General features: G+C 72.8%; 54 protein-coding genes and 1 rRNA gene (1 of these 55 only partly in view). 39 read left to right on the forward strand and 16 right to left on the reverse strand.

Features of this window, described 5'->3' with window-relative positions:
• The 9 genes from rrf to pstB all read left to right on the forward strand — a co-directional run.
• Nucleotides 1-75: ribosomal RNA gene (rrf, locus tag ACFY0X_RS34435) — 5S ribosomal RNA — on the forward strand; the annotation flags it as partial.
• Between the two features lie 73 nt (nucleotides 76-148).
• Complete coding sequence (mshD, locus tag ACFY0X_RS34440) at nucleotides 149-1111, forward strand: mycothiol synthase (RefSeq protein ID WP_387760456.1); 963 nt, start codon at nucleotides 149-151, stop codon at nucleotides 1109-1111.
• 145 nt (nucleotides 1112-1256) lie between these two features.
• On the forward strand, nucleotides 1257-3608 hold the full coding sequence (locus tag ACFY0X_RS34445; protein WP_387760457.1) for an RNA degradosome polyphosphate kinase: 2352 nt from the start codon (nucleotides 1257-1259) through the stop codon (nucleotides 3606-3608).
• Between the two features lie 118 nt (nucleotides 3609-3726).
• Complete coding sequence (locus ACFY0X_RS34450) at nucleotides 3727-4815, forward strand: CHAD domain-containing protein (protein ID WP_387760458.1); 1089 nt, start codon at nucleotides 3727-3729, stop codon at nucleotides 4813-4815.
• 67 nt (nucleotides 4816-4882) lie between these two features.
• Nucleotides 4883-5344, forward strand: a complete 462-nt coding sequence (locus ACFY0X_RS34455; RefSeq protein WP_387760515.1) for an NUDIX hydrolase — start codon at nucleotides 4883-4885, stop codon at nucleotides 5342-5344.
• 226 nt (nucleotides 5345-5570) lie between these two features.
• Nucleotides 5571-6707, forward strand: coding sequence for a phosphate ABC transporter substrate-binding protein PstS (gene pstS / locus ACFY0X_RS34460; RefSeq protein ID WP_387760459.1), 1137 nt, complete (start codon nucleotides 5571-5573; stop codon nucleotides 6705-6707).
• Between the two features lie 151 nt (nucleotides 6708-6858).
• Entirely contained in the window at nucleotides 6859-7836 is a 978-nt protein-coding gene (pstC, locus tag ACFY0X_RS34465; RefSeq protein WP_387760460.1) for a phosphate ABC transporter permease subunit PstC, read from the forward strand.
• Nucleotides 7833-8903 (forward strand): phosphate ABC transporter permease PstA, encoded by a 1071-nt coding sequence (pstA, locus tag ACFY0X_RS34470; protein WP_387760461.1) that lies wholly within the window; start codon nucleotides 7833-7835, stop codon nucleotides 8901-8903. Before pstC ends, pstA begins: the two co-directional genes overlap by 4 nt.
• A gap of 43 nt (nucleotides 8904-8946) precedes the next feature.
• On the forward strand, nucleotides 8947-9723 hold the full coding sequence (pstB, locus tag ACFY0X_RS34475; RefSeq protein WP_387760462.1) for a phosphate ABC transporter ATP-binding protein PstB: 777 nt from the start codon (nucleotides 8947-8949) through the stop codon (nucleotides 9721-9723).
• A gap of 160 nt (nucleotides 9724-9883) precedes the next feature.
• Here the strand turns inward: pstB and ACFY0X_RS34480 are convergent, their stop codons facing one another.
• Entirely contained in the window at nucleotides 9884-10879 is a 996-nt protein-coding gene (locus ACFY0X_RS34480; protein ID WP_387760463.1) for an anion permease, read from the reverse strand.
• Between the two features lie 5 nt (nucleotides 10880-10884).
• Nucleotides 10885-11505, reverse strand: coding sequence for a DUF47 domain-containing protein (locus ACFY0X_RS34485; protein ID WP_030059626.1), 621 nt, complete (start codon nucleotides 11503-11505; stop codon nucleotides 10885-10887).
• Nucleotides 11506-11865: 360 nt separating this feature from the next.
• On the opposite strand from ACFY0X_RS34485, the gene ACFY0X_RS34490 reads away from it, so the two are divergent.
• Nucleotides 11866-12234: a metal-sensitive transcriptional regulator gene (locus ACFY0X_RS34490; RefSeq protein WP_387760464.1), complete on the forward strand. Its 369-nt coding sequence runs from the start codon at nucleotides 11866-11868 to the stop codon at nucleotides 12232-12234.
• 82 nt (nucleotides 12235-12316) lie between these two features.
• Here ACFY0X_RS34490 and ACFY0X_RS34495 read toward each other — a convergent pair whose 3' ends face one another.
• Entirely contained in the window at nucleotides 12317-12505 is a 189-nt protein-coding gene (locus ACFY0X_RS34495; protein WP_387760465.1) for a hypothetical protein, read from the reverse strand.
• A gap of 217 nt (nucleotides 12506-12722) precedes the next feature.
• A complete protein-coding gene (locus ACFY0X_RS34500; RefSeq protein ID WP_387760466.1) occupies nucleotides 12723-13622 on the reverse strand; it encodes a hypothetical protein in 900 nt (299 codons plus the stop codon).
• Between the two features lie 162 nt (nucleotides 13623-13784).
• Between ACFY0X_RS34500 and ACFY0X_RS34505 the strand changes: the two genes are divergently transcribed.
• Nucleotides 13785-13976: a hypothetical protein gene (locus tag ACFY0X_RS34505; RefSeq protein ID WP_387760467.1), complete on the forward strand. Its 192-nt coding sequence runs from the start codon at nucleotides 13785-13787 to the stop codon at nucleotides 13974-13976.
• 101 nt (nucleotides 13977-14077) lie between these two features.
• On the opposite strand, the gene ACFY0X_RS34510 is transcribed toward ACFY0X_RS34505, so the two are convergent.
• Entirely contained in the window at nucleotides 14078-14806 is a 729-nt protein-coding gene (locus ACFY0X_RS34510; RefSeq protein ID WP_387760468.1) for a phosphatase PAP2 family protein, read from the reverse strand.
• Between the two features lie 192 nt (nucleotides 14807-14998).
• On the reverse strand, nucleotides 14999-16153 hold the full coding sequence (locus ACFY0X_RS34515; protein WP_387760516.1) for an NlpC/P60 family protein: 1155 nt from the start codon (nucleotides 16151-16153) through the stop codon (nucleotides 14999-15001).
• Nucleotides 16154-16401: 248 nt separating this feature from the next.
• On the opposite strand from ACFY0X_RS34515, the gene ACFY0X_RS34520 reads away from it, so the two are divergent.
• The 6 genes from ACFY0X_RS34520 to ACFY0X_RS34545 all read left to right on the forward strand — a co-directional run bounded on the left by ACFY0X_RS34520 (nucleotide 16402) and on the right by ACFY0X_RS34545 (nucleotide 24028).
• Nucleotides 16402-16752, forward strand: a complete 351-nt coding sequence (locus tag ACFY0X_RS34520; protein ID WP_387760469.1) for a hypothetical protein — start codon at nucleotides 16402-16404, stop codon at nucleotides 16750-16752.
• Nucleotides 16753-16918: 166 nt separating this feature from the next.
• On the forward strand, nucleotides 16919-17734 hold the full coding sequence (locus tag ACFY0X_RS34525) for a hypothetical protein (RefSeq protein ID WP_387760470.1): 816 nt from the start codon (nucleotides 16919-16921) through the stop codon (nucleotides 17732-17734).
• A gap of 52 nt (nucleotides 17735-17786) precedes the next feature.
• Entirely contained in the window at nucleotides 17787-19007 is a 1221-nt protein-coding gene (locus ACFY0X_RS34530) for a hypothetical protein (protein ID WP_387760471.1), read from the forward strand.
• A 7-nt stretch (nucleotides 19008-19014) separates the two neighbouring features.
• Complete coding sequence (locus ACFY0X_RS34535; RefSeq protein ID WP_387760472.1) at nucleotides 19015-20589, forward strand: SCO6880 family protein; 1575 nt, start codon at nucleotides 19015-19017, stop codon at nucleotides 20587-20589.
• 54 nt (nucleotides 20590-20643) lie between these two features.
• Entirely contained in the window at nucleotides 20644-21993 is a 1350-nt protein-coding gene (locus ACFY0X_RS34540) for an ATP-binding protein (protein ID WP_387760473.1), read from the forward strand.
• A 229-nt stretch (nucleotides 21994-22222) separates the two neighbouring features.
• Nucleotides 22223-24028 (forward strand): bifunctional metallophosphatase/5'-nucleotidase, encoded by a 1806-nt coding sequence (locus tag ACFY0X_RS34545; protein ID WP_387760474.1) that lies wholly within the window; start codon nucleotides 22223-22225, stop codon nucleotides 24026-24028.
• 96 nt (nucleotides 24029-24124) lie between these two features.
• On the opposite strand, the gene ACFY0X_RS34550 is transcribed toward ACFY0X_RS34545, so the two are convergent.
• The 5 genes from ACFY0X_RS34550 to ACFY0X_RS34570 all read right to left on the reverse strand — a co-directional run bounded on the left by ACFY0X_RS34550 (nucleotide 24125) and on the right by ACFY0X_RS34570 (nucleotide 29723).
• Nucleotides 24125-25621: an ATP-binding protein gene (locus ACFY0X_RS34550; protein WP_387760475.1), complete on the reverse strand. Its 1497-nt coding sequence runs from the start codon at nucleotides 25619-25621 to the stop codon at nucleotides 24125-24127.
• Nucleotides 25618-26388, reverse strand: coding sequence for a response regulator transcription factor (locus ACFY0X_RS34555; protein ID WP_387760476.1), 771 nt, complete (start codon nucleotides 26386-26388; stop codon nucleotides 25618-25620). The genes ACFY0X_RS34550 and ACFY0X_RS34555 overlap by 4 nt, the downstream gene beginning before the upstream one ends.
• 68 nt (nucleotides 26389-26456) lie before the next feature.
• A complete protein-coding gene (locus ACFY0X_RS34560; protein ID WP_387760477.1) occupies nucleotides 26457-27653 on the reverse strand; it encodes a S1C family serine protease in 1197 nt (398 codons plus the stop codon).
• A 134-nt stretch (nucleotides 27654-27787) separates the two neighbouring features.
• Nucleotides 27788-28846, reverse strand: a complete 1059-nt coding sequence (locus tag ACFY0X_RS34565; RefSeq protein WP_387760478.1) for a LacI family DNA-binding transcriptional regulator — start codon at nucleotides 28844-28846, stop codon at nucleotides 27788-27790.
• Between the two features lie 145 nt (nucleotides 28847-28991).
• A complete protein-coding gene (locus ACFY0X_RS34570; protein WP_387760479.1) occupies nucleotides 28992-29723 on the reverse strand; it encodes a response regulator transcription factor in 732 nt (243 codons plus the stop codon).
• Nucleotides 29724-30453: 730 nt separating this feature from the next.
• Between ACFY0X_RS34570 and ACFY0X_RS34575 the strand changes: the two genes are divergently transcribed.
• From ACFY0X_RS34575 to ACFY0X_RS34605, 7 genes are all read left to right on the forward strand, one after another.
• On the forward strand, nucleotides 30454-30747 hold the full coding sequence (locus ACFY0X_RS34575) for a MoaD/ThiS family protein (protein WP_387760480.1): 294 nt from the start codon (nucleotides 30454-30456) through the stop codon (nucleotides 30745-30747).
• Nucleotides 30748-30752: 5 nt separating this feature from the next.
• On the forward strand, nucleotides 30753-32174 hold the full coding sequence (locus ACFY0X_RS34580; protein ID WP_387760481.1) for a hypothetical protein: 1422 nt from the start codon (nucleotides 30753-30755) through the stop codon (nucleotides 32172-32174).
• 211 nt (nucleotides 32175-32385) lie between these two features.
• A complete protein-coding gene (locus ACFY0X_RS34585; protein ID WP_387760482.1) occupies nucleotides 32386-33117 on the forward strand; it encodes a DUF2993 domain-containing protein in 732 nt (243 codons plus the stop codon).
• Nucleotides 33118-33352: 235 nt separating this feature from the next.
• Entirely contained in the window at nucleotides 33353-33433 is an 81-nt protein-coding gene (locus ACFY0X_RS34590) for an Ms5788A family Cys-rich leader peptide (RefSeq protein ID WP_353652343.1), read from the forward strand.
• A 232-nt stretch (nucleotides 33434-33665) separates the two neighbouring features.
• The gene (locus tag ACFY0X_RS34595) at nucleotides 33666-34502 is read left to right on the forward strand and encodes a sulfurtransferase (RefSeq protein ID WP_387760483.1); all 837 of its coding nucleotides are present in this window, start codon (nucleotides 33666-33668) and stop codon (nucleotides 34500-34502) included.
• Between the two features lie 39 nt (nucleotides 34503-34541).
• Complete coding sequence (locus ACFY0X_RS34600) at nucleotides 34542-34832, forward strand: DUF1416 domain-containing protein (protein ID WP_045692289.1); 291 nt, start codon at nucleotides 34542-34544, stop codon at nucleotides 34830-34832.
• Nucleotides 34833-34905: 73 nt separating this feature from the next.
• Entirely contained in the window at nucleotides 34906-35184 is a 279-nt protein-coding gene (locus tag ACFY0X_RS34605; protein ID WP_387760484.1) for a DUF3099 domain-containing protein, read from the forward strand.
• Here ACFY0X_RS34605 and ACFY0X_RS34610 read toward each other — a convergent pair whose 3' ends face one another.
• Nucleotides 35185-35547: a DsrE family protein gene (locus ACFY0X_RS34610; protein ID WP_387760485.1), complete on the reverse strand. Its 363-nt coding sequence runs from the start codon at nucleotides 35545-35547 to the stop codon at nucleotides 35185-35187.
• A 348-nt stretch (nucleotides 35548-35895) separates the two neighbouring features.
• Here ACFY0X_RS34610 and ACFY0X_RS34615 point away from each other — a divergent pair, with 348 nt between their 5' ends.
• From ACFY0X_RS34615 to ACFY0X_RS34625, 3 genes are all read left to right on the forward strand, one after another.
• On the forward strand, nucleotides 35896-36480 hold the full coding sequence (locus tag ACFY0X_RS34615; protein WP_387760486.1) for an FABP family protein: 585 nt from the start codon (nucleotides 35896-35898) through the stop codon (nucleotides 36478-36480).
• 102 nt (nucleotides 36481-36582) lie between these two features.
• The gene (locus ACFY0X_RS34620; RefSeq protein ID WP_387760487.1) at nucleotides 36583-37047 is read left to right on the forward strand and encodes a Fur family transcriptional regulator; all 465 of its coding nucleotides are present in this window, start codon (nucleotides 36583-36585) and stop codon (nucleotides 37045-37047) included.
• A gap of 19 nt (nucleotides 37048-37066) precedes the next feature.
• Nucleotides 37067-38029 carry a YgfZ/GcvT domain-containing protein gene (locus ACFY0X_RS34625; protein ID WP_387760517.1) on the forward strand — a complete coding sequence of 321 codons (963 nt, stop codon included), beginning with the start codon at nucleotides 37067-37069 and terminating at the stop codon, nucleotides 38027-38029.
• A gap of 22 nt (nucleotides 38030-38051) precedes the next feature.
• On the opposite strand, the gene ACFY0X_RS34630 is transcribed toward ACFY0X_RS34625, so the two are convergent.
• Nucleotides 38052-38579, reverse strand: a complete 528-nt coding sequence (locus ACFY0X_RS34630) for a D-aminoacyl-tRNA deacylase (protein ID WP_387760488.1) — start codon at nucleotides 38577-38579, stop codon at nucleotides 38052-38054.
• Nucleotides 38580-39137: 558 nt separating this feature from the next.
• Here ACFY0X_RS34630 and ACFY0X_RS34635 point away from each other — a divergent pair.
• From ACFY0X_RS34635 to ACFY0X_RS34645, 3 genes are all read left to right on the forward strand, one after another.
• Complete coding sequence (locus ACFY0X_RS34635; RefSeq protein ID WP_387760489.1) at nucleotides 39138-39767, forward strand: ABC transporter substrate-binding protein; 630 nt, start codon at nucleotides 39138-39140, stop codon at nucleotides 39765-39767.
• A 74-nt stretch (nucleotides 39768-39841) separates the two neighbouring features.
• On the forward strand, nucleotides 39842-40801 hold the full coding sequence (locus ACFY0X_RS34640) for an asparaginase (protein WP_387760490.1): 960 nt from the start codon (nucleotides 39842-39844) through the stop codon (nucleotides 40799-40801).
• A 187-nt stretch (nucleotides 40802-40988) separates the two neighbouring features.
• Entirely contained in the window at nucleotides 40989-41198 is a 210-nt protein-coding gene (locus ACFY0X_RS34645) for a dodecin (protein ID WP_224285507.1), read from the forward strand.
• A gap of 305 nt (nucleotides 41199-41503) precedes the next feature.
• Here the strand turns inward: ACFY0X_RS34645 and ACFY0X_RS34650 are convergent, their stop codons facing one another.
• On the reverse strand, nucleotides 41504-41995 hold the full coding sequence (locus tag ACFY0X_RS34650) for an inorganic diphosphatase (protein ID WP_030059594.1): 492 nt from the start codon (nucleotides 41993-41995) through the stop codon (nucleotides 41504-41506).
• Between the two features lie 76 nt (nucleotides 41996-42071).
• Here ACFY0X_RS34650 and dacB point away from each other — a divergent pair, with 76 nt between their 5' ends.
• The 6 genes from dacB to folE all read left to right on the forward strand — a co-directional run bounded on the left by dacB (nucleotide 42072) and on the right by folE (nucleotide 50117).
• On the forward strand, nucleotides 42072-43730 hold the full coding sequence (dacB, locus tag ACFY0X_RS34655; RefSeq protein ID WP_387760491.1) for a D-alanyl-D-alanine carboxypeptidase/D-alanyl-D-alanine-endopeptidase: 1659 nt from the start codon (nucleotides 42072-42074) through the stop codon (nucleotides 43728-43730).
• Between the two features lie 180 nt (nucleotides 43731-43910).
• Nucleotides 43911-45083 (forward strand): zinc-dependent metalloprotease, encoded by a 1173-nt coding sequence (locus ACFY0X_RS34660; RefSeq protein WP_387760492.1) that lies wholly within the window; start codon nucleotides 43911-43913, stop codon nucleotides 45081-45083.
• A gap of 284 nt (nucleotides 45084-45367) precedes the next feature.
• On the forward strand, nucleotides 45368-46495 hold the full coding sequence (gene tilS / locus ACFY0X_RS34665) for a tRNA lysidine(34) synthetase TilS (protein WP_387760493.1): 1128 nt from the start codon (nucleotides 45368-45370) through the stop codon (nucleotides 46493-46495).
• 72 nt (nucleotides 46496-46567) lie between these two features.
• Nucleotides 46568-47122, forward strand: coding sequence for a hypoxanthine phosphoribosyltransferase (gene hpt / locus ACFY0X_RS34670; RefSeq protein ID WP_030059589.1), 555 nt, complete (start codon nucleotides 46568-46570; stop codon nucleotides 47120-47122).
• Between the two features lie 226 nt (nucleotides 47123-47348).
• Entirely contained in the window at nucleotides 47349-49403 is a 2055-nt protein-coding gene (gene ftsH / locus ACFY0X_RS34675) for an ATP-dependent zinc metalloprotease FtsH (RefSeq protein WP_387760494.1), read from the forward strand.
• Nucleotides 49404-49511: 108 nt separating this feature from the next.
• The gene (gene folE / locus ACFY0X_RS34680; protein ID WP_387760495.1) at nucleotides 49512-50117 is read left to right on the forward strand and encodes a GTP cyclohydrolase I FolE; all 606 of its coding nucleotides are present in this window, start codon (nucleotides 49512-49514) and stop codon (nucleotides 50115-50117) included.
• A 37-nt stretch (nucleotides 50118-50154) separates the two neighbouring features.
• Here folE and ACFY0X_RS34685 read toward each other — a convergent pair whose 3' ends face one another.
• Together ACFY0X_RS34685 and ACFY0X_RS34690 are read right to left on the reverse strand one after the other, a co-directional pair.
• Nucleotides 50155-50943, reverse strand: a complete 789-nt coding sequence (locus ACFY0X_RS34685; RefSeq protein WP_387760496.1) for a ferritin-like domain-containing protein — start codon at nucleotides 50941-50943, stop codon at nucleotides 50155-50157.
• A 112-nt stretch (nucleotides 50944-51055) separates the two neighbouring features.
• Complete coding sequence (locus ACFY0X_RS34690) at nucleotides 51056-52210, reverse strand: alpha/beta hydrolase (protein WP_387760497.1); 1155 nt, start codon at nucleotides 52208-52210, stop codon at nucleotides 51056-51058.
• 377 nt (nucleotides 52211-52587) lie between these two features.
• Here ACFY0X_RS34690 and ACFY0X_RS34695 point away from each other — a divergent pair, with 377 nt between their 5' ends.
• The 3 genes from ACFY0X_RS34695 to ACFY0X_RS34705 all read left to right on the forward strand — a co-directional run.
• Complete coding sequence (locus ACFY0X_RS34695; RefSeq protein WP_387760498.1) at nucleotides 52588-54429, forward strand: phosphatidylglycerol lysyltransferase domain-containing protein; 1842 nt, start codon at nucleotides 52588-52590, stop codon at nucleotides 54427-54429.
• An 88-nt stretch (nucleotides 54430-54517) separates the two neighbouring features.
• Entirely contained in the window at nucleotides 54518-55390 is an 873-nt protein-coding gene (folP, locus tag ACFY0X_RS34700) for a dihydropteroate synthase (RefSeq protein WP_387760499.1), read from the forward strand.
• 28 nt (nucleotides 55391-55418) lie between these two features.
• Nucleotides 55419-55731 carry the 5' portion of a nuclear transport factor 2 family protein gene (locus ACFY0X_RS34705; protein ID WP_387760500.1) on the forward strand. Its footprint extends 167 nt past the window's final position, so the window shows 313 of its 480 coding nt (coding positions 1-313); it begins with the start codon at nucleotides 55419-55421; its stop codon lies beyond the right edge, outside the window.

Here is a 55731-nt window from a genome sequence, read left to right on the forward strand (position 1 = left end):
AACCCGGAAGCTAAGCCTTACAGCGCCGATGGTACTGCAGGGGGGACCCTGTGGGAGAGTAGGACGCCGCCGAACAATCATTGCTGAAGAACCCCTGGTCCCATCGGATCAGGGGTTCTTTGCTTTTCCGGTGTCGTATCGTCGGATCATGGACGATCAGACAGCGGTCACTGCGAACGATGTGCTCCGGCCCGAGCAGCGCGACGGCGCCCTGCGTGTTCTGGCGGAGGCCCAAGCCGTGGACGGTCGGGCCGCTGTGTCCGAGCAGGGCCGGCTCCGGCTGCGGAACGCGGAGACCCCGCGACCGGGGGTCCGCCACCTCGTCGAGACCGGAGCCGGCGCCGTCCTCGGCTACGGCCAGCTCGAAGTGCCCGAGAACCCGGCGGCGAACCCCGCCGCCGAGCTGGTGGTCGACCCGGCGGCCCGCGGCCGCGGTCTGGCCCGCCCGCTGGTGGACGCCGTCCTGGCGCAGGCCCATCGGGCGGGGCGTGACGCGGTGGACTTCTGGGTGCACGGCGGCCACCCGGCGGCCCGGCACCTGGCCGGGGCGTACGGCGCCGAGCTGGTCCGCGAGCTGCGGCAGATGCGCCGCACCGGCCGGCAGGCGGAGGCGGTGGCCGTCCCCGAGGGCTTCGAGCTCCGCACCTTCCGCCCGGGGGAGGACGACGCCGAGTGGCTGCGGCTGAACGCCCTCGCCTTCGCCCACCACCCGGAGCAGGGCGGCTGGACCGGGCAGGACCTGGCCGAGCGGGTCGCCGAGCCCTGGTTCGACCCGGCCGGCTTCTTCCTCGCCACCCGTGAGGGCAGGGTGGTCGGCTTCCACTGGACCAAGGTGCATCCGGCCACCGCCACCGAGCCCGAACTCGGCGAGGTGTACGTGGTCGGCGTGGACCCGGCCGAGCAGGGCAGCGGCCTCGGCCGCGCGCTGACCGCGGCGGGCCTGCGCCACCTGACCGGCACCGGCCCCGGCGAGCGCGGACTGGACACCGTTCTTCTCTACGTCGACGCCGACAATCCGGCCGCCGTGCGGGTATATGAACGACTGGGGTTCACCGTTCACGAGGTGGACCTCATGTACCGGGCCCGGTACCGGGCCGACCGGCCGTCCTAGCCGCTGCGGGGAGCGGCCGGGAGGGCCCCCGAGCGGTCGCGGGCGAGGGAAGGGACGGCGACGCCCCTTGCCCCGACCGACTCAGCTTTCCTCCTGGCCATGCGGTGTTTACCGTGGATTCAATTGCTGCCGCGAAGATCACAGGATGAAGTCCGTAGTGTCTCGCTCGTGCAGAGTCGACCGCCACGCACCGGCCGGTCCTGTACGGACCGCGCCCGGAGGGTGGGTGTTGTCCCCGGGGGCGACCCGGAGCGGGGGCGACGGCCCGCAGAGCCATACGTGTCCGGACGCCGTCCCGCTGCTGGAGGAGCTGGAGCCCATGAGCATCCCCCGCCCCGTCTCTGCCCCGCTGTCGCCCACGGCCCGGATGTCCAGCGCGCTGGGCATTCCGCCGGAGCTGCCGGCCACGGACGAGGAGGAGTTCGAAGCGCTGCCGCAGGGCCGCTTCCTGGACCGCGAGCGCAGTTGGCTCGCGTTCAACGAGCGGGTGCTGGAGCTGGCCGAGGACTCGGGCATCCCGCTGCTGGAGCGGGCGAAGTTCCTGGCGATCTTCGCGAGCAACCTGGACGAGTTCTTCATGGTCCGGGTGGCCGGCCTGAAGCGCCGGATCGCCACCGGCGTCGCCCAGCGCAGCGCCTCGGGCCTCCAGCCGCGCGAGGTGCTGGACCTGATCTGGACCCGCTCGCGCGAGCTGATGGCCCGTCACGCCGCCGCGTTCCAGCAGGAGGTGCTGCCCGACCTGGCCGCCGAGGGCATCGAGGTGGTCCGCTGGTCGGAGCTGGCGGAGAAGGAACAGGCCCGGCTGCACACGCTGTTCCGGCAGAAGATCTTCCCCGTGCTGACCCCGCTGGCGGTGGATCCGGCGCACCCCTTCCCGTACATATCGGGGCTCTCGCTCAACCTGGCCGTCGTGGTGCGCAACCCGGTCTCCGGCCACAAGCACTTCGCGCGCGTCAAGGTGCCGCAGTCGCTGGCCCGCTTCCTGGAGGCCTCGCCCCAGCGGTACGTCCCGCTGGAGGACGTCATGGGCGCCCACCTGGAGGAGCTCTTCCCGGGGATGGAGGTGCTGGCCCACCACGCCTTCCGCGTCACCCGCAACGAGGACCTGGAGGTGGAGGAGGACGACACCGAGAACATCCTCAAGGCCCTGGAGAAGGAGTTGATGCGGCGGCGCTTCGGCCCGCCGGTGCGGCTGGAGGTCGAGGAGTCGATCGACCCGTACATCCTGGACCTGCTGGTGCGGGAGCTGAACATCACCGAGGCGGAGGTCTTCCCGCTGCCCGGGCCGCTGGACCTGACCGGGCTGTTCGGGATCGCCGAGCTGGACCGTCCGGAGCTCAAGTATCCGAAGTTCGTGGCCGGCACGGCCCGCGGGCTGACCGACGTCGAGTCGGCCTCCCAGCCCGACATCTTCGCCGCGATGCGCGAGCGCGACGTCCTGCTGCACCACCCGTACGACAGCTTCTCCACCTCGGTGCAGGCCTTCCTGGAGCAGGCCGCCGCCGACCCGGACGTGCTGGCGATCAAGCAGACCCTGTACCGCACCTCCGGCGACTCGCCGATCGTCGACGCGCTGATCGACGCGGCCGAGTCCGGCAAGCAGGTGCTGGTGCTGGTCGAGATCAAGGCGCGCTTCGACGAGCAGGCCAACATCAAGTGGGCCCGCAAGCTGGAGGAGGCCGGCTGCCACGTGGTGTACGGCCTGGTCGGGCTGAAGACGCACTGCAAGCTCTCGCTGGTGGTCCGGCAGGAGGGCGACACCCTGCGCCGCTACTCGCACGTCGGCACCGGCAACTACCACCCGAAGACGGCCCGGCTGTACGAGGACCTCGGTCTGCTCACCTCCGACCCGCAGGTCGGCGCCGACCTCTCGGACCTGTTCAACCGGCTCTCCGGCTACTCGCGCCGCGAGTCCTACCGCCGCCTGCTGACCGCCCCGCGCGGCCTGCGCGACGGGCTGGTCTCGCGGATCCACAACGAGATCGCCCACCACCGGGCGGGCCGTCCGGCCCACGTGAAGCTCAAGGTCAACTCGATCGTCGACGAGGCCGTGATCGACGCGCTGTACCGGGCCTCCCAGGCCGGGGTGCCGGTGGACGTCTGGGTGCGCGGGATCTGCGCGATCCGCCCGGGCGTGCCGGGGCTGAGCGAGAACATCCGGGTCCGCAGCATCCTGGGCCGCTTCCTGGAGCACTCCCGGGTCTTCGTGTTCGGCAACAGCGGCGATCCGGAGGTCTGGATCGGCAGCGCCGACATGATGCACCGCAACCTGGACCGGCGGATCGAGGCGCTGCTGCGGATCACCGATCCGGCGCACCGCGCCGAGCTGTCCGGGCTGATCGACCTCGGGATGTCGGACGAGACCGAGTCCTGGCACCTGGGGCCGGACGGCGCGTGGACCCGCCACTCGCTGGACGCCGAGGGCCGACCGCTGCGACACGTCCAGGACCTGCTGATCGACTCGCGCCAGCGCCGTCGGGCCGCCACCTCGCGCTGACGCGTCCACCGATGCGAAGCCGCCGGGACAGCTGCCCGCGAGACTCCCGAGGGCAGCTGTTCCGGCGGTCGGCCGCCAGCTCCGGGGACCGCCCGGGGGAACGGGGATCTACCACGCCATGACCGAAGCGCCGATGACGGCCCAGGCGGCCGCCACAGCGACCGCCGGGGACATCCTTTCCCGCCACCTGACCGCCCAGGCCGGCGCCTTCCTGCGCGCGCTGCCGCTGGCGGTGGGCGAGGTCGGCGCCAGACCCGGGACGGCCGCGCTGGTCCCGTCGGCCGGTACCTCCGACCTGCTGCGGGCCGTCCGGCGGATCGGCGGGCTGCTGCACACCTTCGGCCCGGTCTTCGAGCAGACCTGGGCGCAGGAGTCGCGCACCGAGCTGCGCTGGCTGCTCAACCTGCTGGCACTGGAGCCCGGCTACGTCCGCCGCTCGGCCCGGCTGCTGGGCGCGCTGGACTCGCTGAGCGGCAGCGACCCGGACGGGACCGGCATGCTGGCCGGCCACGCGGGCGTCCCCAAGGCGCGGGCGCTGCTGGACCGGCAGCTGACCCTGGCCCGGACCAGGGCGCACTCCACGGTGCTGCAGGAGCTCCGCTCAGCCCGGCTGCACGCGCTGGCGGACCGGATGACCCTGCTGGTCGGCGACGCGCCGCTGCTGGAGTCGGCGGGCGGCCGGGCCCCGGCGGTGCTGCTGCCGCAGGCCGCCGCCGCCTTCGCCGCGCTGTCCGCGGGCGCCCAGCAGCTGCCGCTGCGGCGGGCCGCGACGCCGTACGGCGGGGACGGGCTGCGCCGGCTGGGCGCGGTGCCGCCGTCCCGGGGGGCGACGGACGCGGACACCGCGCTGGCGGCCGACGACGCGCCCTGGGCCCGGCTGCGGATCCTGGTGAAGCGGGCCCGGTACGCGCTGGAGGTGTGCGGCCGCCCGTCCTCCGAGCTGGACGGGCTGGACGCCGTGCTGGCCAGGCAGCAGGAGGCGGCCGACGCCGCGGTCACCGCCGCCACCGCGGCGCGGACCCCGCGGATCACCCCGGCGACCGCGTACGTGCTGGGCGTGGTGCACGCCGACCAGCGGCTGGAGGTGGAGTCGGCCCGGTACGCCGTCGGCCGCCGCTGGCCCGAGCTGCCGTCCGGCCCGGACGGCTGGCTGGAGCTGGTCCCGGCCGACGCCTGGGGGCTTCCCGCCGCACCCGGGACGGTCTGAGGTGGACGAGCGCCCGGGCACCGACCGGGCGGCGACGGGGACCGCCGCCGGGACGGGGCACGCCCCGGTGATCCTGGCGGCCGGGGCGGTGCTGTGGCTGCCGGGCCGGCCGAAGAAGGGCGGACGGCTGGGGCGGCCGCGGATCGCGGTGATCCACCGGCCCAAGTACGACGACTGGAGCCTGCCGAAGGGCAAGCTCGAACCCGGCGAGGGGCCGGTCGACGCGGCGCTGCGCGAGGTCCGGGAGGAGACCGGCTTCCACTGTCTGCTGGGCCCGGAGCTGCCCACCCAGCACTACCGGGTGCAGGGCCGCCCGAAGGAGGTCCGCTACTGGTCGGCGGTTCCGTCGAGCGGGTCCTTCCGGCCGAACCGGGAGGTGGACCGGCTGGAGTGGCTGCCGGCCGGGAAGGCCCGCGCGCGGCTCACCCAGGACCAGGACCGGTTGCTGGTCGACGCGCTGCTGGCGGTCCTGGGGGCGCGACCGGTGCGGGCGGCCGGGGCCGCCCCGGTGAAGGAACGGTGGAAGTGATCTCCCCGCGCCCTTGCCGTGACGCAACCGTTACTACCTGACGTAGTTTCCTGTCATCCGTTCGAGGTTCACTCGCCGTTCACTTGCGACCGGCTGTCGTGTCACCTGCCCGGCCTAACTTCGGGACCACCGGAGGGCCGCACGGGCCCCGGACCACAGCAAAACCCCTGCTGGGCCGTACCCGTACGGCCCGTGCGAGGGCAATGCCACAGAAAGGGACACCCCTGTGAAGCTCCAGCGGAACGGCCGCTCCAAGGCCCTCGCGATCGGTGCCATGGCGCTCGTCAGCTCGCTGTCGCTCGCCGCCTGCGGATCGGACAACAACAACAACACGACCGCGACCGGCGGTACCAACGGCTCCACCGCGGCCGGCGCCGCGATCAACTGTGGCAAGGCCGGTTCGCTGATCGCCGCCGGTTCCACCGCCCAGGGTGCGGCGATGGACGTCTGGAAGACCAGCTTCGCCGCCGCCTGCTCCGGCAGCACGATCAACTACCAGGGTGGCGGCTCCGGCGCCGGCATCCAGCAGTTCAACCAGGGCAAGATCCAGTTCGCCGGCTCCGACTCGGCCCTGAAGCCCGCCGAGATCGAGGCCTCCAAGGCGGTCTGCACCGGCGGCCAGGGCATCGACCTGCCGATGGTCGGCGGCCTGATCTCGCTGGTCTACAACATCGACGGTGTCGACAACCTGGTCCTGGACGGCCCGACCTCCGCCAAGATCTTCGACTCGCAGATCACCAAGTGGAACGACCCGGCGATCGCCGCCCTCAACCCGGGCGCCAAGCTGCCGGACGCGGACATCCAGACCTTCCACCGCTCGGACGACGCCGGCACCACCGAGAACCTGACCAAGTACTTCGCCGTCGCCGGCGGCGGTGCCTGGACCTACCCGGCCGGCAAGGCCTGGGCGGCCAAGGGCGGCCAGTCGGCCAACGGCAGCGCCGGCGTCTCGGCCCAGGTGAAGCAGGTCAAGAACTCGATCAGCTACGTCGAGCTGGCCTACGCCCAGACCAACAGCCTGAAGAGCGCCGCGATCAACACGGGCGCCTCCAAGCCGGTCGCGGCCACCGCCGAGAACGCCGCCACCACGATCGCCAAGGCCCAGGCCGCCGGCACCGGCAGCGACCTCGCGCTGAAGCTCGACTACGCGACCAAGGAAGAGGGCTCCTACCCGCTGGTCCTCATCACCTACGAGATCGTCTGCGACAAGGGCAACAAGGCCGAGACCCTCGAGACCCTGAAGTCCTTCCTGACCTACACGGCCAGCGACGCGGGCCAGAAGGCCGTCGGCGAGAAGGGCTACGTCCCGCTGCCGAAGGCCGTGACCGACAAGGTCAACGGCGTCATCGCCACCCTGGCCTGACCCGACAGGACCCCCGGTGGGGCGGCCCCGTGAGCGAGGGGGGCCGGGGCCGCCCCACCGGAACGCACCACACCCAGCACCACGTCCGGGGCACCGCCGCCATGGTGCCGTCCCCCTTCCCGGGGCGGCACCACCAGACCGGAGTAGACCAATGACTTCATCCTCCCCTGCCGCCCCGCGAGGCAGGGAACGCCGGCCGCGCGACAGCCGGGTCGGCGACAAGATCTTCATGAACCTCGCCCGGGGCTCGGGCATCCTGCTGCTGGTCATCATGGCCGCCATCGCGGCGTTCCTGACCTGGCGGTCGGTCCTCGCCCTGAGCACCAACGAGGGCAACTTCCTCACCAGCTTCGAGTGGACGCCGGACGCCCCGAAGCCCGTCTTCGGCATCGCCGTCCTGGCCTTCGGCACCGTCGTCAGCGCGGTCATCGCGATGGCGATCGCCGTTCCGGTGGCCATCGGGATCGCGCTGTTCATCTCGCACTACGCGCCGCGCCGGATCGCCCAGCCCTTCGCCTACCTGGTCGACCTGCTCGCCGCCGTCCCCAGCATCGTCTACGGCCTCTGGGGCGCGCTCTTCCTGGTGCCGCACCTGGACGGCCTGAACAGCTGGCTCAACGAGTACCTGGGCTGGACCTACGTCTTCGACCAGACCAGGACCGGGACCCCGCGCAACCTGTTCACCGTCGGCATCCTGCTGGCCATCATGGTCCTGCCGATCATCACCGCGGTCTCCCGCGAGGTGTTCCGCCAGGTGCCGCGGATGCACGAGGAGGCGGCGCTCGCGCTCGGCGCGACCCGCTGGGAGATGATCCGCACCGCGGTGCTGCCGTTCGGCCGCCCCGGCATCATCTCGGCCTCGATGCTCGGCCTCGGCCGCGCGCTCGGCGAGACCATCGCGGTCGCGGTGGTGCTGTCCGCCAGCAACGTCCTGTCGCTGCACATCCTGGACGCCGGCGGCGGCACGTTCGCGCAGAACATCGCGCTGAAGTTCAACGAGGCCGGTGACAACGGCCGCGACGCGCTGATGGCCTCCGGCCTCGTCCTGTTCGTCATCACCCTGCTGGTGAACGGTGCCGCGCGAATGATCATCGCCCGCCGCAAGGAGTACTCGGGGGCCAACGCATGACCGTCACCGCCGTCGTCGAGGACGCCCGGCCCGTCGGCCGTCCGCTGACCGCCAACCGCCTGCCCAAGTGGGCCCCGGCCGCCGTCGCCGCCGGCTCGATCGCGCTCGGCTGCGGGATCGGCCTGGCCGGCGGGCTGGCCAGCCACCTCCAGTGGGGCCTGATCTCGGCCCTGCTCTTCCTGCTGGTCGGCTACGCCCTCTCGGCCAGGGTCGAGGGCCGCCGGCAGGCCAAGGACCGGCTCGCCACCTCGGTGGTCTGGGTCGCCTTCATCCTGGCCGTCGTCCCGCTGGTCGCCCTGTCGTTCTACACCGTCCAGCAGGGCATCGACGTGGTCGACGGGAACTTCCTGGGCCACTCCATGAAGGGCGTGATCCAGTCCGGGCCCGGCGGCGGCATCTACCACGCGCTGATCGGCACCCTGGAGCAGGTCGGCCTGGCCACCGCGATGGCCGCCCCGATCGGTCTGCTGACCGCCGTCTACCTGGTCGAGTACGGCCGGGGCAGGCTCGCCAAGGCGGTCACCTTCTTCGTCGACGTCATGACGGGCATCCCGTCGATCGTCGCCGGTCTGTTCGTCCTCTCGCTCTGGAACCTCGCCCTGGGCTTCGGCTACTCCGGCTTCTCGGGCAGCCTCGCACTGGCCATCCTGATGATGCCGGTCGTGGTCCGGTCCACCGAGGAGATGCTGAAGCTCGTCCCGAACGAGCTGCGCGAGGCCTCGTACGCGCTCGGCGTGCCGAAGTGGAAGACCATCCTGCGGATCGTCCTCCCCACCGCGATCGGCGGCATCACCACCGGTGTGATGCTCGCGGTCGCCCGCATCACGGGCGAGACCGCCCCGGTGATGATGCTGGTGTTCGGCGCCGACTACATCAACAACAACCCGTTCGACGGGCCGCAGCAGTCCCTGCCGATGTACATCTGGACGCAGTACTCGCAGGTCAACAACGACTTCGGCTACGCCCGTGCCTGGGGCGCGGCGCTGGTGCTGATCGCCTTCGTGATGGGGCTCAACCTCGTCGCCCGGGGCATCGCGCGCTGGCGCTCGCCCAAGGGCGGACACTGAGCGACCGACTGACGTACGAGACAGACGAGAGAAGCAAACGATCATGGCCAAGCGCATCGACGTCAGCGGACTGTCGGCCTTCTACGGCACCACCAAGGCCATCGAGGACATCTCGATGAGCATCGAGCCCCGTTCGGTCACGGCCTTCATCGGCCCCTCCGGCTGCGGCAAGTCCACCTTCCTGCGGACCCTCAACCGGATGCACGAGGTGATCCCGGGCGCCCGGGTCGAGGGCAAGGTCCTCCTGGACGACGAGAACCTGTACGCCTCCAACGTCGACCCGGTCGCCGTGCGCCGCTCGGTCGGCATGGTCTTCCAGCGCCCGAACCCGTTCCCGACCATGTCGATCTACGACAACGTGATCGCCGGTCTGCGGCTCGCCGGCGTGAAGAGGAAGTCCGTGCTGGACGAGGTGGTGGAGCGCTCGCTGAAGGGCGCCAACCTCTGGAAGGAGGTCCACACCCGGCTGAACAAGCCCGGGGCCGGCCTCTCCGGCGGTCAGCAGCAGCGCCTGTGCATCGCCCGCGCCATCGCGGTCGAGCCCCAGGTCCTGCTGATGGACGAGCCCTGCTCCGCGCTCGACCCGATCTCGACCCTCGCCATCGAGGACCTGATCGGCGAGCTGAAGGAGCAGTTCACCATCGTCATCGTGACCCACAACATGCAGCAGGCGGCCCGCGTCAGCGACCGCACCGCCTTCTTCAACCTGGCCGGCGTCGGCCAGCCGGGCAAGCTGATCGAGCTGGACGACACCCAGCGGATCTTCTCGAACCCGCAGGTCCAGGCGACCGAGGACTACATCTCCGGCCGCTTCGGCTAGACCCGGCCCCGGCACGGGCGGCGCCCCGGGCGCCGAGGAGCGTGACGGACCGCGAGCTGTCCCGTGGTGCTGCATGGCGGTGCCGCCGCGGGACATGGAAAAGGGCCCGCCCCCGAGATGTGGGGGCGGGCCCTGCCCGTTCGCCGGTCCTGCGGGGGCGTCAGCCCCAGAACAGGTGGACGAACCAGTACACCAGCGCTGCGACGATGGCGGCCGCCGGCATCGTGATGAACCAGCCGAGCACGATGTTCTTCGCGACGCCCCAGCGCACCGCGCGGATCCGCTTGGTCGCGCCCGCGCCCATGATCGCCGAGGTGATCACGTGCGTGGTCGAGATCGGCGCCTTGAAGACGAACGACGTGATGTACATGACGGTCGAGGCGGTGGCCTCGGCGGCGAAGCCCTGCGGCGGGTCCAGCTCGATGATCTTGCGGCCCAGGGTCCGCATGATCCGCCAGCCGCCCGCGTAGGTGCCCAGCGAGAGCATGGTCGCGCAGGAGATCTTCACCCAGACCGGGATCCCGTTGCCGGCCTGGTGGCCGGAGATGGTCAGGGCCATGACCACGATGCCCATGGTCTTCTGGGCGTCCTGGAGGCCGTGCGCCAGGGCCATCGCGGCGGCCGAGGCGGTCTGGGCGACCCGGAAGTTGCGCTTGGCCCGGTGCGGGTTGGCCCGGCGGAAGATCCACAGGATCGCCAGCATCACCAGGAAGCCGCCGATCAGGCCGACCACCGGCGAGACGATCATCGGGATGACGATCTTCTCGAGGACCCCGCTCCAGATCACGTCGACGCCGCCGGCCAGCGCCGCGCCCACCATGCCGCCGAACAGCGCGTGCGAGGAGGAGGACGGGAGGCCGAAGTACCAGGTGACCAGGTTCCAGGCGATCGCCCCGACCAGGGCGGCGAACAGGATCGCCATCCCCTGGTTGCCGCTCGGCGTCTCGATGATCCCCTTGGAGACGGTGTGCGCCACCCCGCTCCCGAGGAACGCGCCGGCCAGGTTCATCACCGCGGCCATCGCCAGCGCCGCCCGGGGGGTGAGGGCCCGGGTGGAGACCGAGGTGGCGATCGCGTTCGCCGAGTCGTGGAAGCCGTTGGTGTACGTGAAGAAGAACGCAACGCCGATGACGGCGATGAGTGCTGCCATGTCCACGAGGGTCAGGACTCCTTGACGGCGATGGTCTCCACCGTGTTGGCGACGTGCTCGAAGGCGTCCGCCGCCTCCTCAAGGACGTCCACGACCTGCTTGAGCTTGAGGACCTCGATGGCGTCGTACTGACCGGAGAACAGGTGGGCGAGCAGCTTGCGGTGGATCTGGTCGGCCTGGTTCTCCAGCCGGTTGACCTCGATCCAGTACTCGGTGAGGTTGGACATGCTGCGCAGGTTGGGCATCGCCTCGGCGGTGAGTTCCGCGGCGCGCGCCAGTACCTCGATCTGCTGCTCGATGCCCTTCGGCAGGGTCTGGATGTCGTAGAGGACGACCAGGTCGACGGCCTCCTCCATGAAGTCCATGATGTCGTCCAGCGACGAGGCGAGGCTGTAGATGTCCTCGCGGTCGAAGGGCGTGATGAAGGACGAGTTCAGCTGGTGGAAGACGGCGTGGGTGGTGTCGTCCCCGGCGTGCTCGGCGGCGCGCATGCGCTCGACGATCTCCGCACGGGCCGACACGTCTGATCCCAGCAGCTCCAAAAGGAGCTTCGATCCGACGACGAGGTTCTCCGCCGCGGCGGCGAACATGTCGTAGAAGCTCGTCTCCTTCGGGGTCAGGCTAAAACGCACGGAAATCTCCGATGTGCGGGGTAGGGACTGAACGATGCTAGGTGCAACCAAGCGCAATCACGCAAACGGGGTGTCGGGGAAGGAGCCGGAACCTCCCCTTCCGTTCGACTGCCGCACCGGGTGATCCGGGCGCACCACCACGTGGGGGCGCGAGACCTCAGTCTGACGGAACCTCGCCCGGATTGTCCCCGTCGTGCGCACGGAAGAGCGGGGCGCCGCTCAGACGGCTCAACCGACGGGCACCCGTCCACCGGGCCCCGCGGCACATGCCGGGTCGGCCGTCGGAACACCACGGAAGGCCCCGGTGTTGGACACTGGTGGCCGACGCAGCCACCAGGCACTGAGACGAAGGCGGGGCCGATGACCACGACGCAAGCGCGCACCGAGCCGGAGCACGCGCAGGGGACCGACCCCCACGCCGGCCACGCTCCGGCGGGGCACCACGGCCCGCACGGCTACAGCGCGCAGAAGGACGCCCACCTCAAGCGGCTGCGCCGGATCGAGGGCCAGGTCCGCGGCCTCCAGCGGATGGTCGACGAGGACGTCTACTGCATCGACGTGCTCACCCAGGTCTCGGCCAGCACCAAGGCGCTGCAGTCCTTCGCGCTCTCCCTGCTGGAGGAGCACCTGCGGCACTGCGTCGCCGCGGCCGCCGAGGAGGGCGGCGCCGAGCTGGACGCCAAGGTGGCGGAGGCCACCGCCGCGATCAGCCGCCTGCTGCGCAGCTGAGCCGACGGGCCGTCCGCGGCTCCCCGGCCGTCCGCGGCTCCGGAGCCGTCCGCCGCGCCGGGGCCGTCGTCGCGGGGGCCGGCTAGCCGTCGGCCTCCCGGTCGGCCCGGCCGGGCTCGGTCCGGTCCAGCAGCACCTCGTCGATCCGCTCGGTCGGCAGCCGGTCGCCGGAGCTGGCCGTCGCGGCGATCATCAGCTCGCCGGCCAGATCGATCTCGTCGAGGGCCGCGTCGTCGTGGCCGCCGCTGCGGCCGCCCGTGGACGACACCACCTGCACCACCCCTTCAGTGCCTCGCCAGCCCGGGCGGCAGCCACCCGGAGTCCAGCCTAGGCACTTCGGGGCCCGTCCACATGGCACGGACGGGCCATCTCGGCGCCGCCGAAACGGGTGGCCGTCGCTCCCCGGACGGCCACCCGCTCCGGCCGCACCCCGTCTCGCCCCGGCGCCGGGGCGCTGCCCCGGCCGTCCAGGGCCTGTCGGACCCGCCCTACTTCGGGCTCTCCGTGGGCTTCACCTGGTAGATGTCCGAGGCCGCGGGCTCGGCCGCCTCCACCGGCCCGCCGAAGTCCCGCAGCGAGGTCGTCGACGTCACCTTCACCTGGTCCTTCGGCTCCTTGGACCCGGCGACCCCGGCGAAGGTGAACACCTCGACCACCTTGTGCAGCCGGCCCTGGTCGTCCAGCCAGACGTCGTACGGGACCTCCTTGACGGTGAAGGTCTGCCCGCCCATCCGCAGGCCGTCACCGCCCCGGCCGCCCGTCGCGTCGGCCGCCTTCGCGAGGTCCAGGGTGCCCCGGTAGTGGTGCAGCGCGACCCCGTCGACGGTCTCGGTGCCCACCGCCTCCGCCTTCTGCGCCCCGCGCAGCGCCCCCGCCGCCGAGGCCGGGTCGGTGGCGCCGCTGCTGACCAGGTTGCCGTCCGGCAGCTGGCGCACGTCCAGCTTGACCCACTTGCCCTCGGGCACCTTGGCGCCGCTGTTCTGGAGGTAGACGGTGCCCGGCAGCACCACCTCGACGATCTTCCCGGTGGTCGCCGCGCCCGGCGGCACCTGGATCTCCAGCCGGCCGACCCGCTTGACGTAGTCGTAGCCGCCGGTGCCGCTGAACGAGGCCTTCTTCTCCGCGGACTCGGTGACCAGTTCGGTCGCGGTGCGCGCGGAGCCGGTGCGGCCGGTGATGTCGGCGGCGTTGCGCACCGCCGTCAGCGGATCCGCGGCGAGCTGGTCGGGGGCGCCCGACTGCTGGTCGGAGGAACCGCCGCCGGCGCCGCCGGAGCAGCCGGCGGCCCCCGCCGCCAGGGCGGCGGCGAGCAGGGCGGCCCCGGCCGCCGAGCGCAGGTGCGGACCCGGACGGCGTGCCGGCCGTCCGGCGCGCTGCTGGTCGGTCATCTTCATCCTCGCGAGAACCCCCTCGGGCCCGACTGCCCCGCCGGCCACCACCGGGTGGGCAGAGCTCTTTCCGGGCAAACGAGTTGGGGCGCCAGGGGTTACGCAGGACCGGAGTTCCGGGCGCGTCGCGCAGCGGGCGTCCGGCGCGTTACGGTGAACCACGTGCACAGTGAGCTGCCGGTCTCGCCCGGCACCGCCCGGATGCCCGAACACCGCCTCGCGATCAGGGAGCGCGGCTCCTTCGCCTTCGCGACCTGCAGCTGCGGCTGGTACGCCCCGGCCCGCCGCTCGCGCGACCTGGCCCGCCGCGAGGGGGCCGGCCACCTCAGCGAGAACGGCGCCGAGCCGGACTGAGCCCGCGGGGCTCCGGACGGCTCCTCCCGGGCTCCTCTGCGGCTCCTTCCGGGTTTCCCGGCGGCTTCTGCCGGGCCGCGGGGCTCGGGGCCGCCGGGAGGTCAGGCCGCGAGGTCGGACTCCGGCGGCTGCTCCCCGGCCCGCACCGCCCCGCGCCCGCGCCGACGGCTGCGCGGACCAGCCCCGGTCCCGGCACGGGCCGCGCCACCGCGCTCGGACGCCCGGATCAGCGGGGCGACCGCGGTCCGGCTCAGCGCGTGGCAGAACGGCACCAGCACCGCCATCGCGATCGGCGCCAGCAGCAGCACCACGGCGACGGCGAGCGCGAAGCCGCCGATCACGTCGGTCGGGTAGTGGACGCCCATGAACATCCGGCAGAAGCCCTGGAGGACCGCCAGCCCGCCGGCGATCCAGCCCAGCCTGCGGTTCACCAGGAACAGCGCCACCGCGACGCCCATGGTCATGGTCGAGTGGTCGCTGACGAAGGAGTGGGTGCCGGCCTTGCCGTCCACCAGCACCAGCAGCCCGGGATGGTCGACGAAGGGGCGCGGGCGGTCGACGATCGCGGCGATCGGCAGGTTGGCCAGCTCGGCGAGGGCCACCGAGATCGGGACCCAGAGCAGCCCGGCCATCGCCACCGGCGCGTCCGGACGGCGCCTGGCCTGGAGCCAGGCGACCAGGCCGAGCATCGCCAGGCCGATCAGGATGCCGTACTCGCCGACCCACGAGACCATGTGGTCCAGCCACAGCGGGGAGCGCTTGGCCAGGCCGTTGACGGCGTAGAGCAGGTCGAGGTCGGGGTTGGTCGTGTCGGCAAGCGGCGTCGACACGCCGCACCTCCTTCTGGTCCGCTGCAGCTGGTCGTCGTGGCCGGGGCCCGCCCGGTGCGGGTAGCTGACGAGGGGCCACCGGAGGAAACGTCATTTCCGGGGCACAGCGTTCCACGGAAACGCGCGGTTATCGAAACTTGACTCAGCGTCCACAGTGCGCACACAGGTCCCGGCCGTCCGGTCGCACCGGGCCTACCGTCCCGGGCCGGCGGGGCTCGGTCCGGCCTGCGCGGGCGGGGCGGCGGCGACCGCCCGGGCGGTCGCCGCCGGTGCGCCGCCCTGGTTCGCCGCGGGGGTGGTGGGCTGCGTCCCGCCCGGACGGCTCGGGGCGTTGACCGCGCCGTCGTTGTTGCGGGTCGGCAGCGCCTGGGCGCCGTCCGAGGTGACCCGGGTCGCGCCGATGTACTCCCTGGTGTCGATCCTGTCGTAGCGGATCACCGCCCCGGTGTGCGGCGCGTTGATCATGTAACCGCCGCCGACGTAGATCCCGACGTGGTGGATGCTCCGCGGATCACCGAGGTCCGTCGCCCAGAACACCAGGTCGCCGGGCCGCAGTTGGTCGCGCGACGGGTGCGGCCCGGCGTACCATTGGTCGTTGGCCACCCGGGGCAGGGTGATGCCCACGCTGGCGAACGCGGCCTGGGTCAGGCCCGAGCAGTCGAACCGCCCGTTCTGTGAGGGCAGGCCCTCACCGCCCCACAGGTACGGGGTGCCGAGCTTGGTCTGCGCGAAGTAGATCGCGGCCGCCGCCTGCGAGGACGCCTCCACCGGCGCGGTCGGCGCGGTGAAGCTGCGGGCCATCGCCTGGATGTTCCGCACGTAGCCCTGGGTCTCCCTGTACGGCGGCACCCCGTTGTACCGCTCCACCGCGCCCTCGCCGGCGTTGTAGGCGGCCAGCATGTTGGCCTGCGGATCGCCCGGGACCTTCGCGATCCGCTTGGCGATCGCGCAGTCGTAGGTCGCCGCCGAGGCGATGGCGTCCAGCGGGTCCCAGACGTCCGCCCTGCCGTCCCCGCTGCCGTCGGTGGCGTACTCGGTCCAGGTGCCCGGCATGAACTGCGCCATCCCCTGCGCCCCGACCCCGGATCGCGCCCTGGGGTCGAAGCCGCTCTCCTGGTACAGCTGCGCCGCGAGCATCGGCGCGGAGATCTCGGGGCAGAGCCCGCCCCACCGCTGGATCGGTTCCTGATAGGCCGCGGGGACCGTTCCGGGGGACAGGGCGGAACGATTCGCCGACTGCTGCGGCGTCCCACTCGCCGCATAAGTCCCCAGCGTCACCAGCCCGATGAACCCGAACGCAACAACTCCCGCAGCGGCGGCGGCCGTCCCGGCCTTCCGGAGTACCATCAGCACCATCCCGACGAATCGTCAGTCGAAGTGTCCCGGAAGGCGTTGCTCACCGCAATCATCAGAGATACGAACAGTGAGCGCTATCCTTCGTACGGTGTACATCCTCGCGTACGTGTCCGATGCCTCACGACCAATCCGCGAGAAGTAGCCAAGTCGACATCAGATCTGGCCAAGAATAGGTACCGACCCTTCGCGCGGGCCGGGTCCGGGCCCTTGAATTTGCCTGATCGGGCGGTGAGATGGAAATGAACCTGAGCAGCGTGCACACCAATGCGGTCAGCCACCTGGCCGAGGACCCCCCCAAGAAGCCGAACATCGACACCATCATCGGCGGGATCGCCCCGGACTGGGGCCCGTTCGCGACCCTCGGCTCCGAGGCACGGGTGATGGTCGAGGTCGTCATGGCCGTCGCCATCCTCATCTGCCTCGGCATCGCGGTCTGGGGCGCGGCCAAGCAGCGGATCGGGGCGACCGCGATGCGCGACAGCTTCGGCGCCGAACAGGGCAAGGGGCTGATCGTCGCCGGACTGACCGGCGTGTTCATCATCGGATCACTCGGCACCCTGTTCACCATTGTCTACGGAATGGCGATCTGACGATCGGACAGCAGTAGTCCGACCTGCCCGGGACCGGATCCCCGTCCGGACCCCCTCCGGGGCAGGCCCGCCAGGAGTCCACCCCCGTTCCCACCCTCCGTCCGCGCCCGCCCCCGGGCGGAGGGCCCCCGGAGCCGCCCCGGCTCCCCGCACCAGGAGGGCCGCCGTGCCGTTGTCCGACGACCAGCCGCGCACCCGTACGCGCCTGCCGGTCGGCGAACAGTCCTCCGCCCAGCCGAACCTCCGTCAGTCCCGCCCGATGCGCGCCCTGCTGGCCGTCCTGGTCGTCGTCACCCTGCTCGTGGTGGCCATCGCCGTCGCCAACCGCGTCACACCCGGCACGGGCGGCGGAAGCGGCGGCGGTGGTGCCTCCGCCGACCGCGCCGCCTCCGGCGCCGGCCCGGCCCCCAGCGGCGACCAGCCCGTCGGCACCACCGTCAACGGCATCCCGACCGGCTACCCGCACACCGAGCCGGGCGCCCAGTCGGCCGCCACCAACTACGCGGTGGCGATCGGCTCCGCGGACATGTTCCGCACCGACAGCAGGCACGGCATCGTCACCACCATCGCCGACCCGGGCGCCCTGGCGGGGCTGCAGAGCCGGCTGGACCAGGGCTTCGGCGGCGACACCGCCACCCGCTACGGCCTCGACGCCCAGGGCCACGCGCCCAAGGGCCTCACCTTCGTCAGCCGCACCGTCCCGGTCGGCACCAAGTCGACGGGCTACAGCGACGGCGACGCCAAGGTCGAGGTGTGGTGCACCGGCCTCACCGGCCTCGCCGGCGAGCGCTCCGTCCAGCCGGTGACCACCAACTGGTTCACCCTCACGCTCTCGCTGCACTGGACGGGCAGCGACTGGAAGCTCACCGACTTCACCAGCAGGCAGGGCCCCGCGCCGGTGCCCGCAGACCAGCAGGCCGCCACCGCCGATGAGATCACCGGCGCCGTCCAGCAGTTCGGGGGGTTCCGCTATGCCCGTTGACCAGACCTCACGCCGTTCCGGCGCACGGCGCCGAGCGGGCACCCTCGTCGGTGTGCTGGCCACCTTGCAGGTGGCGGCGCTGTCGACGGCTCAGCGGGTATTCGCTGAACCGTCGCCGACAGCCACTCCGACCTGTCAAAAGGTCGATCTTCCGATCCCCGGCAGTGACGCAGGCTGTGCTCCTGGGGGAGCTGTCGTCATTCCCGGTAGTGGCGCGGTCAACACCGTGACCGACCCCCTAGGGTCGTTGGCCAAGAGCTGTGCGCAGGCCGCGGCGTGGGTGGTGCGGAAGCTGTCGGGGGCGATCGACGGGACGACGCAGGTGGACTTCACCAACGCGTCGTTCCTGCAGCAGTACGCCGTGGTGTTCGCCGTGTCGACGGTGATCACGCTGGTGCTGTGGCTGCTGGCGGTGTCGAAGCGGGCGGTGCGGGGGGCGCCGCTGGCGACGGCGTTCTCGGAGGCGATCGGGTTCCTGTGGCTGACGGTGGTGGCGTCCGCGTTCACGCCGTTGATCCTGTACACCGTGGTGAGCGTGACGGACGGGCTGACCAAGGCGATAGCGGTCGGGACGAAGACGGACACCGGGTCGTACCTGGGAGGGTTCGCCGACACGTTGGAGAAGGGCGACGTGGGCGGTGGCCCGCTGATCCTGGTGATCGTGTCGCTGGTGGCGGTGCTGGCGGCGGCGGTGCTCTGGGTCGAGCTGCTGATCCGGGCGGCGATGCTGTACGTGGGCGCGCTGCTGGGCACGGCGGTGTACGCGGGGCTGGTGGACCGGCAGCTGTGGAAGCACGTGCGGCGCTGGGCGGGGGTGATGCTGGCGGTGGACCTGGCGAAGCCGATCATCGTGGTCATCCTGGGTCTGGCGGGCGCGGTGGCGACCGGGGCCGGGGCCGACGACGACTTCGCCCGGGTGCTGTCCGGGCTGGCGATCCTGTTCCTGTCGATCTTCGCGAGCGCGTCGGTTTACCGCTTCGTGCCGGGCTTCGGCGACGAGATGCTGAACCTGCGGGGGGCCCGGGCGAACGCCGTCCAGGCCGGTTCGGCGATGATCAACGGCACCGCGAACCTGATGAAGCAGGGCATCAGCACCCACGGCGACCGCGGTCCGCAGGCGTCCGGCACGGGTGGCGGCGGGGGCGCGGGCGGTGGTTCGGTGGCGCCGGGCATCGCCGCCCACGCCGGCCGGACGCCGGCCCCGCCGCCGCAGGGCGGACCGCCGCCGGCTCCGGTTCCGATCCGCGACAGCAATCCAGCGAAGGGGGGGTGACGGGTAAGTGAGCAGCGAACCGCTCGGCCAGTACGGCGCCCAGTACGCCCAGCCGTACGTGCACCAGCGCCGCACCTACCTGATCGGCAAGGCCCGCCCGAACGCGCCGATCGGCCGGAACCGGGAGTCCGGCGAGATCATGCTGATCATCTTCGGGGCCTTCCTCGGCATGCTCTGGGGCCTGCTGATGCCGGTCCTGCCGCTGCGGATCGGTGGTCTGGTCGGTCTGCCGGCGCTCGCCATCGCGGCGGTGTACGTGCCGTACCGCAAGCGGACGTTCTACAAGTGGGTGGAGATCAACCGCACCTACCGCCGGACGGTCCGCAGCGGGCGGGCGGTGTGGCGCTCGGACGTGATGGACGCCGGCACCCGGCTGGACGGCCGGGAGGTGGAGGTGGGACCGCCGCCCGGGGTGGGGCGGCTGCGCTGGCTGACGGCGCCGTTCGGGCCGGACGAGGTCGGGGTGCTGATGCACCTGGAGCGGCGCACGGTGACGGCCGCGATCGAGATCGAGGGCCCGGGCGTCGGGCTGCGCGACTCGGAGGACCAGGAGGCCCTGGTCGACCGGTTCGGGACGCTGCTGAAGCACGTCGCCAACGGGGACGGCTTCGTGACCCGGCTGCAGATCCTGGCCCGGACCCTGCCGGCCGACCCGGACGCGCACGCCAAGGACGTCGAGCGGCGCGGCGACCCGTCCTCGCCGCGCTGGCTGCAGGACTCGTACGACCAGCTCCAGTCGATGGTGTCGACCTCCTCGGAGCAGCACCGGGCGTACCTGGTGGCCTGCATGCACTACACCCGCGACCTGGCGGCCGAGGCGCACGCGATGGGCCGGACGGCCACCGGGCGGCGGGCGCGGGACGACGAGGGGCTGGCGGCCGTGATGGCGCGCGAGCTGACCGACATCTGCGCCCGGCTGGCCGAGGCGGACATCCGGGTGCGCCAGCCGCTGGGCCAGGCCCGGCTCTCCTCGCTGCTGCACTCGATGTACGACCCGGACCACCCGATCGACCACATCCAGGCGATGTCCCGGCGCAACGCCTGGCCGGCCGAGCTGGACGCGACCGAGCCGCAGTACCTGCAGGCGAAGACCCGGGAGTCGGCGACCCGGGAGCCGTGGTGCCACGCCACCGCGTGGATCAAGGAGTGGCCGCTCACCCCGGTGGGCGTCAACTTCCTGGCACCGCTGCTGGTGCACACCCCGGACGTGATCCGGACGGTCGCGGTGACGATGGACCTGGAGCCCACCGACGTCGCGATCGAGCGGATGCTGACCGAGAAGACCAACGACGAGGCCGAGGCCAGCCGCGCGGCGAAGATGAACCGCACGGTCGACCCGCGCGACCTGGCCCACACCGGCCGGGTGGACCAGCGCGGTGACGACCTGGCCTCCGGCGCGGCCGGGGTGAACCTGGTCGGCTACATCACGGTCTCCTCGCGCAACCCCGACGCGCTGGCCCGCGACAAGCGGACCATCCGGGCCTCGGCCGGCAAGAGCTACCTCAAGCTGGAGTGGTGCGACCGCGAGCACCACCGGGCCTTCGTGAACACCCTCCCGTTCGCCACCGGCATCCGCCGCTGACCACCGCCGTCCGTCCGACCCCCCGTCCACCGCTGACCCGTCAGGAGGCCGCCCATGGCCCTCGGCAACCTCACCGAGGCGTTCACCAGCCTGATGTTCGGCAAGGTGGAGACCACCCGCCTGCCGGTGCGCACCTCCACCGGCCAGGCGCAGGCCGTCTACCTGCCGACCGCCGCGCCCGGGCTGGGCGACTCCGGTGTGATCATCGGCCGTGAGGTGTACAGCGGCAAGGGGTACGTGTACGACCCCTTCCAGCTGTACGGGCAGCAGCTGCCCGCCCCGCACTGGCTGGTGCTCGGCGAGTCCGGCAACGGCAAGTCGGCGCTGGAGAAGACGTACGTGCTGCGGCAGCTGAGGTTCCGCGACCGCCAGGTGGTGGTGCTGGACGCGCAGGGCGAGGACGGCGTGGGCGAGTGGAACCTGATCGCCGACGCGCTGGGCATAAAGTCGATCCGGCTGGACCCGATGGCGGCCCGGGACGGCGGGGTGAAGCTCAACCCGCTGGACCCGGCGATCACCCAGACCGGCCAGCTGTCGCTGCTGCGCACCATCGTCGAGGTGGCGATGGGGCGCGGGCTGGAGGAGCGGGCCGGCTTCGCGCTGAAGGCCGCGCACGCCCACGTCGTGGCCTCGGTGACGGACCGCCAGCCGGTGCTGGACGACATCATCGACACGTTGCGCAGCCCCCACCCGTCCTCGGTGGAGTCGCTGGGCGTGGCGGTGGACGAGGTGCAGTCCTGGGGTCTGGACGTGGCGCTGGTGCTGGACCGGCTGGTCGACGGTGACCTGCGCGGCATGTTCGACGGGTCGACCACCGAGGGCATCGATCTGGACGCGCCGCTGATCGTCTTCGACCTTTCGCACATCGACCGCAACTCGATCGCGATGCCGATCCTGATGGCGATCGTCGGGGTGTGGCTGGAGCACACCTGGATCAGGCCGGACCGGAAGAAGCGCATCTTCCTGGTCGAGGAGGCCTGGCACATCATCAACAGCCCGTTCGTGGCCCAACTGTTCCAGCGGCTGCTGAAGTTCGGCCGCCGGCTGGGCCTGTCCTTCGTGGCGGTGGTGCACCACCTGTCCGACGTGGTGGACGGCGCGGCGGCCAAGGAGGCGTCGGCGATCCTGAAGATGGCCTCCACCCGAACGATCTACATGCAGAAGGCGGAGGAGGCGCGGGCCACCGGCCGGGTGCTGGGCCTGCCGCGCTGGGCGGTGGAGATCATCCCCACACTTTCGCCGGGCATCGCGGTCTGGGACGTCAACGGCAACGTCCAGGTGGTCAAGCACATCATCACCGAGGCCGAGCGCCCGCTGGTCTACACCGACCGCGCGATGACCGAGGACGCGGTGGCCGAACGGGTGCGCGCGGAACGGCAGTTGGCGGCCGAGCCGGGGGTCTGAGCCGGCACCCGCGGCCCGGCGGCCGGCCGCCGGGCCGCGGGTGCCCGGGGCGCTCCGCGCAGGCTCCGCTCCCTGCCGACCGCGACGGTTCGTCAGTAGGTAATCCTCTCGTTACGTTCGACGTCCTGACAGCTACGCGCGTTGACCCTAGGCTTCGCAGTCGCAACACATCTCGAACGCCGACGCTGTCCACAGCCGGTGCTCCTTCCAAGGTGCAGGGGAACCCTTCATGCTCACCGTCAGATCCCGACGGACGGCGCTCGCCGTCGTCGCCGCCGCAGGTCTGTTCGGCACGGTGGCCGTGCCGACGGCCGCCCAGGCCGCCGGCGCCGACGCCAAGCGCCACAAGACCGTCAACCTCCAGCTGCTGGCGATCAACGACTTCCACGGAAACCTGGAACCCCCGGTCGGCAACTCCGGCACGATCAAGGAGATCGACCCGGCCACCGGCAAGGAGGTCGCCACCCCGGCCGGCGGCATCGAGTACCTGGCCACCGAGCTGCGCAAGGCGCGGATCCCGGCCGACGACTCGATCACCGTCGCGGCCGGCGACATCATCGGTGCCAGCCCGCTCACCTCGGCGCTCTTCCACGACGAGCCGACCATCGAGGCGATGGACAAGCTCGGCCTGGACGTCACCTCGGTGGGCAACCACGAGTTCGACGAGGGCGCGCAGGAGCTGCTGCGCATGCAGGAGGGCGGCTGCCACCCGACCGACGGCTGCTACGAGCCCGGCCGCACCTTCAAGGGCGCCAACTTCAACTACCTGTCGGCCAACGTCACCGACGAGAAGACCGGCAAGCCGCTGCTGGCCCCGTACTGGATCACCAAGTCCCAGGGCGTGAAGGTCGGCTTCATCGGCGTCACCCTGGAGGGCACGCCGAACATCGTGACCGCCGAGGGCGTCAAGGGCCTGAAGTTCGCCAACGAGGTCACCACGATCAACAAGTACGCCGCCGAGCTCAAGGCCAAGGGCGTCAACTCGATCGTCGCGCTGATCCACGAGGGCGGCTACCCGGCCGGCTCCGTCTACAACTACGACTGCGGCGCGTCCGGTCAGGGCGTCTCCGGTCCGATCGTCGACATCGCGCAGAAGATCGACCCGGCGGTCGGCGCCATCGTCACCGGCCACACCCACAACGCGTACGCCTGCAGCATCCCCGACCCCGACGGCGTCCCGCGCTCGGTGACCAGCGCCGCCTCCTTCGGCCGGCTCTTCACCGAGATCGACATGAAGCTGGACAAGACCACCGGCGCGATCGTGCGTCCCTCGGTCAAGGCCGCGAACCACGTGGTGCGCCGCACGGTCGAGAAGGCGCCCGACATGACGGCGCTGGTCGACCACTACTCCAAGCTCGCCGCCCCGGTCGCCAACCGTCCGGTCGGCTACATCGCCTCGGACATCAACGGCCGCGGCAGCAGCGACCTGGAGAAGCCGCTCGGTGACGTGATCGCCGACGCCCAGCTGGAGGGCCTGGCCCCGGCCGACAAGGGCGGCGCGCAGGTCGCGTTCATGAACCCCGGCGGCATCCGCTCCGACCTGGTCTTCAAGGACCCGTCGGGCGACCCGAAGCTGAACGGAGTGGTGACCTACAGCGAGGCCTTCACCGTCCAGCCGTTCACCAACATGATGCAGGTCAAGACGCTGACCGGCGCCCAGCTGGTCCAGCTGCTCCAGCAGCAGGTGAGCGGCCCCAACGCCGCCGCGCCGAAGATCCTCCAGGTGTCCTCGAACCTGCACTACACCCTGGACATGCGCAAGTCCGGCGCCGACCGGGTGGTCCTGGACTCGGTCCGGCTGAACGGCGCCCCGGTCGACCCGGCCGCCACCTACCGGGTCGCGGCCAACGAGTTCCTGGCCGGCGGCGGCGACGGCTTCCCGGCCTTCGCGGCCGGCACCGACAAGCTGGTCGGCGCCTCCGACCTGGACGTCTTCACGGCCTACCTGAGCGCCCACAGCTCCGCGGGTGCGCCGCTGCAGGCCCCGGCGCAGGACCGGATCAAGATCGTCGGCCCGGGCAGCGACATCGACTGACCGTGAGCCGGCCCAGGAGGGGGCGGGTGGGGCGCTGTCGGGGCGCCCCGCCCGCCCCCTCCGCCGTTCCGGGGCCCCGTGGGCGCCGCGGCCCCGTCACTCCGGGGCGGGGCCGCCGGGCAGCCGGACGGTGGCCAGCGCGCCCGGGCCGCCGTCCGCGGCCGGTCCGAGGGTGACCTCGCCGCCCGCCTCCCGGACGCTCTGCGCGACGATCGACAGCCCGAGGCCGGAGCCCGGCAGCTGCCGGGAGGAGGGCGAGCGCCAGAACCGGTCGAAGACGTACTGGAGCTCGTCCGGCGGGATGCCGGGGCCGTGGTCCCGGACGGTCAACACGCCCTGGTGCAGCCGGACCTCGATGGTGCCGCCGGGCGGGCTGTACTTGACCGCGTTGTCCAGCAGGTTGATCACGGCCCGTTCCAGCCCGGCGGCGTCGCCGTGCACGTACCAGGGCTCGGTGTCGGTCTCGAAGACCAGCCCCGGGCCGCGCAGCTCGGCCCGCTCGACGGCCCGGGCGGCGATCTCGTGCAGGGCGGTCACGGTGGGGGCGGGCCCGCTCTTCGGGGTGTCCGGGCGGGAGAGCTGGAGCAGGTCGCCGATCAGGACGGTGAGCTCCCGCATCTGCGCCTTCATGTTGCCGAGCAGCTTGGTCCTGGTCGCGGCGGGCAGCGGGCGGCCGGTCTGGTCGCTGCGGATCAGCAGGTCGACGTTGGTGCGCAGGGAGGTCAGGGGGGTGCGGAGCTCGTGCCCGGCGTCGGCGATCAGCCGGGTCTGCCGCTCGCGGGAGTTGGCCAGGGCGGTGCTCATGGAGTTGAACGAGGTGGACAGCCGGGCGATCTCGTCGTGGCCGTGAACCGGGATGGTGGTGCCGACCTCCTCGGTCCGGGCGATGTGCTCGACGGCGTCGGTGAGCCGGTCGACCGGCTTGAGGGCGGAGTGGGAGACCAGGCGCCCGGCGACGGCGGCGAGCAGGACGCCGCCGGCGGCGACGGAGCCGAGCAGGACGGCGAGGCCCCGGAGCGACTCCTCGACGGGCTGGGTGGAGGTCGCGACCATGACGACGACCGGCACCCTGTACCGGGGGTCCTCGGTCAACCGGACCAACGCGGGCTCCCCGTTGGTGTACCGGCCCTCCCGGATGATCGACTGGCCGGGCGCGAGCCGGAAGGCGGCTGAGTCCTCCGGCACGGTCACGATCGCCTTGGTCGCGCCGGGGGGCAGGCAGACCCCCGTGCCGCGCGCGAGGAACTGGGTGTCCCGGGGAGCGGCCGCGCTGATCCCCTGCGGGCTGCCGCCGGGCTGGCGTTCCAGCGCGTGTTCCGGGGTGTCGTAGCAGGCGAGGTCCCCCCGGCCGACCGGGGCCGGCGGCGCCCCGGCGAGGTCCGCGCGGACCTGGCCGTACAGCTGCTTCTCCACGATGAACCAGCACGCCAGCGCCGACAGCGCGATCGCCACCGCCACCGCCGCCGCGCTCAGGAAGGTGAGGCGGCTGCGCAGCGAGCGGGAGCGGTACCAGCGGAGGAGGCGCCGCCGGCGGTCGGAGGCGCGCGACGGGACCAGCGGCGGGGCGAGCGGAGGGGGCGGAACGTCGTTCACGCGTTCGTGCCGGCGGCCGGGCGCAGGGCGTAGCCGACGCCGCGCACGGTCTGGATCAGCCGGGGCATGCCGCCCTGCTCGGTCTTGCGGCGCAGGTACATCACGTACACGTCCAGGGAGTTGGAGGAGGGCTCGAAGTCGAAGCCCCAGACCGCCTTGAGGATCTGTTCGCGGGTGAGGACCTGGCGGGGGTGGGCGAGGAACATCTCCAGCAGCATGAACTCGGTGCGGGTGAGTTCGATCGGCTTGCCGGCCCGGGTGACCTCGCGGGTGGCGGTGTTCATCCGCAGGTCGGCGAAGGCGAGCACCTCGCTCTCGTCCTCGACGGCCGCGCGGGCGGCGGCCTCGGCGGCGAGGGCGTTGCGGCGCAGCAGGGCGCGGACCCGGGCGAGCAGTTCGTCGAGCTCGAAGGGCTTGGCGAGGTAGTCGTCGGCGCCGACGTCGAGGCCGGTGACGCGGTCGCCGACGGCGTCGCGGGCGGTCAGCATCAGCACCGGGACGGTGTCGCCGCGCGAGCGCATCCGGCGGACGGCGGTGAGGCCGTCCATCCGGGGCATCATGATGTCCAGCAGGACGAGGTCGGGCCGGTCGCGTTCGACGGACTCCAGGGCTTCGTAGCCGTCGGTGGCGGTGGCGACCTCGTACCCCTCGAAGGCGAGGCTGCTCTCCAGGGCGTCCCGGAGGGCGGGTTCGTCGTCGACCACGAGGAGCCGGGCGGAGGGGTGGCCGGCCTCGGCGATGGTGCGGTCGTCGGCGGACGGGGTCATGGGCGGGTGCCCTTTCTCGTCGGGGGGAGGGCCTGCTGGGAGCAATTGTCCGTCTCAGGGCGTGCGGCTCACAGGTTCTGGCCGGCTTCGAGTTTCGGCAGCACCTGCTTGACGTCGTTGATCGGGATGGCGAAGCCGAGGCCGACGCTGCCGGCCGGGCCGCTGCCGGAGGAGCCGGAGCCGCCGGGCGCGTACATCGCCGAGTTGACGGCGATGACCTGCCCCTCGGCGTTGATCAGCGGGCCGCCGGAGTTGCCGGGGTTGAGCGCGGCGTCGGTCTGGAAGGCCTTGTAGGTGGTGCTGGTGCCGGACTGCGGGGCGGTGCCGCGCAGGCCGGGCAGGTAGGGGAGGCCGAAGCCGCCGTTGGCGCTGGTGCTGCCCTCGTCGAGCTGGACGGTGACGTCACGGTTCTCCGCGCTGATGATGCCGGAGGTGACGGTGCCGGTGAGGCCGTCGGGGTTGCCGATGGCGACGACCGGGTCGCCGACGGCCACGGTGGAGGAGTCGCCGAGGACGGCGGGGACGAGGTCCTTCGCGCCGGTCGCGGTGATGACGGCGACGTCGAGGGCCTTGTCGGTGCCGGTGACGGTGGCCTGGGCGGTGGAGCCGTCCTTGAAGGTGACGGTGATCCGGCCGCCGGCGGCCGCGGTGTCGATCACGTGGTAGTTGGTGAGGATCCGTCCGTCGGTGTCCAGGACGACGCCGGTGCCGGTGGCGGTGCCGGTGCCGGTCCGGACGGTGATCTGGACGGTGCTGGGCGAGACGGCGGCGGCGACCGCGGCCACGTCGGCGCTGCCGTCGGAGCGGGCGGAGACCGGGCTGGCGACGGTGCCGACGCGGTTGTCGGGGTTCTGCCGGTCGGCGGCGACCAGTCCGCCGGTGACCCCGCCGAGGAGGGCGGCGACCGCGGCGACGGCGGTGACCAGGGCGAGCCGGCCGCGCAGCAGTCCGCGCCGGGCCCGGCCGCCGCGGTCGCCGGGGCCCTCGGGGGAGCCCGGTCCGAGGAGCGTGGGCGGCTCGGGCGGGACCGGCGGGGGCGGCGGCGGTCCGTCGAAGGCGCCGCCGGAGTGGTCCTCGCGGTAGCCGTACCCGTACCCGGGTCCGTACCCGTCCTGGCCGGTGGTGCCGGGGCCGCCGACGGCCGGGCCGCCGCCGAGCACGGTGCCCTCGATCACCCGGGGCCGGCGGGCCGGGTCCGGGACGTGCTGCTGCCGGGTCTCGTACGGGTCGTACGGCTCACTGGGGTGGCGCTGCTGTTCGGTCATGCCGACCAAGCTCGGCCCGCCGCATGAGGAGTGCATGAGAACCGGCTCAGAACGGGGAGAGAAGCCCGTTGGGTTCTCATAAAGCCTGGTCAGGCCGCCTGCCGAGCGGAGCCGGCCGCTCCGGTACTCGCCGGCTACTGCGCCGCGGACCGGCCGGGGGCGTCGCCGGCGCAGCCGCAGGAGCGGCGGATGACCAGCCGGGACGGGAAGGTGCGGACCCGCTCGGTGTCCGAGCCGGGCACCATCAGCGAGTCGTCCAGCACCAGGTCCACGGCGGCCCGGGCCATCGCGTCGCGGTCGGAGGCGACGGTGGTCAGCGGCGGGTCGGCGAGCGCGGCCTCCGGTACGTCGTCGAAGCCGGCCACCGCGAGATCCTCCGGGACCCGCAGGCCGACCTCGCGGGCGGCCCGCAGCACGCCGATCGCCTGGTCGTCGGTGGAGCAGAAGATCGCCCGGGGCCGGTCCGGCGAGCGCAGCACGTCGAGCGCGACGTCGTAGGCGCCGTAGCGGTGGAAGGGCGCGTCGATCAGGTGCGGCTCGGTGGGGACGCCGTGCGCGTCCATGGCGCGCTGCCAGCCCTCGACGTGGTCGATGACCGGGTCGCCGGGGGCCGGGGACTCGACCGGGCCGCCGAAGCAGGCCACGTACGGGTGTCCGTGGACCTCCAGCAGGTGGCGCACGACCGCCTCGGCGCCCGCCACGTCGTCGGTGACCACCGCGACGTCGTCGATCGCCTCGGGACGGCGGTGCAGCAGCACCACCTTGGCGCCCTCCATCGCGGCGAACTCCTCGGCGGCGCGCTGCGAGGGGCCCTGGCTGACCAGGATCAGGCCGGAGACCCGCATCCCGAGGAAGGCGCGGACGTAGTGCACCTCGCGGTCGTCCACGTAGTCGGAGTTGCCGATCAGCACGAGCTTGCCGCGCTCGGAGGCGGCCCGTTCCACGGCGTGCGCCATCTCGGCGAAGAAGGGCTGGCGGGCGTCCGGGACGACCATGCCGATCAGGTTGGTGCGCCGGGAGGCCATCGCCTGGGCGACGCTGTTCGGCCGGTAGCCGAGCTGCTCGATCGCGGCGAGCACCTTCTCGCGGGTCGCGGGCGCGACCGGGCGCGGCCCGTTGTTGATGACGTAGCTGACGACCGCGGTCGAGGTACCAGCCAGTCGGGCTACATCGTCGCGCGTCACTTTGGCCACGGGGGGAGTCTACGCGTGTGGTCTCCGGGGCGGCAGTGGGATCCGGGCCCCGTTCGGCAGGCCGGCCGGCGGGTCCGGGAGGAACCGGACAAGCCGGGCGGGGGTGCCCGCCCGGCTCCGCGCCGGTGTCCGGACGGGCCCGGGCTCAGGCCTCCAGGGGGGCGGCGGGGCGCTGGGCGAGCTCCGGCCGTTCGCCCTTCTCGGGCTTCTCCGGCACGACGAAGCGATAGCCGACGTTGCGTACGGTGCCGATCAGCTGTTCGTGCTCGACGCCGAGCTTGGCGCGCAGCCGCCGGACGTGCACGTCGACCGTCCGGGTGCCGCCGAAGTAGTCGTAGCCCCAGACCTCCTGGAGCAGCTGCGCCCGGGTGAAGACCCGGCCGGGGTGCTGCGCGAGGTACTTGAGCAGCTCGAACTCCTTGAAGGTGAGGTCGAGCGCCCGGCCCTTGAGCTTGGCGGAGTAGGTGGCCTCGTCGACCGAGAGGTCGCCGTTGCGGATCTCCATCGGGCTGTCGTCGGAGACGACCTGGAGGCGGCCGAGCGCGAGCCGCAGCCGGGCCTCGACCTCGGCCGGGCCGGCGGTGTCCAGCAGGACGTCGTCGATGCCCCACTCGGCGGTGACGGCGGCCAGGCCGCCCTCGGTGACCACCAGGATCAGCGGGCAGCCGATGCCGGTGGAGCGCAGCAGCTGGCAGAGGCTGCGGATCTGCGGCAGGTCGCGCCGGCCGTCCACCAGGATGACGTCCGCGCTGGGGGTGTCCACCAGGGCCGCGCCCTCGGCGGGAGCCACCCGGACGTTGTGCAGCAGAAGTCCGAGGGCGGGCAGCACCTCGGCTGAAGGCTGCAGCGCATTGGTGAGGAGGAGGAGAGAACTCATACCCGGTGGTCCCCTTTCCGGGTCGTCGCGGTCGCATGACGGCTGCCGCCACAGCCGGATGGCGCACGTGCTGAGGGGGTGGGGAGGACGACGGCGGCCCGCGGCGAACCGGGGGAGCGGACGGCGTGCAGGGCGCGACGGCGGGTCGGCCGGGGGTCCCGCAACCCCTGGCGCACCGTTTCTGCCCTGTTCATCACCGTGAACCCTCCGGTCTGGTCCGGCGGCGGGTGGCGGCCCGGTGCCGGGTGGCGGCGCCCCGGCCGGCCGGGGCACCTCGTTGTGCCGCGTCAGGCGGGACGGTCCTGCTGCGCGCCGGGGGTGGGCCGACGAATCGCAAGAACGTCCGTACTGGCGTCCTGAAAGCACGAAAGGACCCGGGGGCGACTCTGCCCGGATCCCTCTTGGTGGTCGAGGATAGCCGACCGCCCCTTCCGCCGGGAGTGCGGGAATCCGGCGGTTCACCCAATTCGGGCGTGCGCCGGGTGAGGCTGGACACAGCTTCGAGCGCCGGGCCGGCGCCGCCCGGTGGCGGTCCGGTGGGAGGCCGGTGCGCGTTCCGGGTCCGTCCGGCCAGGGCGATTGCCGCTCGTGGCGGTGGACGCGCCATCATGGGACGCACATCGGAGGCGCTGTTCGGGTCCATCGTTCGGGTGGTCGGGCGGGCCGTCGCGGTGGCGAGCCGGACCGGGGTACCGGGGGCCGGGCGAGGACGACGAGAAGGGGTGGCCCGATGGGCGCGACCACCGAGCCCGCGAGCGGCGCCCGGGTGCGCGGGACGATCCGCTACTGGGCGGCGGCGAAGTCCGAGGCCGGCCTGGCCGAGGAGCCGTACCAGGCGGCGACCCTGGCGGAGGCGCTGGCGGCGGCCAGGGAGCGGCACGCCGACCGGCCGAAGTTCGTCCAGCTGCTCGGGCACTGCTCGTACCTGGTCGACGGGGCCCAGGTGGGCGGCCGCGACCACGCGACCGTCGCCCTGACCGAGGGCGGGGCGGTGGAGGTCCTTCCCCCGTTCGCGGGAGGCTGAGCGGCGTGACGGACATGAACAACCCGAACCATCCCAACCGCGGCGGCTACGGCGAGTGGCCGCAGCAGCCCCACCAGCCGCAGCAGCCCCACCAGCAGCGGCAGCCGTACCCGCCCCAGGGGCAGCAGCCGCCGCAGCCGGGCCACCAGTCGCCGTACGGGTACCCGGTGGACGACGCGGCGGCGACCACGGTCATGCCGCCGGTGCCCGCGTTCGACGACGCGGCCGCGACCACCCTGCTGCCACCGGTGCCGGCGGCGGACGACGCCGAGGCGACGGCGCTGCTGCCGCCGGTGGTGGTGTCCGGTTCCATGCCGGTCGCGCCGCCGCGGCACCCGCAGCAGCAGTTCCAGCAGTCGCGGTACCAGCAGCCGCCGCAGCCGCAGTCCCAGCACCCGCACCCGCAGCCGCAGCCCCAGTCGTCGCGGCAGCAGCGGCGGCGGCAGCCGGAGCAGCCGGAGCAGCCCCAGCCGGACCCGACGATCCAGCTCCAGCAGCCGCCGAGGCCGCGGGCCCGGCACGCGGCCCCCGCCGCGGCGCCGCAGCCCGCCCCCGGGCAGCCGACAGCGGAGGCCTTCGACCCGCCGACCATGACGCTCAAGCGCCCGACCGCCCCCGGCCCGCTGGGCCCGGCCGGCGCCCCCGGACCGCTGGGCGCCCCCGTCGCAGGGCCGTACGCGGCCGTCCCCCCGCAGGCCGTGCCGCCCGCCGGCCCGCGCCGGACCGGCTCGCCGATCATCGACCCGGGCCTGCAGCCGGCCCTGATCACCGCCGGCGCGGCCGCGCTGCTGGCCGGCGGCGCCGCGCTCGGGCAGATCGCGCTGGCCCTGGTGGTCGCGCTGCTCCAGCTGCTGACGGCGGCCGGCTGGTTCCGGCTGAACGGCATGTGGCCGGCCCGGCAGGGCATCCTGCTCGCCGCGCTGGCCGGTCTCACGGCGGACGCGGCGGTGCTGCTGGCGGACTCCGGCGGCGGCGCGGCGGCCGTGGTGGGCACCCTGGGCGGGTTCTTCCTGCTCGTCCTGGTGCTGCAGACGTTCCGTCCGTCGGACCCGAAGGAGCGGTTCTACGCGCTGACCGTGCTCGGCTCGGCCACCGTGGTGACGGTGCTGTGCACCGCGCTGCTGGTGGCCGACTGGGTGCCGGCCGCGGTGGGCGCGGTGGCGCTGGCCACCCTGCTGGCCGCGGCGCCGCTGCCCGGGCCGAAGCAGCTGGGCCCGGTGCTGGGCCTGGCCGCGGCGGTGGCGCTGGGCCTGCTGGTCGGGGCGCCGCCCGCGCTCGGCGCGCTGGCCGGGCTGGGCGCGCTGGTCGGCCGCCGGGTCGCGGCGTACGACTTCCCGTCCCGCTTCGTGCACATGACGGCGGGCGTGGCGCTGCCGCTGGCGGTGGCGGCACCGCTGGTCTGGATCGCCACCGACCTGCTGGCCTGACCCGCCGGCCGGCCCGCGGTCCGCTTCGGTCGGATTCCGGCTCCGGAACCATGTTCCGGGGCCGGACGTCGTACGGTCGTGCGGGGGCGGACGTGTGCCGCGTCCGCCACCGAACGGTGCACGACCCACCGGGAACGACCCTCCGGGAACGAACCACTGCGAACGATTTCAGCGACGAACGACCACTGCGACGGCGACGACGGGGGACACGATGCGCGGATGGCTGAAGACCACGATCGGCCTGGCGGTGCTCTCGGGCCTGCTGCTGGGCGCCGACCGGATCGCGGTCGGCGTGGCCGAGGACGAGGCCGCCGACCGGATCGTGAAGAGCGGCCGGATGAGCCAGCGCCCGGACGTCTCGATCGAGGGATTCCCGTTCCTCACCCAGGTGCTGTCGATGAAGCTGGACGACGTGCGGATCGCCTCCGACGGCCTGACCGTCGGCGACGGCGGCCACCAGGTGGCGCTGCACTCGTTCAAGGCGCAGCTCTCCGGCGTCAAGGTCGGCGACAGCATGAGCAGCGCCACGGTGGACAGCGGTACCGGCAGCGGGGTGATCTCCTACCCGGACCTCGCGCAGCTGCTGCCGCCCGCCTCCCAGCTGCTGCGCGGGGCCAAGCTGCCGGTGGGCGGCAACTCCCGGCTGAGCCTGTCGTATGCCGGTCCGGGCAAGGTCAAGGCCTCGCTGGGGCCGCTCGCGATCGGCGAGGGCACCGTGCACAACAAGGGGAACACCGTCACGGTGGACGGCTTCCGGCTGACTTCGCTGGCGGGGATGGTGGCCGGCGCCACCGGCCAGCAGCTGGAACCGATGAGCTTCACCCTGGACTCGCTGCCGGCCGGGCTGAAGCTGGCCGACAAGGAGGGCGGGAGCGGCGTGACGCCGCTGGCGGAGGGCCTCCAGCTGACCTTCGACGGCAAGGGCTTCAAGCTCCTGGGCTGATTCCCGGCCTCCGTGTGGCAGTCCCCGGCCCCGCCGAATCGTTCCGCTCCGCGAGACGCGCTGTCCAGCGCGGACCGCGGAGCGGTGTCGTTTCCGCCCCGCGCACGCCGGCCGGAGGCCTCCGGCCGGCGCCCGGCGGGCCCGGCCCGGGTCAAATCCCGCCATCCGGTCGTTTTGATCCCACTATTCGATACGCTGATGACAGCGGGCCTCCGGTGTCCCTAGCATCGTCGGCATGAAGCGACAGACGGACCTCACGAAGCGGCGGGCGGTAGACCTGTGCCGCGTGTCCGCCTGTCTGTGTCGAATGCGCTGACTCGGCGCCCCGGTTGGGCAGTTGACGCCCGCCGCCGATCTTCCCGGTGACCGCGCCCGGCTCTGCGAGCGGGCGGTCGCCGATGTACTCCGCAGTCCCCCGCCCGGCCGCACCGCTCCGCGCCCCGTCCCGGTATTCGGACGGACTTTCGGACCGCACCCACCCGGGCACCCCTGCAGCACCCTCCTGAGCAGCACCTTCCGCACAACCGCCCTCGGATGGAGACACCACCATGAGCCGCAGCGACGTCCTGGTCGACGCCGACTGGGTCCAGGCCCACCTGGACGACCCGAAGGTCGTCATCGTCGAGGTCGACGAGGACACCTCCGCGTACGACAAGAACCACATCCGCAACGCCGTCCGGATCGACTGGAAGCAGGACCTCCAGGACCCGGTCCGCCGCGACTTCATCGACCAGGCCGGCTTCGAGGCGCTGCTCAGCGCCAAGGGCATCGCCAACGACGACACGGTCGTCCTGTACGGCGGCAACAACAACTGGTTCGCCTCGTACGCCTACTGGTACTTCAAGCTGTACGGCCACGGTGACGTCCGCCTGTTGGACGGCGGCCGCAAGAAGTGGGAGCTGGACTCCCGCGACCTGGTCGCCGAGGTGCCGGCCCGTCCCGCCACCGAGTACAGGGCGCAGGCCGCCGACTCCTCGATCCGCGCCTTCCGCGACGACGTGATCGCCGCCATCGGCACCCTGAACCTGGTCGACGTGCGCTCGCCCGACGAGTTCTCCGGCAAGCTGCTCGCCCCGGCCCACCTCCCGCAGGAGCAGTCGCAGCGCCCCGGCCACGTGCCGAGCGCCCGCAACATCCCGTGGGCCAAGAACGCCAACGACGACGGCACCTTCAAGAGCGACGACGAGCTCAAGGCGCTGTACGAGGCCGAGGGCATCGACCTGGCGAAGGACACCATCGCCTACTGCCGCATCGGCGAGCGCTCCGCGCTCACCTGGTTCGTGCTGCACGAGCTGCTCGGCCAGCAGAACGTCAAGAACTACGACGGTTCGTGGACCGAGTACGGCAGCCTGGTCGGCGTGCCGATCGAGCTCGGCAGCAACTGAGCCTCCGGCTCGACCCGTAAGTCAGAAGGGAACACAGACATGTGCGGTGCGAAGGCCGGCGGCCCGGACCTGGCAGGAGTTGACGTGGCGAACGAGACGATCATCCAGGGTTCGGTGACCCGCGACGGTGAGCCGGTCAACGGCTACGTCCGGCTGCTGGACGAGAACAACGAGTTCACGGCCGAGGTGCCCACCTCGGCGACCGGCCAGTTCCGGTTCTTCGCCCGCCCGGGCAAGTGGACCCTGCGGGCGCTGGTGCCGGGCCAGACCGTGGACCGTCAGGTGGTGGCCTCCCAGGGCGCCGCCGTCGAGGTCGCGATCGCGGTCTGACCGGAGCCGGAGCGAATCCGGATCACCCCGAGGGCCCCTGCCGTGCAGGGGCCCTCGGTCGTACCGTGGAGGGATGCGGGCAAGGCGGCGGCGTCGCTACTACTTCGCCATGATGGGCGTGTGCCTGGGCCTGTTCGTCATGGCCTGGGGCGTGGTGCGGTTCTTCTCGGTCGGCGCGGCGATCGGCATGTGCGTGGTCGCGATGGTCATCCCGCCCGCCGCCGCGGTGTTCGCCAACAAGCGGGACCCCGAGGACGACTGGTGGGACGACCCGCGCTGGGACGACCCGAGGTGGGACGACCCCGGCCACGACCGGGACCGCCCCGACCGGGAACCGCGGAAGAGGGACTAGCTAGTACACGAGCGCCTGGACGCCGTCCGCCATGATCTCGCTGACGAAGACCTGGGCGCCCGCGATCCGGACACCGTCGACGGTGTCCTTCTGCTCGATCCCGCGCCGGGCCGCGCACTGGGTGCACAGGGTCACCGAACCGGCCGCCAGGATCGACTCCAGCAGGTCCGGCAGCGGCGCCGCGTGCGGCAGTTCGAACTCCGCGGCCCGGCCCGGCAGGGCGAACCAGGAGGACTCCCCGGTCAGCCAGAGCGAGACCTCGATCCCGCTGGCGACGGCCACCGCCGCCACCGTGAACGCCTGCGAGCACCGCTCCGGCGCGTCCGCCCCTGCGGTGACCTTGATGACCAGTTTCTTCGACATGGCGCCACCTTAGAGCGCCCGTCGCCCCCGCCGTCCGGCATCGCCGGAACCCTTGGGCAAAGCTTGGGCAGCCGGGGGGCGACGGCGCGAACCGCGACGTGGTGGGGCTCACCGCGACCGGCCGGAACCCGGCGGATAGAGTGAGCGGAGCAAAATCCACCACACTGTCGCCGCCTGGGAGCCCCCCGTGTCCGGTCTGGAAATGTTCTTCGACGGTCTGCTGGCCCTCATGGCCGTGCTGATCACCTGGTTCGCCATCTTCTCGGTGATGAAGCTGTACCAGGGCCAGCGCTGAGTCTGCCGTACGGTTGAGGCAGTCCCACACCGACGAGAACAGCGACCAGGAACATGATCGAGATCCCCTCTGACCTCCACAAGGACGTCGTCCCGCTCGCCTTCCTCCTCGGCACCTGGGAGGGCGCGGGCGTATTCGACTTCCCGGGCGCGGAGAAGTGCAACTTCGGCCAGGAGATCGTGATCCGCCACGACGGCCGCCCCTTCCTGGAGTTCCGCTCCCGCACCTGGGTGCTGGACGGCGAGGGCGAGAAGGTCCGTCCGCTGGAGAACGAGCACGCGTTCTGGCGCATCACCAGCAACACCGACGGCACCAGCGGTGCCCGGGGCATCGAGATCTCCTCCGTCCGCGACGACGGCACGGTCGAGATCTGGTACGGCGAGCTGGCCGACGGCAAGCCGCAGGTCGACGTCTCCACCGACGCGGTGGCCCGGATCGAGGGCTCGCCGGAGTACTCGGGCGGCAAGCGGCTGTACGGCTTCGTCAACGGCGAGCTGCTCTGGGTCGGCGAGAAGGCCGCCCCGAACGTCCCGCTGCGCCCGTACATGTCCGCGCAGCTGAAGAAGGTGCTCAGCCCGGCCCAGCTGATCAAGGACATCAACGACCTGCCGGACGACGGCATCGCCTTCTTCAAGTAGGCCGGTCGCGCGACCGGCAGTTCGGTGCACGAGGTAGGGACCGGCCCGCGGCCGGTCCCTACACTTGCACCAGGACCCCCGACCATTGGCAGGGACAGTACCGTGGCGGACACCGGCACCACCGACTGGCAGCTCTCCGGCGACTGGAAGACCGACCTGCGCGAACGCGGGTACCGGCTCACCCCGCAGCGGCAGCTCGTGCTGGAGGCCGTCGACGAGCTCGACCACGCCACCCCCGACGACATCCTCTGCCACGTCCGCCGGACCGCCAGCGGCATCAACATCTCCACCGTCTACCGGACCCTGGAGCTGCTGGAGGAGCTGGGCCTGGTCTCGCACGCCCACCTCGGCCACGGCGCCCCGACCTACCACCTGGCCGGCCGCCACCACCACCTGCACCTGGTCTGCCGGGACTGCGAGAAGGTCACCGAGACCGGCACCGAGATCGCCCAGCCGCTGATCGACAGCCTGCGCGAGCGGCACGGCTTCGACACCGACCTCAAGCACTTCGCCATCTTCGGCCGCTGCGCCGACTGCGCCGCCGAGCCCGCCGGGGACCGGCCGTAAGCTGGCCGGTATGACCGGTGTGAAGAGCCCGCTGCTTTCCCTGCCCGGAGCCGTCCCCGCCGAGGGGGCCGACGACGGTGTCGCCGCCCACTACGGCGACATCTTCCGCGAGCAACGCAACCTGTCGCAGGGCGCCGGCTTCGTCGACCTCTCGCACCGCGGCGTGGTCACCGTGACCGGCCCGGACCGGCTCTCCTGGCTGCACCTGCTGCTCACCCAGCACGTCAGCGAGCTGCCGCCGCAGCAGGCCGCCGAGGCACTGGTGCTCTCCCCGAACGGGCACGTCGAGCACGCGCTCTACCTGGTGGACGACGGCACCACCACCTGGGCGCACGTCGAGCCGGGCACCCAGCAGGCGCTGGTGGCCTACCTGGACGGCATGCGGTTCTTCTACCGGGTGGAGGTCGCCGACGCGACCGCCGAGTACGCCGTGGTCCACCTGCCGGCCGGCTCCACCGCGGCCGTCGAGGGCGCCGCCGCCGTCCGCGAACTCCCGTACGGGCGCGACCTGTTCGTGCCGCGCGGCGAGCTGGAGCGGCTCACCGCCGGGTACGGCCCGGCGGCCGGGGTCTGGGCCTACGAGGCGCTGCGGATCGAGGACCACCGGCCCCGGCTCGGCTTCGAGACCGACCACCGGACCATCCCGCACGAGGTGGACTGGCTGCGCACCGCCGTCCACCTGCAGAAGGGCTGCTACCGCGGCCAGGAGACCGTCGCCCGGGTGCACAACCTGGGCCGCCCGCCGCGCCGGCTGGTCTTCCTGCACCTGGACGGCACCGAGGAGACGCTGCCCCCGCACGGCACCGAGGTGCGGCTGGCCACCGACCCGGACGGGCGGGCGCTGGGCTTCGTGACCTCCTCGGCCCGGCACCACGAGCTGGGGCCGATCGCGCTGGCGATCGTGAAGCGGAACGTCCCGGTGGACGCCGTGCTGCTGGCCGGGACGGTCCCGGGCACCCAGGACGTGATCGTCCCGCAGTAGACCGCCCCGCGGCGGGGGCCGCTCAGACCTCGACGAGGACGGTGAACGGGCCGTCGTTCACCAGCGCCACCCGCATGTCGGCGCCGAACCGGCCCGTCTCCACCTTGGCGCCCAGCGCGCGCAGTTGTGCCACCACCTCGTCCACCAGCGGCTCGGCGACCGGGCCGGGGGCGGCCGCGTTCCAGGTGGGGCGGCGGCCCTTGCGGGCGTCGCCGTAGAGCGTGAACTGGCTGATCACCAGCAGCGGGGCGCCGAGGTCCGAGCAGCTCTGCTCGACCTCGCGGCTCCCCCGCTCGCCGTCGGCCGCTCGTCGCTCCTCGCCCTCGCCCTCGCCCTCGCCCTCGGCGTCGGCGCGGTCTTCGGCTCGGGGGGTCGGGGCCGGCAGCAGCCGCAGCGTCCAGAGCTTGCGGGCCAGTTGGGCGGCCTTGGCGGGAGTGTCGTCGTCGGTGACGCCGACCAGGACGCAGAGCCCGGGCCCCTCGATCGCGCCGACGGTCTCACCGGCCACGGTCACCCGGGCCTCGCTCACTCGCTGCACCACTGCTCGCATGCCGCCATTGTGCCGGAGCGCCGTACGGCCCCCCGGAGGGCCCCGCAGCCCTCCGCGCGCAGCCGGGCGTCCGGGCCCGCGCCGCTCGCGTTCCCTTACCTTCCCGTGTGCCCCAGCGGCCTCCTCAGGGCGCACACCAGGGGCGCGCACGAAGGGCTCGCACGCCGTGGGGTGCGCGCCTGCGCCGAATCGGGCGCCATTCTTCCTGGGGAAAGGGCCGGTCATATCAGCCACCCCCGTTCGCCAGGGGGCCGTTCGGGTGCACGGGCGGTGCGCGCGCGCCGGGCGGGGTGGCACGCTGGGGGACCGTACGAAGGGTCCGGGGCGCCAGGAGGTCCGCCGCGCCGGGCCGGGGTTCGACCGGGCGGTCGAGCCGGTAGGTCGGGCGTCCGGCCGTGCCGTCCCGGTGGGGTGGTCGCGGCCGGGGACCGGCGCCTCCGGGGGCTCCCGGGCGTGCCGGTGGACGGGACGCACGGCCCGTCGGGGGACGGGCCGGACCGGCGGCAGGGACGGGGTGCCGCGAGCGGGCGGGATCGGACGACGTCAGGTGGTTGGGTGATGGACGCGAGCAGCGCGGCGCGGGACCGGTCCGGGCCGGTGGTGCGGGCCCCAGGGGAGCCGTGCGGTCCGGCGGTGGGCGCGGAGGACGAGCCCGACCTGGAACGGCTTGGCCTGGAGCAGCTGCGGGTGCTGCGCCGGGAGACCCTGGAGCAGGAGGCCGACCTGTCGTACCTGCGGCGGCTGCTGCACGGGCGGATGGACATCCTGCGCGCCGAACTCGACCGGCGGCCAGGCGTGGGCCCGGTCCGCGCGGCCGGCCCCTCCGGCCCCTCCGGCTCCGACCTGGTTCCCGGTGACCTGCTGGACCGGCTGCCGGCCATCCTGACCGACACGCCCTCCACCGTGCGGCGCTCGGCCCGGCACGTCACCCTCGGCCCGCCGCGCACCCTGGAGTCCCGGCTGGAGGCGGACGCGTTGATGGGCGACGTCCAGCTCGCCGACCTGGCGGCGCACCCGGCGGAGGAGCTGCTGGCCGCCCTGGAACGGCTGCGGGCGCACGAGCGCGAGGTGTCCGGACGGCGCCAGCGGCTGCTGCGCACGGCGGACGGTTGCAATGCCGAGATCACCCGCAGGTACCGTGATGGGGAAGCACGGGTCGACGACCTGCTCGCAGGAGGGCCGCTCTGACCGGGTGAGCCGCCGCGGGCGGTGGGCCCGGCTCGCTCCCGGCCACCACCCTCGCCCCGGAAGGCTCATCCGTCATGTCCCTGCCCGCCACCGCGCCCGTTCTCGCCGAGGTCGTGCGCTCCGGTTTCGTCGAGGGCCGCCACCACGGCTCGCTGGTGCTGCTCGCAGCCGACGGATCGGTCGAGTTCGCGCTCGGCGACCCGGACGCCCCGGTCTTCCCGCGGTCGACGGCAAAGCCGTTCCAGGCGGTGGCCACCCTGCGGGCCGGGCTGGCGATCGAGGGCGAGCTGCTGGCGCTGGCGGCCTCCAGCCACTCCGCAGAATCGTTTCACCTCGATGGCGTGCGGAGCATCCTCGGCTCCGCCGGGCTCGACGAGTCGGCCCTGCGCACCCCGGCCGACCTGCCGCTGGACGACACCGAGGCGGAGCTGCTGCTCGCCGCCGGCGGCGAGCGCGCCCCGATCCTGATGGACTGCTCCGGCAAGCACGCCGGCTGGCTGGCCGCCTGCACCGCCAACGGCTGGGACACCGCGAGCTACCTCGACCCGGCCCACCCGATCCAGCTGCTGGCCCGCGAGGCCCTGGAGGAGGCCACCGGCGAGACCGCCGCGCACGCCGGGGTGGACGGCTGCGGTGCGCCGCTGCTGGCCGTGTCGCTGACCGGCCTGGCCCGCGGCTACCGCGGCCTGGTGCTGGCCGCCGAGGGCAGCGCGCCGCGCCGCGTCGCCGACGCGATGCGCGCCCACCCCGAGTACGTCGCCGGCACCCGCCGGGCCGACACCTGGCTGATGCGGGCGGTGCCGGGCGCGCTGTCCAAGATGGGCGCCGAGGCCGTCCAGGTGGTCGCGCTGCCGGACGGGCGGGCGCTGGCCTTCAAGATCGAGGACGGCGGCGAGCGGGCCCGCGGCCCGGTCCTGGCGGCCGCGCTGCGCCGGCTCGGGGTGGCCGGGGCGGACGGGACCGTCGAGCGGATCGGCGCGGCCCCGCTGCTCGGCGGCGGCGTGGCGGTCGGCGAGGTGCGGGCGGCCTTTTAGGGCGTGTCTGACAATTCCCGCCGGGTGCGCGACGCCGGGGGTCCTGGCCCGCAGGGCCGATACACCTGGGGCCTGTCGGCCCGCCGTGGAGCGCGGTACGCGGGCCGGCGGACGACCGTCGGGGTGCGGGCGGACCCGGGCCGGTGCACGGTGGACCGGGGGCCGTCGCACAGCTGAGGAGTCCGCCATGACCGACCATGTGTACCGGGTGACCGAGATCGTCGGGTCCTCGACCGAGAGCGTCGACGCCGCGATCCGCAACGGGGTGGAGCGGGCCTCCCGGACCCTGCGCAACCTCGACTGGTTCGAGGTCTCGCAGGTCCGGGGCCACCTGGAGGACGGCCGGATCAAGCACTACCAGGTGTGCATGAAGGTCGGCTTCCGGCTGGAGGACTGACCGGCTGGAGGACTGACCGGCCCGGGGCGCGGACCGGCCCGGGGCACCGCGGCCCCGGCGCCCGCCGGCGCGGGACGGTGAACGGGCGCCCGGCGAGGGCGGTGGACCCGGTGGCCGCCGTCGCCGCGGCCACCTCCGGCGCGTCCTCGGTGGCGCCGCAGCCGTTCGGCGGCCGGCCGCCCAGGGCGTGTTCCGCCCCCGGACACGACGGAGGCCGGGGCCCGCGGACGAATCCGCGAACCCCGGCCCCGGGCTGTCCCGACCTACCTCGAACGCCCTCGATCGAACGAGATCGGAACGACGGCTCAGTGACCGCCCTGCTCCGCCAGACGCTTGATCGAAGCGGTGACCTCGGCCTCGGCCTCGGCGCGGCCGACCCAGTTGGCGCCCTCGACGGACTTGCCGGGCTCCAGGTCCTTGTAGACCTCGAAGAAGTGCTGGATCTCCAGGCGGTCGAACTCCGACACGTGGTGGATGTCGCGCAGGTGCTCCCAGCGCGGGTCGGTCGCCGGGACGCAGAGCAGCTTGTCGTCGCCGCCGGCCTCGTCGGTCATGTGGAACATGCCGATGGCGCGGCACTTGATCAGGCAGCCCGGGAAGGTCGGCTCGTCCAGGATGACCAGGGCGTCCAGCGGGTCGCCGTCCTCGCCGAGCGTGCCCTCGACGTAGCCGTAGTCGGCCGGGTAGCGGGTCGAGGTGAAGAGCATCCGGTCGAGCCGCAGACGGCCGGTCTCGTGGTCGACCTCGTACTTGTTACGAGAGCCCTTCGGGATTTCGATAAGGACGTCGAACTCCAACGGTTCCTCCAAGGTAGGGACTGACAGAATCCAAGTGTCTCCTACGGGAGTGAGTGCTCGGGAAAGGGGCCGGTCGGTGGGAGCAGGGGGAGGGGCGGCTCGCCGCCGCGGGGGGACGGCCGCGGGGCTGTTCGGAGCGGCGCTGCTGGTCGTCGGAACGGTCCTGACCTCGGGCGGTGCGTATGCGCAGCCCTTCCCCCCGCCGGGCGGACACAGCGCCGCGCCGGGCGAGGACGAGGACCGCGACGGGCAGGGCGGCCACGACGGGCGGAAGGACGACCACGGCAAGGGCGGCGCCAAGCCCCGGCCGGCCGACGGCGACAGCCCGGGCGCCCCGCCCGGCCGTCCGGCCGCGCCGCCCGCCGCCGGGCCCGCCGCCGCATCCGCCACGCCCGCCGCTCCCGCCGCCGGCGACGGTGGTACGCCCGGCGCACGCCCGGCTCCCGCGCCGGGCGCCGTCCTGGCCGCCGTCGACGGCGGTGCGGGCGCCGCCGTCCCCACCGCGCAGGGCCTCCAGCAGGTGCTCGCCCCCGCGCTCGCCGACCACAGCCTCGGCGAGGTCACCTTCGCCGTCGCGGACGCCGGCACCGGCCGACTCCTGTACGGCTCCGGGGAGAACACCGCGGCCACCCCCGCGTCCACCACCAAGCTGGCCACCGCGGTCGCGGCGCTGTCCCTCATCCCGGGCGACACCCGGCTGCACACCCGGGTGGTCCGGGGCGCGGACCCGGGCACGATCGTCCTGGTCGGCGGCGGCGACCCGACGCTCACCGCGCTGCCCGCCGACCAGGTGCAGATCGGCGGCCAGCCGGTCGACGCCGACACCGCCCCCGCCTCGCTGGACCTCCTCGCCCAGCAGACCGCCGAGACCCTCGGGAGCCTCGGCGCCACGACGGTCCAGCTGGACTACGACCTGTCGCTGTACGCGGGCAACCCCCAGCACAGGAACCACGACGGGCAGAACATCGCCCTGGTGGTGCCGCTGATGGTGGACGAGGGCAGGATGGACCCGAAGAGCCGGGAGGACGCGCCGGAACGGGTCGCCGACCCGGCGGCCGCCGCCGCCGAGACATTCGCCTCTCTGCTCAGGGCCCGCGGCATCACCGTGACCGGCAAGGCCAGGCCCGCCGCCGCCCCCGCCCCCACCCCGGCCGCCACCGGCCAGGCCCCCCTCGGCGACGTCTTCTCGCCGACCGTCGCCCGATTGGTCGAACGGCTGCTGACCACCTCCGACAACCAGCTCGCCGAGGCGATCGCCCGTCAGGTCGCCCTCGCCGCCCACCAGCCGGCGAGCTTCGAGGGCGCCGCGGCCGCCGTCACCCAGGAGCTCACCCGGCTCGGCGTGCCGATGGGCGGAGTGCTCCTCAACGACGGCAGCGGGCTGCACCCGGGCAACGCGATCCCGCCCGCCGTCCTGGTCCGACTCCTCGTGCTGGCCGCCTCCGAGCAGCACCCCGCCCTGCGCCCGGTGCTCACCGGCCTGCCGGTCGCCGGCTTCACCGGCACCCTCAACAAGCGCTACGGCTCCGGGTCCGGCGCCGCCGACGCGGCCGGGCTGATCCGCGCCAAGACCGGCACCCTCAGCGGCGTCAACACCCTTGCGGGCACCGTCGTCGACGCCGACGGCCGGCTGCTCGCCTTCGCCGTCATGACCCGCACCCCCGCCCCCGCCGACACCGCCCGCGCCGCCATGGACCGGGTCGCCGCCCGCCTCACCACCTGCGGCTGCCACTGACCCGCACCCGCCCCGTCCGCCCCGGAGCCCGCGAACGGTCGGGCGCCGCACGGCTTCCCGGCCGGCCGCGCCCGCCGGCGGTCACCCGCCGCCGGCGGCCCGGGCGCCGCGGACGGACGGGGGAGGGCTGTTGGCGGCGGGTGGCTGCCGTTGGCGGTGGGGAGCACGTACGGTGAGGGCATGACGAGCGCGAGTGGCGGTGCAGACATGGTCGACTGGAACCTCGCGGTCGCAACCGCGACCAGGTTGGTGCGGCCGGGGCCGGAAGTGAGCCGGGAGGAAGCGGCGGCGGTGGTCGCCGAGTTGCGCCGACACGCCCTGGAGGCGGAGGAGCACGTGCGGGCGTTCACCGGCATGCGCTCGTCCAGCCTGGCCCAGGCCGCGGCGACGCCGGTGCTGGTGGTGGACCGTCCCGGGTGGGTCCGGGCCAACGTGGCGGGCTTCCGCACGGTCGTCCAGCCGCTGGTGGAGAAGCTCCAGGCGCGTCGGGCGAACAGCGCGGCGGCCGGGATGTTCGGTGCGGTGGGCGAGAAGGCCACCGGGATCGAGGTCGGGGCGCTGCTGGCGTTCCTGGCCACCAAGGTGCTGGGCCAGTACGAGACCTTCGCCCCGGCCGAGCCCCCGCCGGAGGCGCCGGACAGCCCGGCCGCGCTGTTCGACAAGCCGCGGCTGGGGCCGGACGGCCCCGGGCCGGGCCGGCTGCTGCTGGTGGCGCCGAACATCGTGCACGTCGAGCGGGAGCTGGACGTCGACCCGTCCGACTTCCGGCTCTGGGTCTGCCTGCACGAGGAGACGCACCGGACGCAGTTCACCGCGGTGCCGTGGCTGCGCGACCACATCCAGTCCGAGGTGCAGTCCTTCCTCGCCGAGACGGACGTCGACCCCGGCGCCCTGCTGGAGCGGCTGCGGGACGCGGCGGGTTCGCTCGGCGGCCTGTCGGGCGGCGGCAACCGGGAGGGCACGTCGTCCGGGAACCTGCTGGAGATCGTCCAGTCGCCCGCGCAGCGCGAGATCCTGGGCCGGCTGACGGCCGTGATGTCGCTGCTGGAGGGCCACGCGGACGTGGTGATGGACGGCGTCGGGCCGGCCGTGGTGCCGACCGTCGCCGAGATCCGGGAGAAGTTCCAGCAGCGCCGGGACCGCGGCGCCAACCGGCTCGACCTGCTGCTGCGCCGGCTGCTCGGCATGGACGCGAAGCTGCGCCAGTACCAGGACGGCGCGGTGTTCGTGCGCGGCGTGGTGGAGCAGGTCGGCATGGAGGGGTTCAACCGGGTGTGGACCTCCCCGAACACCCTGCCGACCAAGGACGAGATCCACGATCCGGCCGCCTGGGTGGCCCGGGTGGCGCGCTGAGGGACGAGTGGACGTCGGCGCGCCGCGAGCCGGGCGGCAAGGGGCGCGCGACGGTCAATCCCGCTCGTACGAGTGGTCCAATCGGCCAGGCGACGAGTGAAGAAGCGTTTCTTCATTCACCCGAACGTGGGACGGTGGTCGTACCGGGGGCGCGGGTGGCGTAGCGGGTGGCCACTATCTGCCACCATCTGTGAGCGCCCGGTAACCGGGCGTTCATGCCGGTGCGCGGCCCCCGCCGCGTCCGCCGCGAGTCCTGTTCCCCCTCCGTCGAGGAGTCTTCCGCCGTGGGCCCTCACCCCGCCGTCGCCGCGATACGCCTGGCCGTTCGCCGTACCCTCGCCGACCTCGCCGCCGAGGCCGGTTCCACCTTCACCGCGCCCGTGCGCGAGCCCCGGGAGCGCCCGGCCGGGGCGCCGCTGGTGGGTGCCGCGGTCGGCACCACCCTGATCGGCAACGCCGCGCGCCACCCCTCCGGACTGCCCCGCACCCCGGCCGCGCCCGGCTCGCCGCTGGTCCTGGTGGCCGTCAGCGGCGGCGCGGACTCGATGGCGCTGGCCATCGCCGCCGCCTTCGAGGCCCCCAAGATCGGCCTGCGGGTCGGCGCCGTCACCGTCGACCACGGCCTCCAGGCCGGCTCCGCCGAGCGCGCCGACCAGGTGGCCGACCGGCTGCGCACGCTCGGCCTCGACCCGGTCGAGGCGGTCCCGGTGCGGGTCGGCCGCGCCGGGGGCCCGGAGGCCGCCGCCCGGGACGCCCGCTACGCCGCGCTGGACGAGGCCGCCGAGCGCCACGGCGCGATCGCGGTGCTGCTCGGGCACACCCGGGACGACCAGGCCGAGACCGTGCTGCTGGGCCTGGCCCGCGGCTCCGGTGCCCGCTCGCTGGCCGGGATGCCCGCCCAGAAGGGCCGCTACCGCCGCCCGCTGCTGGAGCTGGACCGGGCCGCCACCCGGCAGGCCTGCGCCGCCCAGTCGATCCCGGTCTGGGACGACCCCCACAACTGTGATCCCGCCTACACCCGCTCCCGGGTCCGCCACGAGGTGCTGCCGGTCCTGGAGAAGCACCTGGGCGGCGGAGTGGTCGAAGCGCTGGCCCGCACCGCCCGGCTGTTCCGCGACGACGCCGACGCCCTCGACCAGTGGGCCTCGCTGGCCGAACGCGACCTCCGTACGGGCGACGGCGCCCTGGACGCCGTGAAACTGGCCGAACTGCCGCCCGCGGTGCGCCGCCGGGTGCTGCGCCGGGCCGCGCTGCGGGCGGGCTGTCCGGCCGGGGACCTGTTCGCCCGGCACCTGGAGACGATCGACCTGCTGGTCACCGGATGGCGCGGACAGGGTCCGCTGCACCTACCCGGGGGCGTCGAGGCCACCCGCAGGTGTGGCACGCTGGTCTTTCGGCGGCAGGGCGACTGACGGGCTGGGCATGCCCCGGGGGAAGCCGGCCGCCGGCCACACAGACCCCGAACGTTTGAGGACGTATCCCCGGTGGACCAGAACGACATGGGCGCTGACCTCGCGAAGGTGCTCATCAGCAAGGACGAGATCGACGCCAAGCTCCTGGAGCTGGCCGAGCGCATCGACCGGGACTACGCAGGCAAGGACCTGCTGATCGTCGGCGTCCTCAAGGGGGCCGTGATGGTCATGGCCGACCTCGCCCGGGCCCTGCACTCGCAGGTCACCATGGACTGGATGGCCGTCTCCTCGTACGGTATGGGCACCAAGTCCTCGGGCGTGGTGCGGATCCTGAAGGACCTGGACACCGACATCGCCGGCCGTGACGTCCTGATCGTCGAGGACATCATCGACTCCGGTCTGACGCTGTCCTGGCTGCTGGGCAACCTGGGCTCGCGCGGCCCGGCGTCGCTCGAGGTCTGCACCCTGCTCCGCAAGCCGGACGCGGCGAAGGTCGAGATCGACGTGAAGTACGTCGGGTTCGACATCCCCAACGAGTTCGTGGTCGGCTATGGCCTGGACTACGCGGAGAAGCTGCGCAACCTCCCCTTCATCGGCACCCTCGCCCCGCACGTCTACGGCGGCTGAGGGCCCGTTCGGGCTACGGGCGGGAACAGTAGGCCGTTCCCGCCCGTTGCACCCGGGAGACACAGAACCAAAGCCGTCTCGCCGTGCTCCCGCCATGGGCGGGTCCGACTGCGGTACGGTCCAATAAACCGCTCTTCACATGAGCACCAATCGGATGCGCCGCGGCCCAACAGCCTCCCGGCGCCGTTGAGTGGCAGGAGGGACGGGGCGGCAACGCCCCGCATGGATGGACGTCAAGCGATACTTCCGTGCGCCGATCATGTGGATCGTGCTGGCCGTCCTCGCCGTCATCGTACTGATGCAGGTCGTTTCGGACTCGAACGGCTACAAGACGGTGGACACCGGTCAGGTCGTCGCGGCGATCGACGCGCACAACGTCAAGTCGGCGCAGATCACCACCGGTGACTCGAACACGATCAAGATCCAGCTGAGGGACGGCGCCACACTGCCCAGCGCCGGTACGGGCAAGACCCCGTCCGGCACCAAGTTCCAGGCCTCGTACATCGGCGACCAGGGTGTCGCCATCGCCGACAAGCTCCAGGCCCAGGTCAACGACAAGGACCAGAGCACGCTCGCCGAGGGCTACACCATCAGCCCGGAGAAGCAGAGCACCTTCGTCAGCCTGCTGCTGTCGATGCTCCCCATCGTGATCATCGTCCTGGTCTTCCTGTTCCTGATGAACCAGATGCAGGGCGGCGGCTCCCGGGTCATGCAGTTCGGCAAGTCCAAGGCCAAGCTGCTCACCAAGGACACCCCCAAGACCACCTTCGCCGACGTCGCCGGCGCGGACGAGGCGGTCGAGGAGCTCCACGAGATCAAGGAGTTCCTCCAGGAGCCGGCCAAGTTCCAGGCCGTCGGTGCCAAGATCCCCAAGGGCGTGCTGCTCTACGGCCCGCCCGGTACCGGCAAGACCCTGCTGGCGCGCGCCGTCGCGGGCGAGGCCGGGGTGCCCTTCTACTCCATCTCCGGCTCGGACTTCGTCGAGATGTTCGTCGGTGTCGGCGCCAGCCGCGTCCGCGACCTCTTCGAGCAGGCCAAGGCGAACGCCCCGGCGATCGTCTTCGTCGACGAGATCGACGCCGTCGGCCGGCACCGCGGCGCGGGCCTCGGCGGCGGCCACGACGAGCGCGAGCAGACCCTCAACCAGCTGCTGGTCGAGATGGACGGCTTCGACGTCAAGGGCGGCGTGATCCTGATCGCCGCGACCAACCGCCCCGACATCCTGGACCCGGCGCTGCTGCGCCCGGGCCGCTTCGACCGCCAGATCGCGGTGGAGCGCCCCGACCTCCAGGGCCGGCTGGACATCCTCAAGGTGCACCAGAAGGGCAAGCCGATCGCGCCCGACGTCGACCTGTCGGCCGTCGCCAAGCGCACCCCCGGCTTCACCGGTGCCGACCTGTCGAACGTCCTCAACGAGGCGGCGCTGCTGACCGCCCGCTCGGACAAGAAGCTGATCGACAACGGCATCCTGGACGAGGCGATCGACCGCGTCGTGGCGGGTCCGCAGAAGCGCACGCGGATCATGTCCGACAAGGAGAAGAAGATCACCGCGTACCACGAGGGCGGCCACGCCCTGGTCGCGGCGGCCTGCCAGTACAGCGACCCGGTGCACAAGATCACCATCCTGTCCCGCGGCCGGGCCCTCGGCTACACCATGGTGCTGCCGGACGAGGACAAGTACTCCACCACCCGCAACGAGATGCTCGACCAGCTCGCCTACATGATGGGCGGGCGCGCGGCGGAGGAACTGGTCTTCCACGACCCGACCACCGGTGCCTCGAACGACATCGAGAAGGCCACCGCGACGGCCCGGGCCATGGTCACCCAGTACGGCATGACCGAGCGCCTCGGTGCGATCAAGTTCGGCAGCGACAACTCGGAGCCGTTCCTGGGCCGTGAGATGGGCCACCAGCGCGACTACTCGGAAGAGGTTGCCGGGCTGGTCGACGAAGAGGTCAAGAAGCTCATCGACACCGCGCACAACGAGGCCTGGGAGATCCTGGTCGAGAACCGCGACGTGCTCGACAACCTGGTCCTGGAGCTCCTGGAGAAGGAGACCCTGAACAAGGAGCAGATCGCCGAGGTCTTCGCGCCGATCGTCAAGCGCCCGGCCCGGCCGGCCTGGACGGGCTCCGCCCGCCGCACGCCGTCCACCCGGCCTCCGGTGCAGTCCCCGAAGGAGCTGGCGCTCACCAACGGCGCCGCCTCCGGCGAGGGCGCGGCGGTGGACGTCGTGAAGCTCCCGCCGATGCCGGCCGCCGAGCCGCGGACCGAGGGCTGACCCCGCACTCCAGACGGGAATGGATGCCGCGTCACCAGGGTTTGTACCCTGGAGGCGCGGCATCCGTGCTGTCCTGCCAGAGTCTTCCGATACATAAGCGAGGCCCGCATGATCGACCCGGTGACGTTCGACGGTCCGCCCGCCGTCGGTACCTTTGACCAGAAGCGGGCCGAGAACGCCATCCGCGAGCTGCTGCTCGCCGTGGGGGAGGACCCGGACCGCGAGGGCCTGCTGGAGACCCCGGCCCGGGTCGCGCGCGCCTACAAGGAGATATTCGCGGGCCTGTGGCAGGAGCCCGAGGACGTCCTCACCACCACCTTCGACCTCGGCCACGACGAGATGGTGCTGGTCAAGGACATCGAGCTGACCTCGGTCTGCGAGCACCACCTGGTCCCGTTCCGCGGCGTGGCCCACGTCGGGTACATCCCGTCCACCAACGGCAAGATCACCGGGCTTTCCAAGCTCGCCCGGCTGGTCGACGTCTACGCCCGCCGGCCGCAGGTGCAGGAGCGGCTGACCAGCCAGGTGGCCGACGCGCTGATGCGGATCCTGGAGCCGCGCGGGGCCATCGTCGTGGTCGAGTGCGAGCACATGTGCATGTCGATGCGCGGCATCCGCAAGCCCGGCGCCAAGACGATCACCTCCTGCGTGCGCGGCCAGCTGCGCGACCCGGCCACCCGGGCCGAGGCGATGAGCCTCATCATCGGGCGGTAGGGGCCCGCCGCCGGTGGCGGTCGGCCCGCGGGAGCGCTCAGAGCACCTCGCGCTCCGCGTGCGGCGGAGCCGGGGTGCCCAGGGCGTTGCGGCGCTCGGGCATCCGCAGCGCGACCATCCGGCGCCAGCCGTAGGCGCGGTCGTACAGGTAGAGCGCGTGCACCCCGAAGGTGACCAGGGCGAGCTGCCAGCGCGGCCAGCGCAGGATCCGGGCCATCCGGGCGGTGACGGCGAGGCCGACGTCCCGGTGGGTGCGGATCTCGCCGCGGGCGCTGGCCTCCAGGGCGTGCCGGACGTATGGTCCGTGGCCCTCGGCGACCAGCCGCAGCAGCTCCTCGTGGCAGTACGCGAGGTGGTTGTCCTCGTCGGCGGAGATCATCCGCATCGCCCGGCCGAGCGCGGGGTTGTCCCCGTACGCCTTGACCAGCTGGCGCATCTGCTCGGCGGCGCGCTGCTCGGTGACCCGGCTGTGCGCGAGGTAGGTGATGATCTCGCGGTCGGTCAGCGGGACGTCGCTGTTCAGCCGCTCGTGCGAGAGGCCGACGCCCTGGCGCTCCAGCAGCATGCAGTAGTCGACCTCGTCGGGGACGGGCACCTTGGGCAGGCCGCGCCTGTTCAGCAGCTGGGCGAAGATCCGGCCGTGCTTGCGTTCGTCGGCACCGTGCCGGGCGATCTTCGGGGCGAGGACCGGATCGCGGGTGAGCGCGGTGATCCGCTCGTTCTCCCAGCCGCCCTGGTCCTCGCCGCCGGCCGCGATGCTGCAGAACAGCTGGTACGCCTGGTCGTTCCGGTAGATCTCGTCGAAGAGCGAGCGGGTGCTCAGCACGGTGCCTCCTGCGGGTCCGGGGCGGTGCCCGCCGGGGGCGACGGGCGGTCGAGATACGTTCCCCCCGGGCGCCCGCCGGCCGGGCCGACCGGCGGGTAGTCACCCACCTGTCCTAGCCGAGGTGCGCGCCCAGCCATTCGAGCGTGGCCGGCATCTCCCTGGTCCAGCTGTCGAAGTTGTGCCCGCCGTCGTCCAGGTAGAGCGAGTCGACCGTGAACCGGGGGTTGGCCGCCGCGGCCCGGGTGGCCTGGTCGACGAACTGGACGGTCTGCGGGTAGTCCCCCTCCGTGCGGGTGGAGACCGCCAGCAGGTTGAGCTCCGGGACCGGCAGGTTCTGCAGCCGCCAGCCGAGGTCGTGCTGCTGGGCCAGCGCCTTGTCGCCGTTGAAGAGGTCGCCGCCGGTGTAGTTGTCCTGGCGCACGGTGAAGTCGCCGTGCAGGCTCGCCGCGTTGCCGTAGACGTTCGGGAAGCGCATCGCCAGGCGCAGCGCGCAGCTGCCGCCGGTGGAGTAGCCGAGGGTGCCCCAGGAGCCGGCCGTGCGGCCGACCCGGTAGCTGCTGCGGATGGCCTCGGGGACGTCCTTGACGAACCAGGTCTCGGTGCGCGGCCCGCCGGGGACGTCGACGCACTCGGTGTCCCGGGACGGGTCGACCGCCGGGCGGGCCATCACCAGGACGGTCGGCGGCATCTTGCCGGAGCGCTGCAGCTCGATCGCGGTCTGGGCGAGGGGGATCTCGTGCAGCAGGTTCAGCGTGGTCCCCGGGTAGCCGGCGATGGCCAGCAGGACGGGGAAGCGGACCAGGGCGAGCTTCGGGTCGAAGTACGCGGCGGGCAGGTAGACGAACATCTGGTCGGAGAAGCCCGTCTCCTTGCCGCTGACCCGGACCGACTCGACCCTGCCGACCTCCTCGGGCGGGCCCTTCGGCAGGTTGGTGATGGTCTCCAGGCCGCCCTCGGTGGTGGGCTGGACCAGCGCGTCGGAGACCGGGGTGCCGCCCTTGTGGTTCTCGTTGCTGGTCAGCGCGAGCTTGGCGCCGCCCGGGCTGAGCAGGTCGTCCCAGGAGGTGTAGAACCCGAAGGAGTTGTTCACCGACAGCGCGAGCACGGCCAGGGCGGAGAGTTGAACGACCGTCAGCAGTCCGATCCGGCCGAGCACCGGCAGCGCGCGCTGCGGTGCCAGCCTCGGCCAGATCCACAGGGTCGTGACGACTGCCGCGACGCCGAGTGCGAGCAGCGAGTTCACCAGCGCGTCGCTGGTCAGTTCCATGCCGTCGGCCTTCCGGTGGGACACTGTCGGTGCAGGCTTCATCGTCTGGCGGTCCGTCAGGCCGGGCCACCGCGGCTAGGCTGTCCGGACGCCCGGGCGGGCTGGAAGGGCGGGGAGAGCCGCAGGCAACCGGCGCCCTAGAATGCGGCGTCCACCGTACGTAACGCGTCCCGGAGGGTCCTGCCGCGCCACGCGGCGGCAGGCCCCCGGCTCCCACCGCCGGCTCAACCCGCAGCGCGACCACGGCCCCGGTTTACCTGCCGTTTCCGGGTCCTTGGTATGCGCATTGCCTGATGAAGGAATAGGCATGAAGGTCCATCACGCGTCCTCCCCCGGAGTGACCGGACACCGCCCCGCAGCCTCTACGCTGAGCACCCATGAGCAGTCCCGTGTCCGTTGAGCCGAGCCCCGAGCAGCCGTCGCGCCGTCGCCGCGGCCTGCAGACGCTGCGCACCCAGGCGTCCGCCGTCCCGAGGGCCTGGCTCCCCGGAGCGGTCGGCTACGCCTGTCTGCTGATCGGGCTCGTGGACATCGCCAGCGCGGTGTTCCCCAAGCTCCGGCACACCAAGGTGCACACCTTCGCGGGGCAGCTGCCGGGCGGCACCACCAGCCTGGCGGCGGTCGGCGCGCTGATGGTCGGCATCCTGCTGGTGCCGCTGGCGCACGCGCTGCGCCGGCGCAAGCGGCGGGCCTGGCGGGCGGTCTGCGTGCTGCTGCCGGTCAGCGCCGGACTGCACATCGTGCGCTGGCACCAGATCGGCCCGGCCGTCGTCTCGCTGGTGCTCCTCGCCGTGATGCTGGTCCACCAGCGCGAGTTCTACGCCAAGGCCGACCCGCGCACCCGCTGGCGGGCGGTCGTCAACCTGGTCGTCATGGGCGTCCTCAGCGTGCTGCTCGGCCTGCTGATCGTGAGCACCCGGACCAAGTACGAGATCGGCCACCCGGGCCTGGCCTCGCGCCTGCAGCACGTCGGGTACGGACTGTTCGGCTTCGAGGGCCCGGTCCGGTACAACAACGTCCGGATGTCCGACCTGGTCGCCTACCTGCTCGGCGGGCTCGGCCTGCTGACCGCCTTCACCACCGCGTACCTGGCGCTGCGGCCGGGCAAGCCGAAGCCCGAGCTGACGGCGGAGGACGAGGAGAAGGTCCGCGAGCTGCTCAGGCGGCACGGCGAGCGCGACTCGCTCGGCTACTTCGCGCTGCGCCGCGACAAGAGCGTGCTGTTCTCGCCCACCGGCAAGGCCGCGATCTCCTACCGGGTCGTCTCCGGCGTGATGCTGGCCTCCGGCGACCCGGTCGGCGACGTCGAGGCCTGGCCGGGCGCGATCAAGGTGTTCATGGCCGAGGCCCGCGAGCACGCCTGGGTGCCGGCCGTGATGGGCTGCAGCGAGGTCGGCGGCGAGGTCTGGACCCGCGAGGCGGGCCTGGACGCGCTGGAGCTGGGCGACGAGGCGATCGTCGACACCGCCTCCTTCTCGCTCTCCGGGCGGGCCATGCGCAACGTGCGCCAGATGGTCAAGCGGATCGAGCGCAACGGCTACTCCTGCCAGGTGCGCCGGGTCGCCGAGCTCACCGCGGAGGAGAAGCACCGGATCGCCGACGCCGCCGCCCGCTGGCGGGGCACGGACACCGAGCGCGGCTTCTCGATGGCCCTCGGCCGCTTCGGCGACCCGCTGGACGACGACTGCGTGGTGGTCACCGCCCACAAGGCCCCGGAGGAGGGCGAGGAGGGCGACGACCTGAAGGCCGTGCTGCACTTCGTGCCCTGGGGGCCGGACGGCATCTCGCTGGAGCTGATGCGCCGCGACCGCGCCGCCGACCCGGGCCTGAACGAGCTGTTGATCGTCGCCGCGCTCCAGGCGGTGCCCGCGATGGGCGTGCGCCGGGTGTCGCTCAACTTCGCGATGTTCCGCTCGGCGCTGGCCCGCGGCGAGCGGATCGGCGCCGGCCCGGTGCTGCGCGCCTGGCGCGGACTGCTGGTGTTCCTGTCGCGCTGGTTCCAGATCGAGTCGCTGTACAAGTTCAACGCCAAGTTCCAGCCCGAGTGGGAGCCGCGCTTCCTGGTCTTCCCGAGCACCCGGGACCTGCCGCGGATCGGCTTCGCCGCGATGCAGGCGGAGGCCTTCATCACGCTCGGCATGCCCCGCTTCGGCCGCCGGCGCCAGCGCGAGGGGCTGATGCCGGTCCCGTCGACCCGCGAGGTCACCGAGGCCGCCTGAGCCCGTCGGCGCCCTCCGGAGCGCGCCGGTACGGAACGGGGCCCCCGCCGAGAATCCTCGGCGGGGGCCCCGTTCGATAATGGGAAGCATGAACGATTCGCCGTCCTTCTCCCTGCCGCCCGGCCTGCCGCGGCTGGAGCGTTGCGCCGTGATGGGCGTGGTCAACGTCACGCCCGACTCCTTCTCGGACGGCGGGATGTGGCACGACCCCGCGAAGGCGATCGCGCACGGCCTCGCGCTGCGGGCCCGCGGCGCGGACCTGGTGGACGTCGGCGGCGAGTCCACCCGGCCGGGCTCCCGGCGGGTGCCCGAGGCGGAGGAGCTGCGCCGGGTGATCCCGGTGGTGCGCGAGCTGGCCGACGCCGGGGTGACGGTCTCCGTGGACACCATGCGCGCCTCGGTCGCCGAGCGGGCCGTCGAGGCCGGCGCCGCGATCGTCAACGACGTCTCCGGCGGGCTCGCCGACCCGGCGATGGCCCGGGTGGTCGCCGAGACCGGCGCGCCCTTCGTGGTGATGCACTGGCGCGGGCAGTCCGCCGACATGGACCGGCTGGCCGTCTACGACGACGTGGTGCGGGACGTGGTCGCCGAGCTGGGCGAACGGGTGGACGCGCTGCTGGCCGCAGGGGTCAAGGAGGACCAGCTGATCCTCGATCCGGGGCTCGGCTTCGCCAAGACCGCCGAGCACAACTGGGCGCTGCTCGGCCGGCTGGACGCGCTCACAGCGCTCGGCCGTCCCGTGCTCGTGGCGGCTTCGCGCAAGCGGTTCCTGGGTACGCTGCTCGCCGACCCGGCAACCGGGGAACTGCGCCCGGCCCGGGAGCGCGACGACGCGACGGCCGCGGTGTCGGTGCTGTCGGCCCGGGCCGGAGCCTGGGCGGTACGGGTGCACGACGTGGCCGGCACGGCGGACGCCGTCCGGGTGGTCGCGGCCTGGCAGCACGCGGAGCGGTTGGGGTGAGGGAGGGTCTGTGACAGGTGACGGCAGGTTGAGCGGCGGTACCGCCGGGCGGGCCCGCGAGGCGGACGTGGAGGCCGTGCTCGCGGCGAACCGGGGGTTCTACGAGGCGCTGGAACGGGGAGACCTGGAAGCGGTCGAGGACGCCTGGCTGGGCGCCGCGGACGCCGACGACAAGGGCGGCGTGGTGTGCGTGCACCCGGGCTGGCCGGTGCTCCGCGGCCGGGCGCAGGTGACCCGCTCGTACATGCTGATCATGATGAACACGGAGTACATCCAGTTCTTCCTGACCGATGTCGAGGCCGAGGTGCACGGCGATGTGGCCCTTGTCACGTGCACCGAGA

Source organism: Kitasatospora sp. NPDC001547, from assembly GCF_042894165.1.
GTDB lineage: Bacteria > Actinomycetota > Actinomycetes > Streptomycetales > Streptomycetaceae > Kitasatospora.

Bases quoted from the DNA above. Each gene is read 5' to 3' on its own strand.
- ACFY0X_RS34540 (WP_387760473.1), top strand. From the start codon at position 20,644: ATGGCCCTCGGCAACCTCACCGAGGCGTTCACCAGCCTGATGTTCGGC.
- ACFY0X_RS34695 (WP_387760498.1), top strand. From the start codon at position 52,588: ATGAGCAGTCCCGTGTCCGTTGAGCCGAGCCCCGAGCAGCCGTCGCGC.
- ftsH (WP_387760494.1), top strand. From the start codon at position 47,349: ATGGACGTCAAGCGATACTTCCGTGCGCCGATCATGTGGATCGTGCTG.
- folE (WP_387760495.1), top strand. From the start codon at position 49,512: ATGATCGACCCGGTGACGTTCGACGGTCCGCCCGCCGTCGGTACCTTT.
- pstB (WP_387760462.1), top strand. From the start codon at position 8,947: ATGGCCAAGCGCATCGACGTCAGCGGACTGTCGGCCTTCTACGGCACC.
- ACFY0X_RS34690 (WP_387760497.1), bottom strand. From the start codon at position 52,210: ATGGAACTGACCAGCGACGCGCTGGTGAACTCGCTGCTCGCACTCGGC.
- ACFY0X_RS34635 (WP_387760489.1), top strand. From the start codon at position 39,138: ATGGACGCGAGCAGCGCGGCGCGGGACCGGTCCGGGCCGGTGGTGCGG.
- pstC (WP_387760460.1), top strand. From the start codon at position 6,859: ATGACTTCATCCTCCCCTGCCGCCCCGCGAGGCAGGGAACGCCGGCCG.
- ACFY0X_RS34615 (WP_387760486.1), top strand. From the start codon at position 35,896: ATGATCGAGATCCCCTCTGACCTCCACAAGGACGTCGTCCCGCTCGCC.
- ACFY0X_RS34645 (WP_224285507.1), top strand. From the start codon at position 40,989: ATGACCGACCATGTGTACCGGGTGACCGAGATCGTCGGGTCCTCGACC.
- ACFY0X_RS34630 (WP_387760488.1), bottom strand. From the start codon at position 38,579: ATGCGAGCAGTGGTGCAGCGAGTGAGCGAGGCCCGGGTGACCGTGGCC.
- ACFY0X_RS34585 (WP_387760482.1), top strand. From the start codon at position 32,386: ATGCGCGGATGGCTGAAGACCACGATCGGCCTGGCGGTGCTCTCGGGC.
- folP (WP_387760499.1), top strand. From the start codon at position 54,518: ATGAACGATTCGCCGTCCTTCTCCCTGCCGCCCGGCCTGCCGCGGCTG.
- ACFY0X_RS34445 (WP_387760457.1), top strand. From the start codon at position 1,257: ATGAAGTCCGTAGTGTCTCGCTCGTGCAGAGTCGACCGCCACGCACCG.
- pstA (WP_387760461.1), top strand. From the start codon at position 7,833: ATGACCGTCACCGCCGTCGTCGAGGACGCCCGGCCCGTCGGCCGTCCG.
- ACFY0X_RS34555 (WP_387760476.1), bottom strand. From the start codon at position 26,388: ATGACCCCGTCCGCCGACGACCGCACCATCGCCGAGGCCGGCCACCCC.
- mshD (WP_387760456.1), top strand. From the start codon at position 149: ATGGACGATCAGACAGCGGTCACTGCGAACGATGTGCTCCGGCCCGAG.
- ACFY0X_RS34545 (WP_387760474.1), top strand. From the start codon at position 22,223: ATGCTCACCGTCAGATCCCGACGGACGGCGCTCGCCGTCGTCGCCGCC.
- ACFY0X_RS34640 (WP_387760490.1), top strand. From the start codon at position 39,842: ATGTCCCTGCCCGCCACCGCGCCCGTTCTCGCCGAGGTCGTGCGCTCC.
- ACFY0X_RS34570 (WP_387760479.1), bottom strand. From the start codon at position 29,723: ATGAGTTCTCTCCTCCTCCTCACCAATGCGCTGCAGCCTTCAGCCGAG.
- ACFY0X_RS34560 (WP_387760477.1), bottom strand. From the start codon at position 27,653: ATGACCGAACAGCAGCGCCACCCCAGTGAGCCGTACGACCCGTACGAG.
- ACFY0X_RS34450 (WP_387760458.1), top strand. From the start codon at position 3,727: ATGACCGAAGCGCCGATGACGGCCCAGGCGGCCGCCACAGCGACCGCC.
- ACFY0X_RS34515 (WP_387760516.1), bottom strand. From the start codon at position 16,153: ATGGTACTCCGGAAGGCCGGGACGGCCGCCGCCGCTGCGGGAGTTGTT.
- ACFY0X_RS34660 (WP_387760492.1), top strand. From the start codon at position 43,911: ATGACGAGCGCGAGTGGCGGTGCAGACATGGTCGACTGGAACCTCGCG.
- ACFY0X_RS34605 (WP_387760484.1), top strand. From the start codon at position 34,906: ATGCGGGCAAGGCGGCGGCGTCGCTACTACTTCGCCATGATGGGCGTG.
- ACFY0X_RS34595 (WP_387760483.1), top strand. From the start codon at position 33,666: ATGAGCCGCAGCGACGTCCTGGTCGACGCCGACTGGGTCCAGGCCCAC.
- ACFY0X_RS34520 (WP_387760469.1), top strand. From the start codon at position 16,402: ATGAACCTGAGCAGCGTGCACACCAATGCGGTCAGCCACCTGGCCGAG.
- ACFY0X_RS34500 (WP_387760466.1), bottom strand. From the start codon at position 13,622: ATGACCGACCAGCAGCGCGCCGGACGGCCGGCACGCCGTCCGGGTCCG.
- ACFY0X_RS34590 (WP_353652343.1), top strand. From the start codon at position 33,353: ATGAAGCGACAGACGGACCTCACGAAGCGGCGGGCGGTAGACCTGTGC.
- ACFY0X_RS34575 (WP_387760480.1), top strand. From the start codon at position 30,454: ATGGGCGCGACCACCGAGCCCGCGAGCGGCGCCCGGGTGCGCGGGACG.
- ACFY0X_RS34610 (WP_387760485.1), bottom strand. From the start codon at position 35,547: ATGTCGAAGAAACTGGTCATCAAGGTCACCGCAGGGGCGGACGCGCCG.
- ACFY0X_RS34490 (WP_387760464.1), top strand. From the start codon at position 11,866: ATGACCACGACGCAAGCGCGCACCGAGCCGGAGCACGCGCAGGGGACC.
- ACFY0X_RS34600 (WP_045692289.1), top strand. From the start codon at position 34,542: ATGTGCGGTGCGAAGGCCGGCGGCCCGGACCTGGCAGGAGTTGACGTG.